Origin of the sequence: Paraburkholderia sp. 40 (assembly GCF_050434105.1) — a bacterium.
In the GTDB taxonomy this organism is placed as follows: Bacteria; Pseudomonadota; Gammaproteobacteria; order Burkholderiales; family Burkholderiaceae; genus Paraburkholderia; species Paraburkholderia tuberum.
Window position 1 is genome coordinate 749,731 of the sequence record NZ_JBNPVY010000004.1, and the last position, 57,671, is coordinate 807,401.

Annotated in this window: 47 protein-coding genes, 6 pseudogenes and 1 other annotated feature (2 of these 54 only partly in view); of the genes and pseudogenes, 30 read left to right on the forward strand and 23 right to left on the reverse strand. The window is 62.5% G+C overall.

Going from position 1 to position 57,671, the window contains the following annotated elements; translation table 11 throughout:
- The 3 genes in view from gmd to OKW28_RS25185 are tightly spaced (at most 56 nt apart) and all read right to left on the reverse strand, a layout consistent with a single transcriptional unit that may run on beyond the window.
- Nucleotides 1–675, reverse strand: the 5' portion of a protein-coding gene (gene gmd, locus OKW28_RS25175) for a GDP-mannose 4,6-dehydratase (RefSeq protein WP_429449799.1). 369 nt of this gene lie to the left of the window's left edge; only the first 675 of its 1,044 coding nucleotides appear in the window; the start codon lies at nt 673–675; the stop codon falls past the left edge of the window.
- Between the two features lie 56 nt (nt 676–731).
- Nucleotides 732–1,481, reverse strand: a complete 750-nt coding sequence (locus OKW28_RS25180; RefSeq protein WP_429449801.1) for an SGNH/GDSL hydrolase family protein — start codon at nt 1,479–1,481, stop codon at nt 732–734.
- Entirely contained in the window at nt 1,478–2,560 is a 1,083-nt protein-coding gene (locus OKW28_RS25185) for an acyltransferase family protein (protein ID WP_429449803.1), read from the reverse strand. Before OKW28_RS25185 ends, OKW28_RS25180 begins: the two co-directional genes overlap by 4 nt.
- 559 nt (nt 2,561–3,119) lie before the next feature.
- Between OKW28_RS25185 and OKW28_RS25190 the strand changes: the two genes are divergently transcribed.
- The 4 genes and pseudogenes from OKW28_RS25190 to OKW28_RS25205 all read left to right on the forward strand — a co-directional run.
- Nucleotides 3,120–5,321, forward strand: a complete 2,202-nt coding sequence (locus OKW28_RS25190) for a hypothetical protein (protein WP_429449805.1) — start codon at nt 3,120–3,122, stop codon at nt 5,319–5,321.
- Between the two features lie 62 nt (nt 5,322–5,383).
- Nucleotides 5,384–6,850 carry a flippase gene (locus tag OKW28_RS25195; RefSeq protein ID WP_184033630.1) on the forward strand — a complete coding sequence of 489 codons (1,467 nt, stop codon included), beginning with the start codon at nt 5,384–5,386 and terminating at the stop codon, nt 6,848–6,850.
- Nucleotides 6,847–9,301, forward strand: a pseudogene (locus tag OKW28_RS25200) (glycosyltransferase family 4 protein). Before OKW28_RS25195 ends, OKW28_RS25200 begins: the two are co-directional and overlap by 4 nt.
- A 524-nt stretch (nt 9,302–9,825) precedes the next feature.
- A pseudogene (locus OKW28_RS25205) lies at nt 9,826–10,449 on the forward strand (IS30 family transposase); the annotation flags it as partial.
- Nucleotides 10,450–10,704: 255 nt separating this feature from the next.
- Here the strand turns inward: OKW28_RS25205 and OKW28_RS25210 are convergent.
- Nucleotides 10,705–12,272 (reverse strand): IS3 family transposase gene (locus OKW28_RS25210; protein WP_429449807.1). Its coding sequence is split into 2 segments (ribosomal slippage): nt 10,705–11,834 and nt 11,834–12,272, totalling 1,569 coding nucleotides; the frame shifts between segments, so codons are not numbered across the junction.
- Between the two features lie 82 nt (nt 12,273–12,354).
- Here OKW28_RS25210 and OKW28_RS25215 point away from each other — a divergent pair.
- The 4 genes from OKW28_RS25215 (at nt 12,355) to OKW28_RS25230 (ending at nt 14,143) form a co-directional block, all read left to right on the forward strand.
- Nucleotides 12,355–12,522: a hypothetical protein gene (locus OKW28_RS25215; protein ID WP_429449809.1), complete on the forward strand. Its 168-nt coding sequence runs from the start codon at nt 12,355–12,357 to the stop codon at nt 12,520–12,522.
- Nucleotides 12,523–12,645: 123 nt separating this feature from the next.
- Nucleotides 12,646–13,077 (forward strand): hypothetical protein, encoded by a 432-nt coding sequence (locus tag OKW28_RS25220; RefSeq protein ID WP_429449811.1) that lies wholly within the window; start codon nt 12,646–12,648, stop codon nt 13,075–13,077.
- Nucleotides 13,078–13,113: 36 nt separating this feature from the next.
- Nucleotides 13,114–13,674 (forward strand): lysozyme, encoded by a 561-nt coding sequence (locus OKW28_RS25225; RefSeq protein ID WP_429449813.1) that lies wholly within the window; start codon nt 13,114–13,116, stop codon nt 13,672–13,674.
- Entirely contained in the window at nt 13,658–14,143 is a 486-nt protein-coding gene (locus OKW28_RS25230; RefSeq protein WP_429449814.1) for a lysozyme inhibitor LprI family protein, read from the forward strand. Before OKW28_RS25225 ends, OKW28_RS25230 begins: the two co-directional genes overlap by 17 nt.
- 64 nt (nt 14,144–14,207) lie before the next feature.
- On the opposite strand, the gene OKW28_RS25235 is transcribed toward OKW28_RS25230, so the two are convergent.
- Nucleotides 14,208–15,587 carry an IS4 family transposase gene (locus tag OKW28_RS25235; protein WP_429443705.1) on the reverse strand — a complete coding sequence of 460 codons (1,380 nt, stop codon included), beginning with the start codon at nt 15,585–15,587 and terminating at the stop codon, nt 14,208–14,210.
- A 150-nt stretch (nt 15,588–15,737) separates the two neighbouring features.
- Here OKW28_RS25235 and OKW28_RS25240 point away from each other — a divergent pair.
- The 3 genes from OKW28_RS25240 to OKW28_RS25250 all read left to right on the forward strand — a co-directional run bounded on the left by OKW28_RS25240 (nt 15,738) and on the right by OKW28_RS25250 (nt 18,564).
- Nucleotides 15,738–16,969 (forward strand): IS3 family transposase gene (locus OKW28_RS25240; protein ID WP_429449816.1). Its coding sequence is split into 2 segments (ribosomal slippage): nt 15,738–16,026 and nt 16,026–16,969, totalling 1,233 coding nucleotides; the frame shifts between segments, so codons are not numbered across the junction.
- Nucleotides 16,016–16,132, forward strand: a sequence feature (AL1L pseudoknot). It overlaps the preceding gene by 117 nt.
- A gap of 44 nt (nt 16,970–17,013) precedes the next feature.
- Entirely contained in the window at nt 17,014–17,499 is a 486-nt protein-coding gene (locus tag OKW28_RS25245; RefSeq protein WP_429449817.1) for a hypothetical protein, read from the forward strand.
- 330 nt (nt 17,500–17,829) lie between these two features.
- Nucleotides 17,830–18,564 carry a hypothetical protein gene (locus tag OKW28_RS25250; RefSeq protein ID WP_429449819.1) on the forward strand — a complete coding sequence of 245 codons (735 nt, stop codon included), beginning with the start codon at nt 17,830–17,832 and terminating at the stop codon, nt 18,562–18,564.
- A 47-nt stretch (nt 18,565–18,611) separates the two neighbouring features.
- Here OKW28_RS25250 and OKW28_RS25255 read toward each other — a convergent pair whose 3' ends face one another.
- Entirely contained in the window at nt 18,612–19,859 is a 1,248-nt protein-coding gene (locus OKW28_RS25255) for an acyltransferase family protein (protein ID WP_429449820.1), read from the reverse strand.
- A gap of 258 nt (nt 19,860–20,117) precedes the next feature.
- Here OKW28_RS25255 and OKW28_RS25260 point away from each other — a divergent pair, with 258 nt between their 5' ends.
- Nucleotides 20,118–20,261 (forward strand): hypothetical protein, encoded by a 144-nt coding sequence (locus OKW28_RS25260; protein ID WP_429449821.1) that lies wholly within the window; start codon nt 20,118–20,120, stop codon nt 20,259–20,261.
- Nucleotides 20,262–20,546: 285 nt separating this feature from the next.
- A complete protein-coding gene (galU, locus tag OKW28_RS25265; protein ID WP_429449823.1) occupies nt 20,547–21,464 on the forward strand; it encodes a UTP--glucose-1-phosphate uridylyltransferase GalU in 918 nt (305 codons plus the stop codon).
- Nucleotides 21,465–21,535: 71 nt separating this feature from the next.
- On the opposite strand, the gene OKW28_RS25270 is transcribed toward galU, so the two are convergent.
- Nucleotides 21,536–23,710 (reverse strand): malate synthase G, encoded by a 2,175-nt coding sequence (locus OKW28_RS25270; protein WP_429449825.1) that lies wholly within the window; start codon nt 23,708–23,710, stop codon nt 21,536–21,538.
- Nucleotides 23,711–23,791: 81 nt separating this feature from the next.
- Nucleotides 23,792–24,196, reverse strand: coding sequence for a heme-binding protein (locus OKW28_RS25275; protein WP_184003617.1), 405 nt, complete (start codon nt 24,194–24,196; stop codon nt 23,792–23,794).
- A 571-nt stretch (nt 24,197–24,767) separates the two neighbouring features.
- On the opposite strand from OKW28_RS25275, the gene OKW28_RS25280 reads away from it, so the two are divergent.
- Nucleotides 24,768–25,649 (forward strand): MOSC domain-containing protein, encoded by an 882-nt coding sequence (locus OKW28_RS25280; protein WP_429449827.1) that lies wholly within the window; start codon nt 24,768–24,770, stop codon nt 25,647–25,649.
- Between the two features lie 38 nt (nt 25,650–25,687).
- Here the strand turns inward: OKW28_RS25280 and cobA are convergent, their stop codons facing one another.
- Nucleotides 25,688–26,488, reverse strand: coding sequence for a uroporphyrinogen-III C-methyltransferase (gene cobA / locus OKW28_RS25285; RefSeq protein WP_429449829.1), 801 nt, complete (start codon nt 26,486–26,488; stop codon nt 25,688–25,690).
- A gap of 594 nt (nt 26,489–27,082) precedes the next feature.
- Between cobA and nirB the strand changes: the two genes are divergently transcribed.
- The 6 genes from nirB to OKW28_RS25315 all read left to right on the forward strand — a co-directional run bounded on the left by nirB (nt 27,083) and on the right by OKW28_RS25315 (nt 36,744).
- Nucleotides 27,083–29,623 (forward strand): nitrite reductase large subunit NirB, encoded by a 2,541-nt coding sequence (gene nirB / locus OKW28_RS25290; RefSeq protein ID WP_429449831.1) that lies wholly within the window; start codon nt 27,083–27,085, stop codon nt 29,621–29,623.
- A 39-nt stretch (nt 29,624–29,662) separates the two neighbouring features.
- Nucleotides 29,663–30,028, forward strand: a complete 366-nt coding sequence (gene nirD, locus OKW28_RS25295; RefSeq protein WP_429449833.1) for a nitrite reductase small subunit NirD — start codon at nt 29,663–29,665, stop codon at nt 30,026–30,028.
- A 50-nt stretch (nt 30,029–30,078) separates the two neighbouring features.
- On the forward strand, nt 30,079–34,263 hold the full coding sequence (locus OKW28_RS25300) for a molybdopterin-dependent oxidoreductase (protein ID WP_429449835.1): 4,185 nt from the start codon (nt 30,079–30,081) through the stop codon (nt 34,261–34,263).
- 170 nt (nt 34,264–34,433) lie between these two features.
- Nucleotides 34,434–35,801, forward strand: a complete 1,368-nt coding sequence (locus tag OKW28_RS25305; RefSeq protein WP_184033681.1) for an MFS transporter — start codon at nt 34,434–34,436, stop codon at nt 35,799–35,801.
- 132 nt (nt 35,802–35,933) lie between these two features.
- The gene (locus OKW28_RS25310) at nt 35,934–36,395 is read left to right on the forward strand and encodes an SRPBCC family protein (RefSeq protein ID WP_429449837.1); all 462 of its coding nucleotides are present in this window, start codon (nt 35,934–35,936) and stop codon (nt 36,393–36,395) included.
- Nucleotides 36,379–36,744, forward strand: coding sequence for an ArsR/SmtB family transcription factor (locus OKW28_RS25315; RefSeq protein ID WP_429449839.1), 366 nt, complete (start codon nt 36,379–36,381; stop codon nt 36,742–36,744). The genes OKW28_RS25310 and OKW28_RS25315 overlap by 17 nt, the downstream gene beginning before the upstream one ends.
- Before the next feature lie 203 nt (nt 36,745–36,947).
- Here the strand turns inward: OKW28_RS25315 and OKW28_RS25320 are convergent, their stop codons facing one another.
- A complete protein-coding gene (locus tag OKW28_RS25320; protein WP_184033689.1) occupies nt 36,948–37,313 on the reverse strand; it encodes a hypothetical protein in 366 nt (121 codons plus the stop codon).
- 258 nt (nt 37,314–37,571) lie between these two features.
- Complete coding sequence (tam, locus tag OKW28_RS25325; protein ID WP_429449840.1) at nt 37,572–38,372, reverse strand: trans-aconitate 2-methyltransferase; 801 nt, start codon at nt 38,370–38,372, stop codon at nt 37,572–37,574.
- 94 nt (nt 38,373–38,466) lie between these two features.
- Here tam and OKW28_RS25330 point away from each other — a divergent pair, with 94 nt between their 5' ends.
- The 3 genes from OKW28_RS25330 (at nt 38,467) to OKW28_RS25340 (ending at nt 40,575) form a co-directional block, all read left to right on the forward strand.
- Nucleotides 38,467–39,366 (forward strand): LysR substrate-binding domain-containing protein, encoded by a 900-nt coding sequence (locus tag OKW28_RS25330; protein WP_429449842.1) that lies wholly within the window; start codon nt 38,467–38,469, stop codon nt 39,364–39,366.
- Between the two features lie 84 nt (nt 39,367–39,450).
- Entirely contained in the window at nt 39,451–40,074 is a 624-nt protein-coding gene (locus tag OKW28_RS25335; RefSeq protein ID WP_429336474.1) for a glutathione S-transferase family protein, read from the forward strand.
- A 156-nt stretch (nt 40,075–40,230) separates the two neighbouring features.
- Nucleotides 40,231–40,575 carry a hypothetical protein gene (locus OKW28_RS25340; RefSeq protein ID WP_429449844.1) on the forward strand — a complete coding sequence of 115 codons (345 nt, stop codon included), beginning with the start codon at nt 40,231–40,233 and terminating at the stop codon, nt 40,573–40,575.
- Between the two features lie 82 nt (nt 40,576–40,657).
- On the opposite strand, the gene fabV is transcribed toward OKW28_RS25340, so the two are convergent.
- Nucleotides 40,658–41,854 (reverse strand): enoyl-ACP reductase FabV, encoded by a 1,197-nt coding sequence (fabV, locus tag OKW28_RS25345; protein WP_429449845.1) that lies wholly within the window; start codon nt 41,852–41,854, stop codon nt 40,658–40,660.
- 134 nt (nt 41,855–41,988) lie between these two features.
- Here fabV and OKW28_RS25350 point away from each other — a divergent pair, with 134 nt between their 5' ends.
- A complete protein-coding gene (locus tag OKW28_RS25350; RefSeq protein ID WP_429449847.1) occupies nt 41,989–44,523 on the forward strand; it encodes a penicillin-binding protein 1A in 2,535 nt (844 codons plus the stop codon).
- A gap of 61 nt (nt 44,524–44,584) precedes the next feature.
- Here the strand turns inward: OKW28_RS25350 and OKW28_RS25355 are convergent, their stop codons facing one another.
- The gene (locus OKW28_RS25355; protein WP_429449848.1) at nt 44,585–45,937 is read right to left on the reverse strand and encodes an MFS transporter; all 1,353 of its coding nucleotides are present in this window, start codon (nt 45,935–45,937) and stop codon (nt 44,585–44,587) included.
- 296 nt (nt 45,938–46,233) lie between these two features.
- Here OKW28_RS25355 and OKW28_RS25360 point away from each other — a divergent pair, with 296 nt between their 5' ends.
- A complete protein-coding gene (locus tag OKW28_RS25360) occupies nt 46,234–46,641 on the forward strand; it encodes a hypothetical protein (protein ID WP_429449850.1) in 408 nt (135 codons plus the stop codon).
- Between the two features lie 59 nt (nt 46,642–46,700).
- Here OKW28_RS25360 and OKW28_RS25365 read toward each other — a convergent pair.
- From OKW28_RS25365 to OKW28_RS25380, 4 genes and pseudogenes are all read right to left on the reverse strand, one after another.
- Nucleotides 46,701–47,163, reverse strand: a pseudogene (locus tag OKW28_RS25365) (FMN-dependent NADH-azoreductase); the annotation flags it as partial.
- Nucleotides 47,164–47,304: 141 nt separating this feature from the next.
- The gene (locus tag OKW28_RS25370; RefSeq protein ID WP_429449852.1) at nt 47,305–48,375 is read right to left on the reverse strand and encodes a DNA-binding protein; all 1,071 of its coding nucleotides are present in this window, start codon (nt 48,373–48,375) and stop codon (nt 47,305–47,307) included.
- A 587-nt stretch (nt 48,376–48,962) separates the two neighbouring features.
- Nucleotides 48,963–49,490 (reverse strand): cyclic-phosphate processing receiver domain-containing protein, encoded by a 528-nt coding sequence (locus OKW28_RS25375; RefSeq protein WP_429449854.1) that lies wholly within the window; start codon nt 49,488–49,490, stop codon nt 48,963–48,965.
- Between the two features lie 60 nt (nt 49,491–49,550).
- On the reverse strand, nt 49,551–49,943 hold the full coding sequence (locus OKW28_RS25380; protein WP_429449856.1) for a hypothetical protein: 393 nt from the start codon (nt 49,941–49,943) through the stop codon (nt 49,551–49,553).
- 442 nt (nt 49,944–50,385) lie between these two features.
- Here OKW28_RS25380 and OKW28_RS25385 point away from each other — a divergent pair, with 442 nt between their 5' ends.
- The gene (locus OKW28_RS25385; RefSeq protein ID WP_429449858.1) at nt 50,386–50,841 is read left to right on the forward strand and encodes a GNAT family N-acetyltransferase; all 456 of its coding nucleotides are present in this window, start codon (nt 50,386–50,388) and stop codon (nt 50,839–50,841) included.
- A 42-nt stretch (nt 50,842–50,883) separates the two neighbouring features.
- On the opposite strand, the pseudogene OKW28_RS25390 reads toward OKW28_RS25385, so the two are convergent.
- The 3 genes and pseudogenes from OKW28_RS25390 to OKW28_RS25400 form a co-directional block, all read right to left on the reverse strand.
- Nucleotides 50,884–51,573: pseudogene (locus OKW28_RS25390) on the reverse strand (IS256 family transposase); the annotation flags it as partial.
- 101 nt (nt 51,574–51,674) lie between these two features.
- On the reverse strand, nt 51,675–53,414 hold the full coding sequence (locus OKW28_RS25395; protein WP_429449860.1) for a phage integrase family protein: 1,740 nt from the start codon (nt 53,412–53,414) through the stop codon (nt 51,675–51,677).
- 202 nt (nt 53,415–53,616) lie between these two features.
- A complete protein-coding gene (locus OKW28_RS25400) occupies nt 53,617–53,922 on the reverse strand; it encodes a PepSY domain-containing protein (protein ID WP_429449862.1) in 306 nt (101 codons plus the stop codon).
- Nucleotides 53,923–54,125: 203 nt separating this feature from the next.
- Here OKW28_RS25400 and OKW28_RS25405 point away from each other — a divergent pair, with 203 nt between their 5' ends.
- Entirely contained in the window at nt 54,126–54,452 is a 327-nt protein-coding gene (locus OKW28_RS25405) for a DUF4148 domain-containing protein (protein ID WP_429449863.1), read from the forward strand.
- A 205-nt stretch (nt 54,453–54,657) separates the two neighbouring features.
- Here the strand turns inward: OKW28_RS25405 and OKW28_RS25410 are convergent.
- Nucleotides 54,658–54,798: pseudogene (locus tag OKW28_RS25410) on the reverse strand (IS6 family transposase); the annotation flags it as partial.
- Between the two features lie 92 nt (nt 54,799–54,890).
- On the opposite strand from OKW28_RS25410, the gene OKW28_RS25415 reads away from it, so the two are divergent.
- On the forward strand, nt 54,891–55,883 hold the full coding sequence (locus OKW28_RS25415; protein WP_429454448.1) for an IS5 family transposase: 993 nt from the start codon (nt 54,891–54,893) through the stop codon (nt 55,881–55,883).
- A 128-nt stretch (nt 55,884–56,011) separates the two neighbouring features.
- Here the strand turns inward: OKW28_RS25415 and OKW28_RS25420 are convergent.
- A pseudogene (locus OKW28_RS25420) lies at nt 56,012–56,579 on the reverse strand (IS6 family transposase); the annotation flags it as partial.
- Between the two features lie 100 nt (nt 56,580–56,679).
- Nucleotides 56,680–56,928: a hypothetical protein gene (locus OKW28_RS25425; protein ID WP_184056016.1), complete on the reverse strand. Its 249-nt coding sequence runs from the start codon at nt 56,926–56,928 to the stop codon at nt 56,680–56,682.
- A 433-nt stretch (nt 56,929–57,361) separates the two neighbouring features.
- On the opposite strand from OKW28_RS25425, the gene OKW28_RS25430 reads away from it, so the two are divergent.
- Together OKW28_RS25430 and OKW28_RS25435 are read left to right on the forward strand one after the other, a co-directional pair.
- Entirely contained in the window at nt 57,362–57,589 is a 228-nt protein-coding gene (locus tag OKW28_RS25430) for a hypothetical protein (RefSeq protein WP_429449865.1), read from the forward strand.
- On the forward strand, nt 57,573–57,671 hold the 5' end (the start) of the coding sequence (locus tag OKW28_RS25435; RefSeq protein ID WP_429449867.1) for a GntR family transcriptional regulator. The gene runs 621 nt beyond the window's last position; 99 of the gene's 720 nt are visible here — the first part of the coding sequence; it begins with the start codon at nt 57,573–57,575; the stop codon falls past the right edge of the window. Before OKW28_RS25430 ends, OKW28_RS25435 begins: the two co-directional genes overlap by 17 nt.

Genomic DNA, 57,671 nt, shown 5'->3' on the forward strand with positions numbered 1-57,671 from the left:
GCCCCAGTCGCGCTGCGCGCTCAGGTTGCCGAGTTCGAGCACGTCCTGCTTGCCGAGCTTGATCTTCGCGACCGTGTCCGAAATCTTGCGCGTGACGAATTCGCGGCCGCGTAGCGGCGATTCGTGATTGAACAGAATGCCGCTGCTCGCGAACAGGTTGTACGACTCGCGATAGTTGATCGTCGACCAGTGAGCGAACAGCTTCGCGACACCATACGGGCTGCGCGGATAGAACGGCGTGCTTTCGCGTTGCGGCACCGCCTGCACGAGGCCGAACATCTCGGAGGTCGACGCCTGGTAGAAGCGTGTCTTCGGGCTCAGGATACGCAGGCCTTCGAGCAGATTCAGCGCGCCGACGCCGGTCACTTCAGCGGTGGTCACCGGCTGGTCGAACGACACGCCGACGAAGCTCTGCGCGGCGAGGTTGTACAGCTCGTCGGCCTGCGTGCCGTCGAGCAGGCGCAGCGTCGAGCCGAGGTCGGTGAGGTCGTGTTCGACGAGACGCAGATTCGGATGATCGAGCACGCCAAGCTCACGCATGCGCCAGAAGTTGACCGAACTCGTGCGCCGGTAGGTGCCGGTCACGTGATAGCCCTTGTCGAGCAGCAGCCGGGTCAGATAGGCGCCGTCCTGTCCGGATACGCCGGTGATGATCGCTTTGCGTGGTTGGCTCATAGCTTGCCTTCTAGTTTGTGAGAGAAAAGAGAACGGAACGCGCGTAAGGGCCTGACTCAATGCGCGTTGTCCAGCAGCCGCCGCACCAACGGTTCGACGACCCGATAATCCTGTTCGGCCTTCAGCCGGTACAACTCCGGCTTTGGATGCGCGCCGTCCGACATCAGCGACTTCCAGTCGGGCAGGCTGCTCACATACATGTATTGATCGACGAGCGGCACCTGCTGTTCGGCGGCCACGCGTCGCGTCATCGCTATCATCGCGGCGAGCCGGGCGTTGAGCCGGTCATCGGGCATCGGGTTCGAGGTCTGCAAAACAGGCTCCTTGCCGAGCGCTCGCGCGGTTTGCACGAGCGACGTCTCGGCCGCGTAAAACTGCTCGGGCGTCTGGTTGTGCATCACTTCGTTGATGCCGTAGTTGATCAACACGATCCGCGCGGGCGAGGCGGCGAGACGTTCGCGCCACGGCAGTCCCGCCGTCGGCCCCGCGCGACGATTGCCGGTGCCGTCGCGCAACTGCCAGGCCATCGTGCCGCCGACGCCGTAGTTCGTGACGCGCACGCGCTCGCCGTCATGCGCCTGCAACGCTTGCTGCAGATACGTGACGGCGTTGCGGGCTTGCGGGCCGCAGTGGCCATCGCTGCAGGTGATGCCGAGCGTGGTCGAGTCGCCGTAAGCGTCGATCAGCAGTTGCGTCGGCGATGACACTGCCGGCTCGGCCACGGCCGCGCGCGTTGTAGGCGCGATCAGCATCAGCGCCGACACGACACCCAGCACGCGGGCAGCAACAACGGCCAGGCGGTTCATGCGCGGCCTTGCGGTGCTTGCCGTGCAACGTCGGCGCCGGCGCGGGTCGTCGCTCCCGACCCGCGCGCGCCGAAAATCAGGCGCTTCTCGAATGCGAACCACGTGATGCTCGCGTACACGAGCGTGATAGCGAGCGCGATCGCGGCGCTCAGATAGCGATTCAGATGCAGCGGCCACACCATGTACAGCACGCTCAGGTGGATCAGATAGATCGTGTAGCTGATGGTGCCGATATAAACGAGCACGCGATTGCACAACAGCCGCTTCACGATGCCCTTGCTCTGCAGCGCGATCACGACGATCGATGTACACAGCACCAGCGACACGCTATACAGCCCGGCATTCGACAACGGCGTATTCGCTGCGCGAAAACGCGGGTAGTGAAGATGCAGCCATGCCAGCACCGCAAGCGCGGCCAGAGCGCCGAGCACCGCGAGTCCCTTGAACGGTTCGAGCGCATTGCGATCGCGCCGCACGGCAACCGCGAGCAGCGCGCCGGCCGCGAGCAGATCCATGCGGAACGGCGTCAGGTAGTAGATCGGCCAGAACGAATCGAACCACGGCGTCGCGAGCGCGCGCAGCAGCGGCACCAGAACGATCAGCGCGGCCGCCACCAGCCCAAGCAGACGCTCGGGCACGAGCAGGATCACGAACGGCCAGAAGATATAAAACTGCTCCTCGACCGCGAGCGACCACAGCACGTTGAGGCTGTCATGACCGCTTTGATTGAGCGCATCGCCGATATTGGTCGCGAAGAACGCGTACCAGTACCAGTGCTGCGCCCACGCGAGGCCGAACAGCAGCGACGACACGGCCATCAGCAGCAGGTACGGCGGCAGGATGCGGCGCGCGCGCCGCGCATAGAAATAGCTGAAATACGACTGCTGGCGCGACTTGCGATCGAGCAGGATGCCGCTGATCAGAAAGCCGCTCAAAACGAAGAACAGATCGACGCCCATCCATAGCGGCGCTTTCAACGCGTGCTGCGCGAACACCGCGAGCACGGCGATCGCGCGCAGACCGTCGAGCTGCACGATGCGGGAATGGGAGGGCGCGAGGGGCAATGCGCTGGCTGTCATGAACCGTCCATGGTGTAAAGCGGATGAGCCGGGCGAAGCGCTGCGCGGTTCGCCACGGCTTGCCAGCGAACAGGCGCGCGCTTCGCGTCGCAACTGAAGTGCAATCGATTCTAGGGAAAAGAAACTCGAGAAAAAACCCGTTGGAATGGGCTAATTGAATCAGATTGAAACAGGGTATTTCTTTGGCCATTCTCGATAGATTTATATGTTTATGTGGTGAGCATCGGGCAATCCGTAATAAATGCGCATTGCGTGATATCACATCGGTAGGAACGGGGGATCGTCGCGACAGAGGCGACTGACGGCGAGGCTTGCGCTTTTATCGATTTTTAAAATCGTTTCTTTTTGCGACGTATAAGCGGACGAATATTTTTGAATTATTTTCGATTTTCGTCACCGCATTTTTTCCGCGTAACTTAGCCGTGCGGACGGCTGCCTTCAGGCGCCGCGCTTCAATCGGTTGCGCTTCGTTTCGCTTTGCCACATCACTGAATTTCGCCCCGAGCGGGCGCAGGTCCGCGTGCATCGCGTTGACCGGACATCGACTGGAGGTTCCGCCTTGCGCCGTATCACGTTCAAAAGCTGGTTCGCCCTGACAGCCTGCGCTGCCGGCGTCGTCGCCGCATCGGCCAGTCTGCCGGCTCGCGCCGAAACCGCTTTGAACGCGAAGACCTCATGGATCGGCAACAGCTTCGGCTTTGGCGATGGCACATGGACGCAGATCGATATCACCGCGATCGCGGTCACGCCCGACGGCAAGGTCTATACGAACGCGCCGTGGGACGAAAGCGGCGCTGAAGCGAGCGTCTATCAGGACGGCAAGATGCTCGGCTTCGCGGGCGGCACGCATGGCTGGGGCAACGCCGGCGGCAATGCGATCGCGGTCAACCGGAAGTATGCGTTCGTCGCGATCGCGGTCGGCAATGAAAAGGGCCGCCTGGTCGAGCCGGGCGTGTGGCCGGACAAGGGTAAGCAATGGTTTGGTATCTCGCGGCGCCTGATCGACGAGCCGAAGCGCGTGGCACCGTTTCAGCCCGCGGCTAAAAACGCGGACCCGCACGCGCAGCTCGCGGCCGGCTTTCTGATGATGAACGAAGTGCCGACCGGCACGAATGCCGAGATCGGCGGGCTCGCCGCGAACGACACGACGCTGTTCGCGGCCAATACCGCGCGCAATCGCATCGAAGTCTACGATGCCGAATCGATGCAGCAGAAAGCGACGTGGAACGTGCACGAGCCTGGACGTATCGCGCTCGCGCCCGACGGCACGCTATGGGTGCTCAGCGGCACGCGCGGCGATCGCGCGCCGGGTATCGAGCATTACACGGCGACCGGTCAGCGCATCGACGAGACCATCACGCTGCCGGCCGATACGGTCGCGGTCGGCCTCGCCGTCGATGCGCAAGGCCGCCTCCTGATCGCCGATAACGGTCCGCGCCAGCAGGTGCTGTTCTTCACGAAGCGCGACGGCCGCTACACGGAGTCGGGCACGCTCGGCGAGCGCGGCGGCATTTTCAGCGGCGTCGCGGGCAAGCCCGGACCGTTGCGATTCAACGGGTTGACCGGCGTGGGTGTCGATGCGCGCGGCAACGTGTACGTGTCGACCAATGGCATCGGTCCGCGTTACGAGCCGATCGGCGCGGGCCTCGGCGCGACGCTCGAAAGTTATGCGCCGAACGGCAAGCGCAACTGGCAGGTCGAGGGGCTGCTGTTCGTCGACGGCGCGTGGATCGATCCGGCCCGGCCCGACAGCGTCTATACCGGCAACAAGCGCTTCGAACTCGATTTGTCGAAGCCGTCTGGACAGGACTGGAAATACGCGGGGTTCCTGTCGAATCGGTTCAAGTACCCGGACGATCCGGTGTTCCATACCGACCAGTATCCGGGTCTGCCGATCGCGCGGCGGTTGAAGGGGCACACGTTCCTCTATCTGACCGATATGTATGCGGATCATCTGAAGATCTATCGCTTCGATCCGCAGCATGACGGCGAGACCGCGATTCCCTCGGGATTTATCGCAGGTCGCGAGCGCGCGGTCGCGAAGGTGCCGAATGCACCGCCGGGTGGTGACTGGATCTGGCGCGACACGAATGGCGACGGGCGCTTCGATCGCGACGAATACACGCTGAACACGAGTGGCACGAAGCTCGCGGGCGGCTGGGGCTGGTGGGTCGACATGGCCGGCGACATCTGGCGTACCCGGGATACGAAGGGCATCTATCGCTTCCGTTTCGGCGGACTCGACGCGAAGGGCAACCCGGTCTACTCGTACTCGAACCTGACCCAGTACCCGGTGCCGGCACCGTTCAGCGAACTGCATCGCGCGATCTATGAATCGGACACCGACACGATGTACGTGAGCGGCTATACGGCCGATATGCCGACCGCGCAGGGCTTCTGGAAGGAAGTGGGGCGCGTGCTGGTGCGCTATGACAAGTGGTCGAGCGGCAAGCCGGTGCAGCGCTACGCGATCACGCTGCCGTGGCAGACGCAGAGCAAGCCCATCGCGACGATCATCGGCGTCACGGTCGAGGGGCAATACGTGTTCGGCGTCGAGCCGGTCGGCGCGGTGCACGTGTGGGACAAGGACAGCGGCAAGGAACTCGGCGTGATCCGGCCGGGCCCCGAAGTGGGCCGCGCGTCGGGTTGGGTCGACGTGCCGAACGGTATCAGCGCGACGAAGCGCGGCGATGGCGAGTACCTGGTGTTCGTCGAGGAAGACGCGCGCGGCAAGGTGCTGATGTATCGCTGGAAGCCTTGAGGTGCGTTGGCCTCGCTGACGCAGCCCTACACGCAATCTAACCGCAAAACCGAAGGGATTCGATGGACAAAGGCATTCTCAGGAACGTGGCGATCAACTTTTTCGGGCTCGTGCTGCCGACGTTCGTGTCGCTCGTGACCGTGCCGTCGTATATCCGGCTGCTCGGCGTGGAGCGCTACGGTGTGATCAGTCTCGTGTGGACGCTGATCGGCTACTTCGGGATTCTCGATCTCGGCATGAGCATGGCCGCGCAGAACCATATTTCGAAGGCGCGCGCGTCGGGCGATCAGCAGGAAAGCGCGCGCGTGTTCTGGAGCGCGACGTGGCTCAATCTGACGACCGGCGTGGTCGGCGGTCTGATCATCTACTTCGGCGCGTTCCTGTACACCGCGTATTTCACGAAGGTATCGCCCGAGCTGCAGCACGAAGTCTATATGGCGCTGCCGTGGCTCGCGGTCGCGATTCCGATCGCGAACGTGTCGTGGGTGTTCGCGGGCGCGATCAATGGCGCGGAACGCTTCGGCGTCTACAACACGAACCAGACGATCGGCACGTTCCTGTTCCAGCTGCTGCCGCTCGGTGCCGCGTGGTGGCTCGGCGCGACTTTGCAGAACGTACTCGCCGCGGCAGTCGTCGCGCGGATTCTCGCGGCGTTGCTGCTCGGCCGCTACGCGCTGAAAGTGCTTGAAATACGCAGCATTCAGCCGCCGCGGCTCGGCGTCGCAAAGGGGCTGTTCAACTTCGGTGGCTGGATGCTGATCGCCAGCGTGACGACGATGGTCGCCGATTCGCTCGATCGCGTAATGCTCGGTTCACGGCTCGGCGCGCGTTTCGTCACGTACTACACGGTGCCGCAGAACCTCGTCACGCGTCTGAACATCGTGCCGACCGCGCTGGTACGCACGCTGTTTCCGCGGCTTTCCGCAGTCGGCCGCGCCGACGCCGACACGATCACGCAGCAATCGCTCGAATTTCTGAACGGCGTGTTCACGCCGGTCGCGCTGATCGCGATGCTGGTGCTCGAACCGTTCCTGCATCTGTGGGTCGGCAACGAGATCGCGACGGTCGCGGCGCCCGTGGGCCGCATCATGATCGTCGCCGTGTGGCTCGTCGGCCAGGCGAACGTGACGCGCATCCTGATTCAGTCACAGGTCAATCCAGCCACCGCCGCGCGCATCGGCCTCGTCGAGTTGCCGCTTTTCGCCGGCGCGTTGTGGCTCGGTATCACGCATTTCGGGCTCACGGGCGCGGCGGTCGCGGTCGCTGCCCGCGCGCTGTTCGACTACGCGGTGCTGCTGCGTTTCGCCGCGATCCGCGCGCGCCAGATCGTGCTCGACATGCTCGCCCATCTCGCTTTCCTGCTCGCCAGCCTGTGGCTCGCCAGCTTCCTGCCGAGCCTCGCGCTCGCGATCGCCGCCGGTGTGCTGATGGTCGGCGCGAACGTCGCGTGGTCGATCACGATGACGCCCGCCTTGCGCAATCTTGCGCGTTCACTGCTATTGCGACTGAATCCGAGGAAAAGCGCATGAACCAAGACGTCCTTGAAAAAAAACTGTTGAGGCCCGCGACGCGCAGCGCGCTCGACGAACTGACGAGCGTGCCCGGCATCCAGCCGGCACCGCGCCGTACCGCACCGCGCGCGAGCAAAAGCGTGCGCATCGCGATCGTGCACGACTGGCTCGTCACCTACGCGGGCGCGGAGAAAGTGCTCGAGCAGATCATCGCGTGCTTTCCCGATGCGGACCTGTTCAGCCTCGTGGACTTTCTCGACGATCGCAGCTTCCTGCGCGGCAAGCCGGTGACGACGTCGTTCATCCAGAAGTTGCCGCTCGCGCGCAGCAAGTACCGCTCGTATCTGCCGCTGATGCCGCTCGCGATCGAGCAGCTCGACGTGTCGGCGTACGACGTCGTGATCTCGAGCAGTCACGCGGTCGCCAAGGGCATTCTGACCGGTCCCGATCAGGTGCATATCAGCTACGTGCATTCGCCGATCCGCTATGCGTGGGATTTGCAGCATCAGTATCTGCAGCAGTCGAAGCTGACCAACGGCCCGAAGTCGGCGCTGGCGCGGTTGATTCTGCATTACATGCGCAACTGGGATATCCGCACGTCCAACTCGGTCGACGACTTCGTCGCGAACTCGGCGTTCATTGCGCGACGCATCAAGAAGGTGTATCAACGCGACGCGCAGGTGATCTTCCCGCCGGTCGATGTCGAAGCGTTCACGCTGTGCACGGAGAAGGAAGACTTTTATCTGACCGCCTCGCGCATGGTGCCGTACAAAAAAATCGATCTGATCGTCGAGGCGTTCGCGCGGATGCCCGAGCGCAAGCTCGTCGTGATCGGCGACGGACCCGACATGGCGAAGATCCGCGCGAAGGCGGGGCCGAACGTCGAGATCATGGGCTATCAACCGTTCGAGGTGCTGAAGGACCGCATGAGTCGCGCGAAGGCATTCGTGTTCGCGGCCGAAGAGGACTTCGGCATTTCGGTGGTCGAGGCGCAGGCTTGCGGCACGCCGGTGATCGCGTACGGCAAGGGCGGGGCGCTCGAAACGGTGCGCGATCTGTCCGAACCGAAGCCGACCGGCATGTTCTTCGATGAGCAGGATACCGACTCGATCATCGCTGCCGTGAATCGTTTCGACGAGCTTCGGCACCGGTTCCTGCCGGAGAATTGCCGCGGCAACGCCGAGCAGTTTTCGGCCGCGCATTTTCGCGAGCGCTTTTTCTCGCAGGTGCGCGCGGCGGTGCCCGCGTTGCACACGGCGACGCTGCCGGCCTATACGCCGTATCGGCCCGCCGTGCAGGGCGCCGCGAACGTGCCGCGCATTCTCGCCGTCGATCAGAGCGGCGTGCTCGGCGGCGCCGAACTGTCGCTGCTCGAAATCGTCAAGGCGCTGCGCTCGCGCATCGAGGTCGTGCTGTTCGACGACGGGCCGTTCAACACCGCACTCGCGAAAACCGGCGTCGAGGTCACTGTACTCGATGCCGGCGCGCTCAAAAATGTGCGCAAGCAGGGCGGTTCGATGCCAAAAGGTCAGGCGTTGAAGGGACTCATCTCACTCGTGCGTGCCACCGCGAAACGCGCGCGCAAGGTGGATGTGATCTACGCGAACACGCAGCGGGCGATGGTGATCGGCGCGGTGGCCGGCAAGCTCGCGCGACGGCCGGTGGTCTGGCATTTGCGCGACATCGTCAGCGCCGAGCATTTCGGCGGCAAGCAGCTTGCGATCATCAAGTGGTGCGCGCGGCTCGGCCTCACCCATGTGATCGCCAATTCGGCTGCGTCGGCGCAGGCGTTTGCGAAGCTCACGCGGTTCGACAGCAAGCGCATCGACGTCGTGTTCAACGGGATCGCCGCGGAACCGTTCGACGCATTGCGCACGGTGCCGCAAGCGGTGCTGCGCGAGCGCCTGAATCTGCCGCGCGACGCGTTTCTCGTCGGCCTCGTTCAGCCGGCTTGCGCGTTGGAAGGGGCAGCATGTGCTACTCGAAGCGATGGTGCTCAATCCGCAGATGCATGCGGTGCTGGTCGGCGCGGCGCTGTTCGGCGAGGACCAGTACGAGAGCGAACTGCGCGCCTTCGTCGCCGCGCACAAGCTTGGCGAGCGCGTGCATTTTCTCGGCTTCCAGCACGATATTCCGGCCTGCATGTGCGCGGTCGATTCAGTTGTGCATACGTCGATCACCCCGGAGCCGTTCGGCCGCGTGATCGTCGAGGGGATGCTCGCGCAGCGGCCGGTCGTGGCGTCGCGCGCAGGCGGCGTGCTCGAAATCATCGACGACTACGAGAACGGCGTGCTGTGTACGCCGGGCGACGCGCATGCGCTCGCCGATACGCTCGCCGAATTGCGCTCGAACGGCGACTTGCGCGACAAACTGGTCAGGAACGGCTATCGGACCGCGCAGGAGCGCTTCGGCACGCGCAGCTATGTGGATGGGGTTGCGCAGATTCTGACCGGCGTGGCAGCGCGGTGACGAGGTGATTTTTACGCGAGGGTAGACGAGGGCTTGGCCAGTCCTTGCTTGGCGTAGCGGAGCGAAAGTCTCGAACGACTTTCGCTCCGTTTTTTTTATTGCACCGCCGGGTGGCTTTAGAGTTGCCAAGAGAATCTGGACAACACCTCGCGCGGCGACAGGTTGATTACTCGCTCAGAAGGCGCTTGAGTTCGTCAAGGAATGAAGCAGTAGTGTGGCCCCACAGATTGGGATCAAACCCTGCGCGTCGAGACTTCGGCATGCGCGCGAAGCGCCTCAGCCACAAGTTGCCCGCATCAAGCTGGCACGCAGGTTTATCCGCGAGCCGCAGCGCGCCGCTGCAATGGATGCAATAGCGCTGATCACGCAGAACACCGGCACACCGGACGAACCCCGACCGGCATCGATTCCTGACGGTAAAGTGGCTCAACGCCGCCCTTTTTGTTGAACCGCGATTGCGGAAATATGCATTGAAAATGAGATACGCGAAATCATCGTGAATATTTGTCAAAAAGTCTCAATCTCAAATTAAGGGTGCACTGAAGAATGAACTGCTGGAGCATCTACGGCGCACCCGGGCCATACGCCGCTCGCGCCATCACACCCAGAAAACGGACGATCACGGCAGGATCCGTGAGGCGGTATCAATCCGTGAACGCCCCGCCACTGTGGAAGACCGTGCGGTGCCGGGGCACTGGGAAGGCGATCTCCTGTGTGGCAGCGGCGGCAGCCAGATTGCAACGCTTGTAGAGCGTCAGACACGCTATGTAATGCTGGTGAAGATCGCGAGCAAGGACAGCGAAACAGTAGTCAATGCGCTCATCAGACATGCTGGAAAGCTGCCGAAGGAACTGTATAAATCGCTTACCTGGGATCGGGGATCAGAGATGGTGAACCACAAGCAGTTCACCATTGCCACCGACGTTGCCGTGTACTTCTGCGATCCGAAACACCCCTGGCAACGGGGCTCGAATGAAAATACCAATGGCCTGTTGAGACAGTCCTTCCCGAAAGGCATCGACCTGTCGGTCTACTCACAGGCCAAACTCAATGCCGTGGCTCGAAGGCTGAACGAGCGTCCAAGGAAGACACTGGATTACGAAACGCCGGCTGAACGGTTCCATCGAACTATTGCATCGACCGGTTGAATCCGCCACGCTTCGTGGACAAAGCACTAACTGGCGCCGATCACTACGGAGAAGGCGGCTCAATGCCGCCTTTTTTGTTGGACGGTGATATCGGAAAAATGCACCTGAAAATGAGATGGCCGGAGCAATTGTGAATATCTGTCAAAACGGCTTTGTCTCAATTTAAAGTCATTGACCGTGTCGCGTTTTAGATGGTTAATTCGTCGGGTGTGTTCTGGGAAATCACGGCGCGCGTCAAGCAGGTTGTCGCCTCACTCATGCAGCCAGAGGCTGTTTATTTGCGCCGATCGACGCCATCTCAACGACTGAGTCACGTTCGGGGTTAAGCGTCACGGCACCAACCGGTGTCCAGTTGCGCGTGTGACACGACCAGCGGGCCGGATTGCATGCGCGCGCCTTCACGTACAGTGCGTGACGTGCCGCGAGAAGCGCACGATCGTCGCCGGCATGACGCTGCGCAGGCGTCACGTAGCGGATGCCGCTATGACGATGCTCGAAGTTGTACCACTGCACGAAGCCGGCAGCCCAGTTGCGAGCAGCGTTCAGGTCCTCGAAGCCTGTGACCGGAAACTCCGGCCGGTACTTCGCGGTTCGGAACAGCGCTTCGGCGTAGGCGTTGTCGTCGCTGACACGGGGGCGTGAGTACGACGGCTTGACACCCAGCCAGTGGAGCATCGCCAGCACGGTCGTGGCCTTGAGCGTCGCACCGTTATCGCCGTGCAGCACCGGCCGGGTCTCAAGGACGGCAATGCCTTCGGAGAGCGCCGTACGACGCACGAGATGAGCAGCGTGTTCGGCCGCGTCGCTGTCGTGCACCTCCCAGCCGACAATCTTGCGGCTATACAGGTCCAGGATCAGGTACAGGTGGAACCATCGACCTGTTACCGTTGCCGGCAGAAACGTCATGTCCCAGCACCACACCTGGCGCGGCGCCGTTGCGACGTGCGTGGTCGGCGGCCGGGCGCTCGAAGCCGTTCTGGCACGACCACGGCGCGTCATCTGCCCATGCTCGCGCAGCACGCGCGCAAAGGTCGATTCGCTGGCGATGTACACGCCTTCGTCAGCCAGCATCGGCACGATACGCGCCGGTGGCATGTCGGCAAAGCGTGGCTCGTTGGCTACGCGCAGCACGTTTGCCCGCTCCTGCGGGCTCAGGGTGTGCGCGGGCAATGGGCGCATCGCGCCGGGCCTGGCGTCGCCCTTGACGAGCCCCTGATGGGCCTTCCAGCGTTGCAGCGTTCGCACATCGATTCCGGCGACCTCGCAGGCCAGACGCAACCGTGCGCCAGCCCGATTGGCCGATTCGATTTCCCGGGCCAGCCGCTGGCGATCCTCGAGGCCGATCATTCGTCCTCGCCCTTGTCCGTGTTGAAGATCGCCGCGACTTTTTTTGACAGTACCAGCAGCGCTGCTGTCTCAGCCAGCGCCTTCTCCTTGCGCCGCAGTTCGCGTTCGAGCTCCTTGATGCGGCGCTGATCCTGCTTCGTCTGCTGCGGGCTCGCGCGGGCTTCTTCGGGCTCGGCCAGCGCCTGCGTGGCCGCTTGCCGCCACTGCGCCAGAACCTGCGGATACACGCCATGCTCGCGGCACCACGCATTGCGCGCCGTCTCGTCCATCGCCGCCGTGTTCAACACCGCCTCGAAACGGGCGGCCGCTGTCCATGCCCGCTCGCGAGCGGGCATGGACAGCGCATCACTGCGCCAGCGCTCCAGCGTCTGCGCGCCCACACCGATCTCTCGCGCAACCTCTTCCACCGATGCGCTCTCCGGCGGCAGCAACCGCGCCACCGCTCTGTCCTTGAATGTCTTTCCGTAACGCGCCAACTTGTTCTCTCATTATCGCCCCCAGATTCCAATTTTATCCAGGCGACAACCATTGTGACGCGGGGGGATCAGCAGAGGTCAAATGGAACAACAGAAATGGGATGAAACCGGGGGCAAGGATGAGTACCTGCTTTACCGTATCACCTATTCAGTCTACTCGAACTTCCCGCCAATGCCGTCCGCAATGGCGCTCAACGCCGAAACCGGCGAATGCTTTCCGCAGGACGGGCTTCGGTTGTATTCGATATGAACCATAACGTGGAGGATAACTGATGGTGCTCTTACGCGTGCTCAATGGTCTAATGGTCTGAGAGCGCGAATTAATCTATGGGAGGGTCCAATGTACGAAAGGATGCGCTCGGCAGAGGAGATCATGGAAGAAATGAAGGCTCGCTTTGCGGAAATGTTCGAGGGATCAGATAACCAGGAATGTCTTGATTGTCGTATCACGTTCAAGATATACAAAGAGTGGCCTGATATGCCTCAGGCAATGACGATAAACCAGAAATCCGGGGAGCGGATTCCGATTAATGCGATCAGGGCTCTCCCATCCGGTTACGACATGAGGCAGGCGTTAGGGCAAGGCGGGGGGTGCCTCTGTCGCAATCGATCTGCGAGCCTGTTCGATGAAGAGCTTACGCTTCGCGATGCCAACGGATCGCCACTCGCCGACACGTATTACACGATTGAGTGGCGAGGTTTCCTAACGCGCGGCGTCACTGATTCCATCGGACGTACACAGCGGCACAAGACAGACGGCGCGCAAGCGGTGCGTATCTATCTTGGACACCGCGAGTCTGTCTAACAATTCTCGCAAAGTAACTCATACAATGGAGTAAATGTGACCGACCCGCTGCACGAATGCGTAACCAATACTGATCCTAATTCAAATGTCACCGTATATTCCTCGCGCTTGTGTAAGCCGTGGAAATTTTCCGCGCAGGGAACCAAGTTCCTTAAAGGTTGGGAACAGTTCAGCGCGACCATGTACGACAATGACGGCAGCAAAGCCGGAAATGCAACAGTTGGATATGGGCACCTTGTTCATTTGGGGAAAATATCCAGCGCCGCATCGGAAAAGCCATTTCAGAAAGGAATAACCGAAGCACAGGCCGAGAGGCTACTTAAGGAAGATGTCAAGTGGGCGGAAAATACGATCAATCGAAAAATTCGGCTCCCGCTGTTTCAATTTGAATACGATGCACTTGTGTGCTTTATGTACAACCTTCAACATCATGGCGACAGTCTGCTCGATTTCGTTAATACTGGTGATTACAACAAGGTAGGTGATAAGATGAGGCAGTACGCCACGGTTAAGGGCCACCCGCTTAAGGGATTGCTGCGGCGTCGACACCGTGAAGCGGAAATGTTTGAGGCGGGGGTCTATGATTCATCGCACTAGTCTAATACTCGCACTCACGATCGCTCCGATCATTGCACCCGCTAAGACCGTGTATTCCGGTAAATTCGATTATCACTATTTTAAATCGCCGGATCAGTATTTTTCAGGTCATAGCGCCGCCGATGTGGCGCATATGTGTGACACTGGGGAGCATGCAAGCAATGACGACTTGGCGCAGTGTTCGCACCGTAAATTCGATCATGCGGCCCGTGCACTGGATAAAATCCTGCGATCGGCGAAATCCAAGATTGGAGGCAATGACAGTTCACTTAAAGCGGAAGGCGAACCGTTAGCTCTCCCTTACTTTTTGAAGTCGCAAGACGCTTGGGCACAGTACCGCGATAACGAGTGTTACACCGAAACCTATATGATGGGTGAGGCTGCCGAGCGCTATATTTTCTTTTGGGAGTGTATGGCAAATATCACCCGAGACAGAGTCAAGGAATTGCAGGAAGTCTTAAGAGACTAGGGAAACGCTGATCTGAACCGCCCCGGATTTGGTCTCAGGATTACCCACAAGTAATGTGATGGTGCTATTCGTTTTGCCTGAATATTCGGTACATCATCGTGATTTCGTGCAGGACAAGAAATCCACGCCAGATGACGGTAGGACCAGGTGGACGATCATGCTTTCGAGCGAGATATCCGCCGAGTCTGGCGATCCACAAGATGACCTGCGCGAGTGACGGCGGTTTATCAGGTATTTCGGTACTGCCATGCGTACGACAGTAGAGGGCTCGCCACTCGATTGGCTGCAGCAATACTTCGCATGGCAGGTTGCCATCAAGCCTGGCAAGCAACATGGAGTACAGGATCCTCCAGCTTACGACGGCGAACAATGCGGTGGCGCGGACGAATCGATCGAGATTGCCAAATTGGCGGGCTTCAATGCGACAGCCACTTTTAAGCACACGATGCCACGATTCAATCGTCCATCGGCGCGCATACCATGCAAGACGCTCGAGGGCCTCTGCGTGTGTTTGCGTAGGCACCGAAGTCAGTAGAAGCCATTCCAATGGCTCTGCTCCTTCGTCCAAGTTCGTTTCCTGTGCATGAATTGCAAACACTTCAATTTCGGGAAGCTTCTCGCGACGACGATTTTGCGGCGGACGAAGGCGTACGGGCATGCAGCGCACAACCAGCCGTGCGGTGCGTGCCTGGCGGTTTTCGCGTGCAGGCACCTGCAGTTGCGCCTCTCCAAGCACTGGCGAGGCCAGCACGGTTTCCCACAAATATCGATCGGGGTGAGCAACGCGTCGGTTCCACGACGCGCGCACCAACCAGTCGACACCGGCAGGCCGCTGCGCCAGGAACACGTCATAGACATCGCCTTCACGGTCGCTCACGCCGATGACATGCGTGCACGGACAGTGCGTCTTGAGTACGCCCAGTTGCTCGATGCCTTCGAGCCATTTCGCGCTCTCTTTCTGTTGTACGGTTCGTTGCCCACGCAGATGTTTCTTGCCCAACTCCTCGTGCCTGCGTATCCAGGTCTTCATCCCGATCACCCCGAGTGGCAGCCCCTCTGGCGTGAGCGCAAGCAGACTGTGTATCAGGAAACCACGCACATGTGGATCGGAGCCATATCCCAGACCTTCGGTTGCCCGCAGATGAGACAAATTGAACTCGGTGGTGTCCTGAACAGCAAGGACGACTGGCACCTGTTGCATACGACACAGCGTTTGACCGATGTGCCCACCCAGCACGCCATCGACATCCACGTGCGGGTTGTCGAAAAAACGATATGCCGCCTTCAGCTCCGAACCATTGAACGACTGCGGAAAAGAGCAATGTGGGCCCAACGAAAGCTTGCGTGCCAGCGTCACGAGCCGTCTGGTCAGGCGAGCGTCGCCGAGCTCGGCGGCGCCAAACTCTTCATTTGCCCAATCATCAAGGTCAGATGTGTCCGACAATGCCCGACATCACAGATCACGAACCGGATCAAAGTTAACATCGGTCGTCACCGTTTACAAGCCATCGCCCTTCAATCGCACAGTCGCGAGCGACTTATGGGTAATCCTGAGGGATTTGGTGGAGGCTCCAACTCTTGAGAGAATGGAGCCATGAACAAGTCGAACAAATTTTCTGCTGAAGTCCGGGAACGTGCAGTGCGCATGGTGCAAGAGCATCGGGGCGAGTATCCGTCACAGTGGGCGGCGATCGAATCCATCGCCCCCAAGATCGGCTGCACGAGCCAGACATTGCTGGGGTGGGTCAAACGAGATGAAGTCGATAGCGGCGAGCGCGAGGGCGTGAGCACGTCGGAACGCGAACGTCTTAAGGCACTGGAGCGCGAAGTCAAGGAACTGCGCCGCGCCAACGAGATTCTGAAACTGGCGAGTGCGTTTTTCGCCCAGGCGGAGCTCGACCGCCGCCTGAAGTCCTGAAGGCCTTCATCGATCAGCATCGAGACACCTTCGGGGTCGAGCCGATCTGCAAGGTCTTGCGGATTGCCCCGTCGGGCTACCGGCGCCATGCTGCGCAGCTTCGCGATCCGTCGCGCCGCTGCGCACGTGCGATACGCGATGAACGCCTGCGGCCTGAGATCCAGCGTGTCTGGCAAGCCAACATGCGTGTCTACGGAGCGGATAAAGTCTGGAAGCAGATGAACCGGGAGCGCATTGCGGTGGCTCGCTGTACGGTCGAACGGCTGATGAAGCAACTGGGTTTGCGTGGCGTAATGCGAGGCAAACGTGTTCGCACGACCATTGCCGATGCGGCGGCCGCTCGCCCGCTGGATCGGGTCAACCGGCAGTTCAGGGCGGACCGGCCAAACGAGCTCTGGGTTTCTGATTTCACCTATGTCTCGACGTGGCAGGGCTGGCTCTACGTGGCCTTCGTGATCGACGTGTTCGCCCGACGGATTGTCGGCTGGCGCGTCAGTTCGTCGATGACTACAGACTTCGTTCTGGATGCACTTGAACAGGCACTTTATGCGCGGCGCCCAGGCGGAGATGGAACGTTGATACATCACTCCGACAGAGGCTCGCAATACGTCAGCATTCGCTATAGCGAGCGATTGGCCGAAGCGGGCATCGAGCCCTCGGTTGGTAGCCGTGGCGACAGTTACGACAACGCACTGGCCGAGACAATCAACGGTTTGTACAAGGCCGAACTGATTCATCGCCGCACCAGGAAAACACGCGAGTCCGTCGAGTTGGCAACGCTGGAATGGGTGGCCTGGTTCAATCATCATCGAATGATGGAACCCATCGGCTACATCCCGCCGGCTGAAGCTGAGGCAAACTACTATCGGCAACTTGAAACATCGGTCGCCGAACCCGCATTAACTTAAACCAACCAGCCTCCACGATTCCCGGGGCGGTTCAAGGCGCCGTCGTGCTGAGGGCCGACTATTTGCTACGGGGAATTATGATGCGACTCACTAAGATAACGGTTGCAGTGATCCTATCATGCGGCACGTCGGCCGCGTTTGCAGACACGACTTGCGAGGCATCCGCGAAAACGCGCGATGACTATGTGGCGTGTACAAATGCAGACACGAAGGGCATGCTAAGTGACGCTGAAAAACTCTATCGAAATCTCCACGCCAACGCTAAGGGCGAAGCGCTCGCGGAACTCGCGAAAAATCACAAGCTGTGGGACGAAAAATTGCAATCCGATTGCAAGTTATTTGGGATGGCATTCAACGACTGGAAAGGCGGTTATATGCCTGATACAGACTTCCAGGTGGCGGCCTGCAGGCAGGATGCAGCAAAACAGAGGCTCGAATTTTATGAATGGTTGTCTTGTCCGGACGATATGGAATCGTCGGAGCATCCGGAATGCTTAACGGTTAAAACGATTCTTGGACGCAAGAAATAAATCGAAATTGAGTTGAGTCCGATCTGTAACGAGAGGGAACTGCGCGTGGATGTGCGACGAGCTGTTGAACTGCGTACGCACGCTCGTTAAGGACGTGCCGCTTGCAGAAGGGAAAACGCGTTCATTTCCGGTGAAGGATCATCCGAATTTGATCGTCGTGGCTTGGCGTGCAGGGGATGGGCGATGAGTGATCCGATTAATAAGGATGTGCGATTGCTTTTCCAGTGCTGCCCACGGAAGCACGATTTTCTGGACGCTTAACCCCGACTATCTGAAAGCGACAGGCGCCAAAGCATACCGATGAGAATCACTACGATACTGGTGGCGGCTATGGCCGCCCTATCTGGCCGCGCACATGCGGCTCAGTCTTACGACAGCTACGAAGCCTTGTACGTTGCCCAAGCGGGGGCAGTGTTTGGCGACCCGATCAAACAAAACGGGGACCCGACCGATCAAAACGCCGGCGTGGTCTATTCCTACCCAGGCGAGCCAGGCACTTTTATGAAGCTGCAAGCCAAACTGGAACGGAAAACGCTAAACATTGAGCTCTGGAAGGATCGCCTGGTAGTCGACGGCAAATCCTATCGCTTTGCGCACGCTACGACATTCCCCGGAGAGCATGTGTCGGAAATCTTTCCGCAATCAGCCAACGTATTCATTGCAGCGCGAACCGATACGCATCCGCCCTTACTCTGCGTGGAAGGGCACGGCAACGGTTCGGGCGAAGCCGGAAATCGATACCGGCAGATCTCGCTGCTGGTCAACCCTCTAGCGCGCAAGCCGACGTTTCTTCATCTGCCGAGTTTACTTTCGTCATGTCGGGCCGTCGTGGCGATGAAGGAAGGGAAGCTTGCCTTTCCGAATAACAGTTACGTATTCGACGATGCACAGGCATCCCGCGTTGGCCTGTTAGTGTCGTACTACGCGTTTAGAGATCAGCGATTTGTCCCGGTCCCGGCTCTAAAGCAACTCCGGCTCAAATTTACGCATCCAGAGATACCGTTTCAATTTTCCATTCAGGATGAGCACCAGGTATCGACGTTGCTATTCAACGAGATCAAATGATGGTGAAGCACCCGAACGCGCGGGATTGATCCAATGTCGACGTTCTATCAGCGCCCTTTAGGCTTAAAACTCGCCGACCACTTCATCGCAGGCAACTCAACGAGCCGATAGAACACATAGGCGGCCGGCACCGCGACCAGCATATAGCCGAACGACGGCCAGATCGACATCTGCAGCGACGAACGAAACAGCCACGCCGACAGCAACACGAAGATCGGCAGATGGATCAGATACAGCGAGAAGCTGAAGTCGCCGACGCGGGACAGCAAGCGCGACAGCGCGTGCGACCCTGCGCGAAGCAGCGCGAGCACGCCGCTCGCTTCGCGTTGCGGGTCCTTGCGCGCATCGAGCGCCTTGTACAGATAACAGGCGAAGCCGAGCGCCCAGATCTGGAACGCGCCGTACTGGCCGAAATGAAACGCGGCGCAGCCTGCCGCGATCAATACCGCCGCGAGCACATACAGCGATGCCGGCGCACGCGCCGCTCGCACGCTGCGCGCTTTGGCGTCGGCGATCCACGCACCGAGCGTCCAGGAGAACCAGTACGACGTGAAGAACTGCAGATCGTGGCGCTCCAACCCGTACGCGGACGCAACGTTGATCGCGCCGACGAGCGCGAGCACGGCGTTCATGCCGATGCGTCTGCGTAGCGCGAACAGCAGCGGATAGATCGCATAGAACTGCACTTCGAGCGACAGCGTCCACAGCGCGCCGTTCGAGCCATACGTTTTACCCGCCACACCCTGCAGCGAAAACAGGTTGACCAGAAACGGATGCCAGCCGATGTCGCGAATCTTGTGACTGACGGGCGGCAATTGCAGGCTCAACGAATCGAGCGCGAAGGTCAGTACGAGCGCCGCGAGCAGCACCGGGTAGATGCGCGCGAAGCGCCGCAGCCAGAAGTTGCCTGCATCGAGCCGGTAAGCGGGATTGCTCGCGAGCCGCAGCGCGCCGCCGCGATGGATGCAGTAGCCACTGATGACGAAGAACATCGGCACACCGGCCGAGCCCCATGCGATCGGAAACGTCAGATACGCGGCGAGACTGCCGGGACTCAATGAATGTCCGACGCTCTGATGAAACGCCTGCATGCCGACCCACACGATCTGGCGGCAATGAAAGTAGGCGACCAGTAGCGCGGCGAAGCCTCGCATCGCGTCGATCGCGTGCTCCTTGCTGGCGCTATCGACACGCGCGTCGCTGCGCGCATGCGCCGCGGCCGGGTTTTTCTCCGGGCGCGGCAGCGGGGAGAGGGGCAGGGATGAGCCGGCGGCATCCAGTGCTGGGTCGCTCATACGCGGTCCTTATCTGAAGCGGAAAAAAGAAAAAATTGCGCGGAACAGGCCTTCGAGCGGGCGTCTTGCGCACCCGCGACGCATCCATGCTAGAACACCGCAATCCTGAAAAATGATTAAAAAATTCCATTTCGCATTGAATCCGACATCGATTTTGTGACGAATTGTAATTGCGCGTCGACGGATGGGGTGTCGAATTATTTATCGCTTTTGTCGTGCTAATTTAAAGCAAGGATTTTCTGACCCCGAGGTGAAGTCATGAACCTGCATTTACTGGCCGGCGTGGCCGTCCTGCTGATCCTGGTGGCCGCCTCCGCCTACCGCGATGCCTTGCGCAACGAGCCGATCGGTCGTTACCGGATGAACCCAGGCAAGCTGCCACCGGTCGACGAACAGGAATGACGTGCTGCCGAAGCCGGTCATCGGGTCGCCAGGCGACCCGTGCCAGGGGGCGTCCGAAAGGTAAGACTTTCGGATTTGCTCGCTCACCAACTGGCAATAGATACGTAATAATTTCCTGAATTTTTCACAATATCGCATTGCGATTAATGCGTGAATTATCCGAATTAATTCGGAGAAAGACCGCTTCCGTGAACCTCGCAGTTTTTCTGCTAGTCTTGCGCCGGCATTGATTGGCCGCAAGGTCCGCGAACACACCAATTTCTAACCGATGTGGGAATGCCTACCATGCTGAAAGTCACCAAAGCCGTGTTTCCCGTAGCGGGCCTCGGGACACGATTCCTGCCGGCTACCAAAGCAAGTCCGAAGGAAATGCTGCCGATCGTCGACAAGCCGCTGATCCAGTACGCGGTCGAAGAAGCGATCGACGCCGGCATCACCGAGATGATCTTCGTGACGGGCCGCAGCAAGCGCGCGATCGAAGATCACTTCGATAAATCCTATGAGATCGAGTCCGAACTCGAAGCGCGCAACAAGCAGAAGCTGCTCGACCTCGTGCGCAGCATCAAGCCGGCCAACGTCGACTGCTTTTACGTGCGCCAGGCCGAAGCACTCGGTCTCGGCCATGCGGTGCTGTGCGCCGAAAAACTGGTGGGCGACAGCCCGTTCGCGGTGATTCTCGCCGACGACCTGCTGCATAGCGCGAAGCCCGTGATGAGTCAGCTCGTCGATACCTTCAACCACTATCACAGCTCGGTGATCGGCGTCGAAACGATCGCGCGCGAGGACAGCCGCTCGTACGGCGTCGTCGACGGCCGCGAGTGGGAAGACAACGTGATCAAGCTGTCGGGCATCGTCGAGAAGCCAGCGCCGGACGAGGCGCCGTCGAATCTCGGCGTGGTGGGCCGCTACGTGCTGATGCCGACGATCTTCAAGCATATCCGCGCGCTGAAGCCGGGCGCGGGCGGCGAGCTGCAACTGACCGACGCGGTGCAGTCGTTGTTGACCGAGGAGCAGGTGCTAGCGTATCGCTACTTCGGCACGCGCTTCGATTGCGGCAGCAAGCTCGGCTATCTGAAGGCGACCGTCGAATTTGCACTGCGCCATCCCGAGGTGAAGGCTGAATTCGAGGCGTATCTGCAAGCCTTTATGCAGAACGAAGCGTCAGGTGGCGAGGCGGCGCAATTGACGGCAGAAGCCGCGTGAAGTGACACGACCTGGAAGGAAAAACGGGCGCCGCATTGCACGGCGCCCGTCGTCGTTTCGGCCGGACGGCCTCAACCCTGCTTCTTCACCTCGAGCCGGAACTTGTGCAGCAACGGCTCGGTATATCCGCTCGGCTGCTGGCGCCCCTCGAAGACGAGCGTCTGCGCGGCCTTGAACGCGATCGTGTCGAAGCCCGGCGCTATCGGCTGGTAGAGCGGATCACCGGCGTTTTGCGCGTCCACCACCTTGGCCATGCGCTTGAACGTCTCCTCGACGAGCTCGCGCTTGATCACACCGTGATACAGCCAGTTGGCGATGTGCTGGCTCGAAATACGCAGCGTCGCGCGGTCTTCCATCAGGCCGACGTTGTGGAAGTCCGGCACTTTCGAGCAGCCGACGCCCCGGTCGATCCAGCGCACCACGTAGCCGAGAATGCCCTGCGCGTTGTTGTCGACTTCGGCGCGGATTTCGTCGTCGCTCCATTGCGCCTTTTCGACGACCGGAATCGTCAGCAGGCCGTCGAGCAGTTCGTCGCGCACCGTCGCATAGTCGGTGCGTTCGAGTTCCTGCTGGACCGCCTGCACGTCGACCTGGTGATAGTGCAGCGCGTGCAGCGTCGCCGCGGTCGGCGAGGGCACCCACGCGGTGTTCGCGCCAGCCTTCGGATGGCCGATCTTCTGCTCGAGCATCGCGTGCATCAGGTCGGGCATCGCCCACATCCCTTTGCCGATCTGCGAGCGGCCGCGCAGGCCCGCGCTCAAACCGACCAGCACGTTGCTGCGCTCGTACGACGTGATCCACTTGCTCGACTTCATGTCGCCCTTGCGCATCATCGGGCCCGCTTCCATCGCCGAGTGCATCTCGTCGCCGGTGCGATCGAGGAAGCCCGTGTTGATGAACGCGACGCGCGCCGACGCTTCGGCGATACAGGCGAGCAGATTCACGCTGGTGCGGCGCTCCTCGTCCATGATGCCCATCTTGATCGTGTTGCGCGGCAGCTTCAGCAGGTCTTCGACGCGCGCGAGCAGTTCGCTCGCGAACGCGACTTCGGCCGGTCCGTGCATCTTCGGCTTCACTATATAGATCGAGCCGGTGCGCGAGTTCAGCTTGTTGTGGCGGTCGCGCAGCGCGCACAGCGTCGTGATCACCGCGTCGAGAATGCCTTCCGGAATCTCGTGGCCGTCTTTCGTCACTACGGCCGGGTTCGTCATCAGATGGCCGACGTTGCGGATCAACAGCAGCGAGCGGCCATGCAGCTTGACCTGCGACTTGCCGTCGGCGCCGATGTATTCGCGATCGGCATTGAGCCGGCGCGTGAAGGTCTTGCCGTTCTTCGTGACCTCTTCGGTCAGGTCGCCGTTCATCAGGCCGAGCCAGTTGCGATAGAGCTGCACCTTGTCATCGGCGTCGACGGCCGCGACCGAGTCTTCGCAATCGATGATCGTCGTGACGGCCGCTTCGACGACGACGTCCTTGACATGGGCCGCATCGGTCTTGCCGACCGAATCGTTCGCATCGATCTGGATCTCGACGTGCAGGCCGTTGTGCTTGAGCAGCACCGCCGACGGCGTGCTCGCGTCGCCCTGATAGCCGACCAACTGCGCGGGTGTCTTCAGCGCCGTGGTGCCGCTCTTCAGCGCGACGACCAGTTGGCCGTTCTCGACGCTATAGCGCGTTGCGTCCGCGTGCGAGCCGTTCGCGAGCGGCGCGGCCTGATCGAGGAACTTGCGCGCGTACGCGATCACGGCTGCGCCGCGCACCGGGTTGAAGCCCTTCTGCTTTTCCGCACCGTCCGTTTCGGGGATCGCGTCGGTGCCGTACAGCGCGTCGTACAGGCTACCCCAGCGCGCGTTTGCGGCGTTCAGCGCGTAGCGCTGGTTCGACAGCGGCACGACGAGCTGCGGGCCGGCCTGTCCGGAGATTTCGCTGTCCACGTGGTCGGTCGTGGCCTGGACGCTGGTGGGCACGGGCACGATGTAGCCGATGCCTTCGAGAAACGCACGATACGCGCGCAGATCCCGCACCGGGCCGGGATTGGCCCGATGCCAGTTGTCGAGTTCGCTTTGCAGGCGGTCGCGCTCGGCGAGCAACGCCCGATTTTTGGGCGCCAGTTCGTGCACGAGGGCGTCGAATCCCGACCAGAAGGCGGCGCTGTCGATTCCGGTGCCGGGCAGGGCTTCGGATTCAACGAACTGGTCGAGGTTGGCGGCGACCTGCAGTCCGCCGCGTGGGTTCATCTGAGTCATCGACTGCTCCATCTGTTATGGGACCGACGAGGGGGCGTCGGTCCGCGTTTGTGTCTCGGGATTGCTTTGGCGCTCGGCGCTTTACACGCCGAGCGCCTGAATGCCGGCTTTCGCGATCTGCGCATCCTGCTCCGACTTGACACCCGACACGCCGACCGCGCCGACCACGTGGCCGTCGACGATCACCGGCACCCCGCCTTCGAGCGTGCCCTGCAGCGGTGCGCTGAGGAACGCGGTGCGGCCGTTGTTGATCATGTCTTCATAGACCTTGGTTTCGCGCCGGCCGAGCGCCGCGGTGCGCGCTTTTTCGGTCGCGATATACGAGGTGGAGGGCGCCGCGCCGTCGAGACGCAGCACCGCGAGCGGATGGCCGCCGTCGTCCGCGACGACGATCGCGACGGGCCATTTGTTTTTCTCGGCTTCCGCGCGGGCGGCATCGACAATGCGGGTCGTCTCGGCGACGGTCAACACGGGTTTGCTCAGCATAATGAATTTCCTGTCTCGGTGATGGGAAGGTGGCTTCTACAGCTTGTTTCGGTAACCGGCGATGCGGCGCTTCAGGAGATCCTCGGGGCTCCGTTGCAAGCTTCTTGCGGCTCTCCGGCGCGCGACTGATCCGACGATTTTACTTCCGCGCGAGGCAGCGCGAAACGGCGGCCTCTCCAGGCGGCTCAGCCCGTGCGCTCGACAGTGCCGCCGCAACGCCACGCGCGGGGAGGTCCACAAGCGCGGCCTGGTTCAGAAATAACGAGGTAGACCAGCAGATGAGCTGGTTTTCGAAGCATTCATTGCGGCCAGACAATGGTCGCGCCGCGAGCCGTAGCGGGGGGCGACGGCTTCGGTTCATCGTTGGATGACAGCGGCAAGCGAACGAGGCCCGGTTCACGCTTTCACGAGTGAGCCAGACCCGCGCATGGGCGACGCGAACACCGGTTAGCCAAAGCCCGATGAGAGGGTCCGGCTCGCACGTCCACGTCAACACTAATTTCGGTACTATACGGATCTACTTTCAGTCCCCGATCTTCGCCGGAACTGCGCTCCCGACGCGTGTGCAACCATGCCTACCATCAACGAACTGTTCGTCTATCCGATCAAATCCTGCGCGGGCATCGCGCTCACCGAGGCGCGGCTGTTGGCGACGGGCCTCGAATACGACCGCAACTGGATGATCGTCGATCCCGAAGGCGCGATGTTCACGCAGCGCGCGTATCCGCGCATGGCGCTGATCAAGGTCGAACTCGGCGCAGAGGATCTGATCGTCAGCGCGCCGGGCATGCGTGAGCTGCGCACGCCGCTCGATGCCGCGCGGCTCGCCGCGGCACCCAGGGTCGCTACCGCGGTGTGGCGCGACGCGGCCTACGGGCTCGACACCGGCGAAGAAACGGCGGCCTGGTTCACGGAGTTCCTCGGTCTGCCCGCGCGCTTGCTGCGCTTCGATCCCGAGCGGGAACGCATCGTCGATCCGGACTATACGGACAGCACGGGGGGCGCCACGACCTTTTTTGCCGATGGCTTTCCGCTGCTGGTGGTCGGCCAGGCCTCGCTCGACGATCTGAACGCGCGCCTGAACGGCAAAGGCGCACCGTCGATCAGAATCGATCGCTTCAGGCCCAATATCGTGCTCAGCGGCCTCGATGCCTATGAAGAGGACTATGTCGAGACGCTCGCCGTCGGCGCGAATGCGGACTCGAGCGCGCGCGTCGAGTTACGGCTCGTCAAGCTGTGCTCGCGCTGTCCGATGCCGACCATCGATCAGGCGCGCGGCGCGCCCGATCCCGACTGGCCGAACGAGCCGACCGACACGATGCTCGGTTATCGCGTCAGCGAACGCTTCGACGGCGCGGTCACGTTCGGCAACAACGCGCTGGTCGCGAGCGGGGCGGGGGCCTGGCTGCGCGTCGGGCAGCAGGTCGACGCGGAGCTCGGGTTCGGCGATTGATGGGATGCAAGGCGGGCGAAGCCCGCTTCGATCGCCGATCAGGCTGCCCGCGCCATGGCCGACGCGGGTAGTGTTTGCCCATCTTGATTGCCGCGAGCTTCGCGTTCCCAGCAAGGCGCTTCGGCGCTCTCGCCAACCGCATTGCCCACCAGAATCACCGCCGGACTGCCGAAGCCCGCGCCGAGCGAATCGGCGGCGAGCCGATCGAGCCGCGTCAACAGGCGCCGCTCGTCGCTGCCGCCGGCCCACTGCACGACCGCGGCCGGCGTTTCGGCCGGCAGGTGCGCGAGCAACGCAGCGGCGATGCCGTCGATGCGCCGCATGCCCATATAGATCGCGAGCGTCGTGCGCGTCGCGGCAAGCGCGGCCCAGTCCGGCTCGCCGTGATCTTCGGTGTGCGCGGTGACGAAGCTCACGCCGTGGCAATGCCGCCGATGCGTGAGCGACATGCCGAGGCCCGCGGCGGCCGCGAAGCCCGACGAGATGCCGTTGACGATCTCGACCGCGAGGCCCGCATCGCGCAGCACCGCGAGTTCCTCGCCCGCGCGACCGAACAGCAGCGCTTCGCCGCCTTTGACGCGCACCACGTGCAGACCCTTCAGCGCATAACGCCGCATCAGCCGCTCGATGAACGCCTGCGGCGTCGAGCGGCAGCCGCCGCGTTTGCCGACGCGAATCACGTGCGCCTGCGGCGCGAGCGTCACGATGTCGGGATTCGCGAGGTCGTCGAGCAGCACGACGTCGGCGGCCGCTAGCGCCTTGACGGCCTTCAGCGTCAGCAAGTCGAGGTCGCCCGGGCCCGCACTCAGCAGCGTGACCTTGCCGGTGTTGGTGTTCATGTTGGTGTCCTTATGCCGTTAGTTTCTGTCGGCCCGAAACGAAAACGGCGCCCGCCCGTGAAGATCACGAGGGGACGCCGTTGTCCATTGCATTGCCTGTCGACGGTTGAGTCTGCGCGTCGCGACGACGTTGCCGCGATGACGTTGCGCAAGAGCAATGCAAGGACCACGCCATCGATCCGATCAAGGCGCGCAAGCCGTTGCCACACATTGCGATTCACGCGGAAAACATGACGGCGATCGCACGCCCGTGCGCCTTCGTTTCGCACGTCGACAGTGCTGCGTCGCACCATCCCTGTGCTTGGCCGCCTCAAAACGCGTCGCGCGCCGGATCCGGTCCGAAGCCGCGCGACTTGCCGCAAATCCCCGCCACACCGCGCTTTCGGGCGCATTTATCGAAATTGGCACAGCCCTTGCAATAAGCGTTGCCATCGGACCAACGTGGGTTCGTCGCGCTTGCAGCACAACTGCACGCGCCCCGCAGCACCCAACAGGACAACGGCGTCCCCCGAATTCGGCCCCTCGGCTGGATTCGCGGGACGCCGTTTTTATTTCCGCAATCGCTTTCGCCAGACACCAGAGGACAGCGCGCTCATGAAAATCATCGTTATCGGTCACGGGATGGTCGGCCACAAACTGGTCGAATGCCTGGCGCAACGGGCCGCGCACGATCTCGACATCACGGTGCTGGGCGAAGAATCGCGACCGGCCTACGATCGCGTGCATCTGTCCGAGTTCTTCTCGGGCAAGACCGCTGATGACCTGTCGCTCGTCGAGCCGGGCTTCTTCGAGCGCCACGGCGTGCAACTGAAGCTGAACGCGCGGGCGGTCGCGGTCGATCGCGACGCGCGCACGGTGACGAGCGCGACCGGCGAAACACTGCCGTACGACCGCCTCGTGTTCGCGACCGGTTCCTATCCGTTCGTGCCGCCGGTGCCAGGCCGCGAGCGCGGCGACTGCTTCGTCTATCGAACGATCGACGATCTCGAAGCGATGCGCGAATGCGGCGCCCGCTCGAAAACGGGCACGGTCGTGGGCGGGGGCCTGCTCGGTCTCGAATGCGCGAAGGCGCTGCGCGACATGGGTCTGCAAACGCACGTGGTCGAATTCGCGCCCCGCCTGATGGCGGTGCAGGTCGACGACGGCGGCGGCCGGGTATTGCGCGGCCGGATCGAAGAGCTTGGCGTCACGGTGCACACGCAGAAGAACACGACGGCGATCGTCGACGGCGAAGCGGGCACGCACCGCATGCAGTTCGCCGACGGCAGCCATCTCGACACCGACATGATCGTGTTCTCCGCCGGCATCCGTCCGCGCGACGATCTCGCGCGCGCATGCGGCCTCGAACTCGGCGCGCGCGGCGGCATCGCCATCGACGACGCGTGCCGCACCAGCGATCCGCACATCTATGCGATCGGCGAATGCGCGCTGTGGCACGGCCAGCTGTTCGGGCTCGTCGCGCCCGGCTACGAGATGGCGCGCGTGGTCGCGAAGCAGTTGCTCGGCGACCCGGCCGAATTCGCGGGCGCCGACATGAGCACGAAGCTGAAGCTGATGGGCGTCGACGTCGCCAGCATCGGCGACGCGCACGGCAATACGCCGGGCAGCCGCACCTACCAGTTCAGCGACGAACGCAAGCAGATCTACAAGAAGCTCGTCGTGTCCGATTGCGGCAAGCATCTGCTCGGCGGCGTGATGGTCGGCGACGCGAGCGAATACGGCACGCTGCTGCAGATGATGCTGAACCGCATCGAGCTGCCAGCATCCCCCGAATTCCTGATCCTGCCGCAAGCGGACGGTAGCGCGAAGCCGGCGCTCGGCGTCGAGGCGTTGCCCGCGGCCGCGCAGATCTGCTCGTGCAACAACGTGTCGAAGGGCGAGCTGTGCGCAGCCGTGTGCGCGGGCGCGACCGACATCGGCGCGTTGAAGAGCGCGACCGGCGCGGGCACCTCGTGCGGCGGCTGCGTGCCGCTCGTCACGCAGGTGATGAAGGCCGAGATGAAGAAGCAGGGCCTCGCGGTGAACAACCACGTCTGCGAGCACTTCCCGTATTCGCGCCAGGAGCTGTATCACCTCGTGCGCGTCGAGGGAGTGCGCAGTTTCGGCGCGCTGCTCGCGAAGCATGGCCGCGGGCTCGGTTGCGACATCTGCAAGCCGGCGGTCGCGAGCATTCTCGCGTCGTGCTGGAACGAATTCGTGCTGAAGAAGGAGCACGCGTCGCTGCAGGACACCAACGACTACTACCTCGCGAACATCCAGCGCGACGGCACCTATTCGGTCGTGCCGCGCATGCCGGGCGGCGAAGTGACGCCCGACGGCCTGATCGCGGTCGCGCAGGTCGCGAAGAAATATGGCCTCTACACGAAGATCACCGGTGGCCAGCGTGTCGATCTGTTCGGCGCGCGCGTCGAGCAATTGCCGTTGATCTGGGAAGAGCTGATCGCGGCCGGCTTCGAATCGGGTCACGCGTACGGCAAATCGTTGCGTACGGTGAAGTCGTGCGTCGGCTCGACGTGGTGCCGTTATGGCGTCGGCGATTCGGTCGGTCTCGCGGTCGAACTCGAGAATCGCTACAAGGGCCTGCGCACGCCGCACAAGATCAAGTTCGGCGTGTCGGGCTGTACCCGCGAATGCGCGGAAGCGCAGGGCAAGGACGTCGGCGTGATCGCGACCGAGAAGGGCTGGAATCTGTACGTGTGCGGCAACGGCGGCATGAAGCCGCGTCACGCGGAACTGCTCGCCGCGGACCTCGATAAGGCGACGCTCGTGCGCTATATCGACCGCTTCCTGATGTTCTATGTGCGCACCGCCGACCGACTGCAACGCACCAGCGTGTGGCGCGACAACCTCGAAGGCGGGCTCGACTATCTGATCGACGTGATCGTCAACGATCGCCTTGGCGTCGCCAACGAGCTCGAAGTGGAGATGCAGCATGTGGTCGACACGTACGAGTGCGAATGGAAAAAGGCCGTCACCGATCCCGAAACGCGCAAGCGCTTCCGCCATTTCGTCAACAGCGGCGAGTCCGATAGCAACGTCGCGTTCGTCGAGGAGCGCGGACAGATCCGGCCGGCAACGCTCGCTGAGCGGCAGGTGCAGCGCATCGAGATTCCCGTTGTCGTCGAGACGGTTTGACCTCATCCGATTCCCGCTTAACTCAAAAGGAGCCCAGTCATGAAGAACGAAACCTTGCCCCGCGCCTGGACCGCGATCTGCGCACTCGACGACATCGTGCCGAACACCGGCGTTTGCGCGCTCGTCAATGGCGAACAGGTGGCCGTGTTTCACGTCGATGGCGGCGAAGTCGAGTCGCCGGCCGAGCCCGCGGTCTACGCGATCGAAAACTTCGATCCGGGTTCGCACGCGGCGGTGCTGTCGCGCGGAATCGTCGGGAGCCTCGGCGAGCGCATCGTGGTCGCGTCGCCGATCTACAAGCATCACTTCGATCTGCGCACCGGCGAATGCCTCGAAACGCCGTCGTATTCGGTCAGCGCATTTGCCACGCGCGTCGAAAACGGCCAGGTGTGGGTCGCGGTTTGAGGTAGCGGCCTTTGTCCATCGTTCTGATGTTTCAACCCGATCATTCGCGCATGTCTGCTACCAGCGTAAAGAGCGTGTGTCCGTATTGCGGCGTCGGCTGCGGCATGGTGCTGCACGTCGAGGACGGCCAGGTCGTGAAGATCGCTGGCGACAAGGAGCATCCGGCCAACCTGGGCCGGCTCTGCACCAAAGGGCAGTCGGCCCACGTCGCGCTGCGCAAGTCGGGTCGTCTCGAAGGCGCGTTCGTGCGTCGTGCGCGCGACGAAGACCCGGTGCCGCTGCCGATGACGCAGGCGCTGAGCGATACCGCCGCGCGTCTGCGGCGCGTGCTCGACGAGCATGGTCCCGATGCGCTGTCGTTTTACGTGTCGGGGCAGATGTCGCTCGAAGCGCAGTATCTGGTCAACAAGCTCGCGAAGGGCTTTATCGGCACGAACAATATCGAAGCGAATTCGCGCCTGTGCATGGCGAGCGCGGCGAGCGGCTACAAGCTGTCGCTCGGCGCGGACGGTCCGCCCGGCTCGTACGAAGATTTCGATCACGCGGATCTGTTTTTTGTCAGCGGCGCGAATATGGCCGACTGCCACCCGATCCTGTTCCTGCGCATGATGGATCGCGTGAAGGCGGGCGCGAAGCTGATCGTCGTCGATCCGCGCCGCAACACGACCGCCGAGAAAGCCGATCTGTTCCTGCAGATCAAACCCGGCACCGACCTCGCGCTGCTGAACGGTCTGCTGCATCTGCTGCACGAAAACGGCGCAACGGATGCGGCTTTTATCGCCGAACACACCGAAGGCTGGGACGCGATGCCCGCGTTTCTGGCCGGGTACACGCCGGAGAACGTCGCCCGCATCACGGGCCTCGCCGCCGACGACATCCGCCGCGCCGCGCAGATGATCGCGTCGGCCAAAGACTGGATGAGTTGCTGGACGATGGGCCTGAACCAGAGCACGCACGGCACGTGGCACACCAACGCGCTGTGCAATCTGCATCTGGCGACGGGCCGCATCTGCCGGCGCGGCAGTGGACCATTCTCGCTGACGGGCCAACCGAACGCGATGGGCGGCCGCGAAATGGGCTATATGGGCCCTGCTCTGCCGGGGCAGCGTTCGGCGCTGGTCGCCGCAGATCGCGCGTTCGTCGAAGCACTGTGGGGCATCGCACCGGGCACGCTCAAAGCGGACGCGGGCCACGGCACGATCGACATGTTCGCGCGCATGGCCGCGGGCGACATCAAGGCGTGCTGGATCATCTGCACGAATCCGGTCGCGACCGTCGCGAACCGGCAGACCGCGATCGCCGGTTTGCGCGCGGCCGAACTCGTGATCGCGCAGGACGCGTTCCTCGATACCGAAACGAACCGCTACGCCGACGTATTGCTGCCCGGCGCGTTGTGGGCCGAAGCCGAAGGCGTGATGGTCAACTCGGAGCGCAATCTGACGCTGATGCAGCAAGCCATCGAACCGCCCGGCGCGGCGCTGCCCGACTGGCAGATCATCGCGCGCATCGCGTGTGAAATGGGCTTTGCCGATGCGTTCAGCTATGCGAGCGCCGACGAAGTGTTCGCCGAACTCACGCGCGCGCCGAATCCGGCGACCGGCTACGACCTGCGTGGCGCGAGCCATCGCCGCTTGAAGGACTCGCCACTGCAGTGGCCGATCGCGTCGGCCGATTCGTCCGAGCGCAATCCGCTTCGCTATCTGAATGACGGCGTGAGCCAGGCGCTCAGAGAGTCTGAAGACGGCGGCCACCCGCGCATTGCTTTTCCGACCGCGAGCGGCAGGGCGAAGTTTTTCGCGCGTGCGTATCAGCCCGCGGCCGAGTTGCCCGATCGCGAGTTTCCGATCGTGTTGAACACGGGCCGTCTGCAGCATCAGTGGCACACGATGACCAAGACCGGCAAGGTCGCAATGCTAAACAAGCTGAACTCAGGACCCTTCGTCGAAATTCATCCGGACGACGCGGCCGAACTCGGGATTCGCGCGAAGGACGCGGTCGAGATCCGTTCGCGGCGCGGCCGCGCGGTCCTGCCCGCCGTCGTCACCGATCGTGTGAGCGCGGGTCAGTGCTTCGCGCCGATGCACTGGAACGACGTGTTCGGCGACGAGCTGTGCATCAATGCTGTGACCAACGACGCGGTCGATCCGGTTTCTCTGCAGCCCGAACTGAAAGTCTGCGCGGTCGCGCTGAGTCCGGTGACGGTGGATCGCGACGCGAGCACTCGCAATGACCACGATCCGCTCTCTACCCCCGCCGACGCAGCGGTTTTAGCGCCCAGCGCCAAGGATCAACCCATGCCTCGTATCGAAGCCCTCACGACTTTGCTGCAATTGCCGCCCGAGCCCGCGCCCATGCCGTCGCTCAGCGATGCGGAGCGCGCGTATCTGGCGGGTTTCGTCAGTGGCCTGCGTTCGGCCGAAGCGCAAGGACTCGCCAACGTGCCGGTGCTGCCGCACAGCGCACCGTTCGACGCGGTGAAGCGGCTCTATGTCGATGGTCTGCTTGCGGGACTGTATAGCCGCAGCGCGACGATGGCCCAGACGTCAGCCGCTGCCTTGCCGCCGGATTCCACGCAACAGGAGGCACGCGAATCGGGCGTACGCATCGTGCGCGTGCGGCCGAAGGTCACGCTGTTGTGGGCCTCGCAAACCGGCAACACCGAATCGCTGACCGAGCGTTACGCGACGCGTCTGATGGAATCGGGCTTCGAAATCCGCACCGCGTGCATGGCCGACTATTCGGTCGCGACGCTCGCGAAGGCGCAATACGTGCTGCTGATGACGAGCACGTTCGGCGACGGCGATGCGCCCGACAACGCGCAGGACTTCTGGACGCAACTGAACGCCGCCACGGCGCCGCGCCTCGACGGCGTTCGTTTCGCGGTGCTCGCGCTCGGCGATCGCAACTACGATCAGTTCTGCGGTCACGGCCGCCGTCTGGACGAGCGGCTCGCCGCGCAGGGTGCGCTGCGTCTGACCGAGCGTGTCGATTGCGATATTGAATATCAGCAAAGCGCCGATGCATGGCTCGAACGCGTGATCGTCTGCATCAAACAGGCGGATGCCGCGCTGTACGCGGTGCCGCCGGGCGGCATGATCAACGCGGTGGTGGGCGCGGTGCCGACGAAGGCGCGGCCGGCCGCGTCGCGCGTCGTCGGCAATCTGCGCCTGAACCGGCAGGGCGCCGCGAAGGATACGCGCTACGTGTCGCTGCAAACGGGCGAGACGAACCTCGAATACGAAGCGGGCGATGCGCTCGGCGTGTGGCCGAGCAACTGCCCCGAACTCGTCGACGAACTGATCATGCTGAGCGGTTTGCACGCGGAGGCATCGGTGCACGTCGCGGGTATCGGCGACATGCGGCTCGCCGATGCGCTCGGCAAGCACTACGAGATCGCGCGGCCGAGCGCCGAGGCGCTCGCGTTCGTCGCGGCGCGCAGCGGCAATGGCGCGCTGGGCGATCTGCTCGCGCCCGAACGCAAGGCGGATCTGAAGCAATGGCTATGGGGACAGCAGCTCGCCGACGTATTGCACGAGTTTCCGGTGAGCCTCTCGGCCGCCGAGTTGACCGGCATGCTGAAACGCCTGCAACCGCGTCTGTATTCGATTGCATCGAGCCCGAAGGCGCATCCGGGCGAAGTGCATCTGACGGTATCGGCGGTGCGTTACGGCAACGGACGGCGGCACCGCAAGGGCGTGTCGTCCACGTTTCTCGCGGATCGCGCAAGCGACACCGACGTGCCCGTGTTCGTGCAGAAGTCCGCGCACTTTCGTCCTCCTCATCAATCTGACACGCCGATGATCATGGTCGGGCCGGGCACCGGCATCGCACCGTTTCGTGGCTTTCTGCACGAACGGCAGGCACGCGGCGAGCGCGGACGCAACTGGTTGTTCTTCGGCGAACAGCATGCCGCGACCGACTTCTACTATCGCGACGAACTCGAAGCGATGCGCGCGAGCGGTCTGCTGACCCGGCTCGACGTCGCGTTCTCGCGTGACCAGGCCGACAAGATCTATGTGCAGGACCGCATGCGCGAACACGGTGCGCAACTGTGGGCATGGCTCGAAGACGGTGCGCACTTCTATGTATGCGGCGACGCGAACCGGATGGCGCGCGATGTCGATGCGGCGCTGAAGGACGTCATCACGACTCACGGTGGCATGAGCGAAGAGAAAGCACTCGAATACGTGAGCCGTCTGACGCGCGAAAAGCGTTATGCACGCGACGTGTATTGAGCTGCCGATGCGTTTCAGAAGATGCCTTTAAAAAGGCCTCACAACAGACAGCACGATGGCATGACGCTTGCATGTCGAGTCCGAGTGAAAACTCTGGTCGACATGCCGGCGCAAAACACCAGTAACGCAGCAACTGGACTACCCGGCATTTTATTTACTGAGGATCTCTGATGAAAAACGTGATGCACTCCCTGCGAAGCGGTGATTGGCGCGCACTCGTCGCCTGCTTTCTGTATTTCGACACGGGCTTCACCGTCTGGGTGCTGTATGGGCCGCTCGCCCCGTTCATCAGCAAGAGCATCGCGATGACGCCCGCGCAGCAGGGGCTGCTCGTCGCGGTGCCGGTGTTGTCCGCGGCGATTCTGCGCGTGACGCTCGGCAATCTGTATCAGTCCGCGCATGGCAAGCGCATTGCGTTGATGGGTGTGTTGCTGTCGGCGGTGCCGACGATCGTGCTGCCGTTGCTGCAATCGGTGCCGTCGTACGAAATGCTGCTGGTGCTCGGCGTGTTCCTCGGCGTCGGCGGCGCCAGCTTCGCGGTCGCGCTGCCGATGGCCGGCAGCAACTATCCGCCGAAAGTGCAGGGCCTCGTCTTGGGGCTGGCCGCGGCCGGCAACATCGGCGCGGTGCTCGACGGCTTCCTGTTCCCGCAACTGGCGACGCGCTACGGTTGGCAACTCGCCGCGGGCGGCGCCTTGCCGCTGCTTGCGATCGCCGCGATCACGCTGTACTTCTGGGCCAACGACGCGGGCATCAAAACCGGCAGCGTGCTGCGCGCCTTCGGCAGTTTCGCGACGACGCTGGTCGGCCTGATCGCGCTCGTGCTGCTCGTCGAAGCGGGGCTATTCGGCGCGGGCAAGACCGGCGTGCTGCTGCTGCCGGTGATAGGTGCGCTGCTGGCGATCGCGGTGCTGCCGCAACGCTACCGCTCGGTGCTCGCCGAGCGCGATACGTGGGTCATCATGCTCGTCTATAGCATCACGTTCGGCGGTTTCGTCGGCATGTCCTCGTATGTATCGCTGCTGCTGACCAACCTCTATCAACTGTCGAAAATCGACGCGGGCCTGTTCATGGCGCTGCTCGCCGCGACCGGCGCGATGGTGCGCCCGCTCGGCGGCCTGATTGCCGATCGCGTGTCGGGCGTGCGCGCGCTGACCGTGCTGCTGGCGATCATCGCGGTTTGCGATTTCCTGTTCGCGGCGGCGATGCCGTCGCTCGCGGGCGGCATTGCGTTGCTGCTGTGCCTGTATGTCGCGTTCGGACTCGGCAATGGCGCGACGTTCCAGCTCGTTCCGCATCGCTGGGCCGGCCGCACCGGGCTGATGTCCGGCATCGTCGGCGCGGCGGGCGGCATCGGCGGCTTCTATCTGCCGGTCGTGATGGGCATCGCGAAGGAGAGCACCGGCAGCTATCAAATGGGCTTCGCGACGTTCGGCACGCTGTCGGCTTGCGCGTTCCTCGCGATCGTCGCGCTGCGCCGGCCGTGGATGGCGTGGTCGATGCAAACCGGCGTCATGCACGCGCATGCGACGGAGTAAGGCGCGGCGCGCGGCGTCCGATCGTGCCGGCGCCGCACGCCGCACGCCGCACGCATCATGGTCTGAATAAAGCGCAGTCGAATGCTTGCATATCGGTCGCCGTGTTTCTAATATGCAGTCAGGAGGCTGCATATGAACTCATCGACCGATCGCATCGAAAAGCAGATTCTGTTGAAGGCGCCGCGCTCGCGCGTCTGGCGCGCACTATCCAACGCCGAGGAATTCGGCAAATGGTTCGGCGTGAACCTCACCGGCAAGCAGTTCGTCGCGGGGCAATCCACGCAGGGGCACATCACCTATCCAGGCTATGAGCATCTGCTGATGAACGTGCTGGTCGAGCGTGTCGAGCCCGAGCATCATCTGTCGTGGCGCTGGCATCCGGCCGCGATCGACATCACGATCGACTACACGCCTGAGCCGACCACGCTCGTGGAATTCGATCTGAGCGACGTCGAGTCGGGCACGCTGCTGCGCGTCGTCGAATCGGGCTTCGACCAGTTGCCGGTCGGGCGCCGCACGGAAGCGTTCCGGCTGAACGACAGCGGTTGGGAGCAGCAGATGGTCAACGTCGAGCGATATGTCGGCGCGAGCTAAGGCGGCCCCCGCGAGGGCGGGCCTCAAGGCGGCGACACTGCGCAGTTCGGCGGCGGTGTTCGCAGCGCTCGGTGACGAGACGCGTCTGCGTCTCGTCGCGGCGTTGTGCGCGGGCAGTGCGATGTCGATCGCGCAGCTGACGGCCGGCACCGACATCACGCGGCAGTCGGTCACGCAGCATCTGCAGGTGCTGGCCGACGCTGGCCTCGTGCGCGACGTGAAGGTCGGACGCGAGCGCCTGTGGGCGTTCGAGCCCGCGGATCTCGACGCGGCACGCCGCGCGCTCGACGCGATTTCGCGGCAGTGGGATCAGGCGCTGCTGAAGCTGAAGACGATGGTCGAAGAATGAAGGGCGGGCGTCCGTGGTGATTGCACGAACCGAGCCGGCACGCGGATTGGCCGCCTGCCGGTAGGCTGTGCGCGACGGCGGGTGCCGCATTTTTTACCGACTGCAAGCGGCGCATCGTGCACGGAAGCGCGGAACAACGCAAAAAGGGGCCAAAAAATTGGCCCCCAATCCGCTGTAAAAAAGGAAGAAAAACGAGCCCGCGCCTAATCGGCGATCCGCTTGTCGGCCAGCGCGCTCTGGCAGTCGGCCAGAACCTGCCGGACGAGCCGGGCTTGCGGGTCGAGTTCGTCGGTATCGAGAATTTCTTCAACCGCGTCGCGCGCCCAGTCGGCATCGACGAAGCGCGCGTGGCGCCGCGCGATTTCGACCGCGGTGGCCGACAGCTTCGCGACGCACAGCCAGTCGGCTTCGCGCGCGCGGCGGTCGAGCCACTTGTGCGCGGACTGCACGTGAAACGCCGCGTCGGGCCAGTCTTCGTTCAGATAATAAGCGCCGAGGCTTCCGCATGTGAGCCAGCACAACAGCTCCAGGCGGTCACGGGGACTCAGATGTTGGCGTACATCACTCATGGCGACGCTCGCTGCAGTAAATGGCTTCCCGGTGAGGCCGGCGGGCGCCGTCCTCCGCTTTTTACACACGCTTTTTACAAACATTAGCATGCGGAATTCCCGGGCGGCAATTCCTGACCACCCCTAGCGTGCGGCGCCGCCACAGGTGGGGCTTTCGGGCGGTGCGTCAGCGTGGTGCGCTGGCAATCTGATCGCCCCGGGACGACCCGCCGCTGAAGCGCCGGTATTTACCGGCTCGCAGCGGTTCCCGGCGCGGCTTCAACGTTCGCCGCGCGTCGCGACGATGAAAAGCCGCGGAAACGGCAGCAGCACCGTGCCATCGGCGAGCGCCGGGTAGGCTTTGACGATTTCGTCGCGATAGCGTTGCACAAACGCGCCGCGTTCGGCGTCGTCGAGCGCGGCGAGAAACGGCCGCAGCGCGCTGCCCTTGAACCATTCGACCACCGCGTCGGTGCCCGCCGCGAGCGGGTGGTGATAGACCGTGCGCCACACGTCGACGCGCGCGCACAGCGGCTTGAGCAGCGCGTAGTACCAGTTTGCGTCGTAGCGCATGGTGCGCTCGATACCCTTCAGCTTCGTCGCCCAAGGCCCGTCGATGGCGATTTCGCGCAGCAGCCGGTGCGCCGGTTCGTCGAGATTGTCGGGCATCTGCACGGCGAGGCTGCCGCCCCTGGCAAGTTTTGCCACCAGCGCGGGGAACAGCCGCTCGTGGTCCGGCACCCATTGCAGCACCGCGTTCGCGAGGATCACGTCGTAGGGGCCGTGCGCGTCCCACGTCGAAACGTCGCTGATGTCGAAGCGGAATTGCGGCAGCCGCCGACGGGCCGCCGCGATCATGTCGGCGGAGCTGTCGATGCCGCTGACCGACGCGCCCGGCACCCGCTCGGCCAGCACCTCGGTCGAGTTGCCCGGGCCGCAGCCGATGTCGACCGCGCGCCGCGCGCCGTTCAAGGGCACCGCCGCGAGCAGATCGCGGACCGGCCGCGTGCGCTCGTTCTCGAACAGCATGTACTGCTTCGCGTGCCAATCGCTATGCTTGTTCGCGGTTTTGTCGGTCATCTTTTGCTCCTTCGCGGGGTTCGTTACGGCCATTCTCGGCCGCTGACAGCCCGGAGTAAAATGAATTTATGATCCCGATTACTTCATTTTTCTAATGAAAATCGACACGCTCGGCGTGCAGGCTTTTGTCGCGATTGCCGATCGCGGCAGCTTCCAGAGCGCGGCGGATTCGCTGCACGTGACGCAAACCGCGATCACGCAGCGGCTGCGCAAGCTCGAAAGCTATCTCGGCGTCACGCTGATAGAACGCACCACGCGTTCGATGGCGCTCACCGAAATCGGTCGCAATTTTCTGCCGCAGGCGCGTCGGCTGCTCGGCGAACTGGCGGACGCGCTCGTCGAGATCCGCGAAACGGGCATCGCGCGACGCGGCGACGTGTCGATCGCATGCGTGCCGACCGTCGGCGTGCAGTATCTGCCGCGCATCCTGCAGGTGTATTCGGCGCGCTATCCGCACAATCGCATCAAGATTCTCGATCACGCGTCGTCGGCGGTGGAGGAGGCCGTGTTGCGCAGAGAGGTCGAGTTCGGCATCAACATCGCGCGCGAGCATCATCCCGATCTCGCCACCGTGGCGCTCACCGAAGACCGCTACGTGCTGATCTGCCACGAGGACCATCCGCTCGCGAAGCGGCGGCGCATCGCATGGCGGCAGTTGCAGCCGTTCCCGCTGATTTTCGCCGGCGAGGTCAGCGGCAATCGCGCGCTGCTCGACGTCGCGTTGGAATCGAGCGAGCTCGCGCTGCGTTCGTTCTACGAGGTGCAGCGCAGTTCGACCGCCGTCGGACTCGTCGCGCAACGCGTCGGCGCGGCCGTGGTGCCCGCGCTCGCGCTGCAGAAGGGCGCGTATCCGAGCGTGCGCACCCTCGAGCTCACGCAGCCCACCGTGTCGCGCACGCTGGTGCTGGTCGCGCGCAAGACCGCGCAGTTGTCACCGGCCGCGCAGGCGCTGTACGACATGATCCGCGAACAGGCGACGCTGAAAACCGGATGACGGCGCGCCGCGCGCAAGGCAAACTGGCTGGCTTCCGGGTTTCATTCCTTCAACCCGTTCAATCCACGCGGCACCCAACGACTCATGCTGCAGATACTCGGCAAGACCACCTCGATCAACGTGCGCAAGGTGTTGTGGACCTGCGCGGAACTTGGGCTTGCGTTCGAACAGGAAGACTGGGGCTCGGGCTTTCGCTCGACCGAGGTCGCCGAATTCCGCGCGCTGAACCCGAACGCGATGGTCCCCGTGATTCGCGACGGCGACTTCGTGTTGTGGGAATCGAACTCGATCATCCGTTACCTCGCGAACCGTTATCGGGGTGACGGGCTGTATCCGGCCGATCCGGTCGAGCGCGCGCGCTGTGATCAATGGATCGACTGGCAGGCCAGCGAATTGAACCGCTCGTGGAGCTACGCGTTTCTCGCGCTCGTGCGGCACTCGCCCGAGCATCAGGATCCGCGGCAGATCGCCGCGTCGTGCGCGAACTGGTCGAAGCATATGGCGATCGTCGAGCAGCAACTCGCGCGCACCGGTGCGTATATCGCGGGCGACGCGTTTTCGCTCGCCGATATTCCGATCGCGCTGTCCGCGAACCGCTGGCTCGAAACGCCGCAGCAGCACGACGATTTGCCGGCGCTGGCCGCTTATATGGCGCGCCTGGCCGAGCGCGACGGGTATCGCAAGCATTGCCGAAACGGCACGCCGTAATCGTTGATTCGCACGCTTCTGCAATCTGTCGATGCTTACAGAATCCGCCTTCAATGCTTACAGTCTGCTTGCGAATTCCCGCGCTCGACGGCTGCTGCGCGGTGCACCCCGCGTCGCCTACAATGGCGGCCATTTAGCGACATTGAAGGTTCAACGATGCGGTTAACGAAATTCGCGCTGGCTTTGCTGGCGGCGTGCTTCACTCTGAACGCGAGCGCCGAAATGACGGCCGCGCAATACAAGCGCTGGGCACACGCCGACAACAACTCGATCTATGCGGCGTACATCACCGGCACGATCAACGCGTTCGGCTGGGCGAATGGGGATCTGGTCTCGAGGAAACAGCCGCAGCTGTTCTGTCCGCCGCAAACGCTCGCGATCGGCAACCAGACGGTCTATCCGTTGCTCGATGCGTTCTTTGCGAACCATCCGGGCATTTCCGAGGATTTTCCAATCGGGCTCGCGATTCTGCGCGCGTTGCAGGGCGCGTATCCGTGCTGACGTGTTGAAGGAGTGAGGGGAGGGAGGCGAGGAGGGGCAACATCAGGGGCGAACTCGCGAAGCGGGCCCGCCCCCCGGTGGATCAAACCTGCACGAGATTCGGAATCTGCACGTCCGGATTGACGTCCGCGTCGTAATCGACGCCCTTCATTTCAAAGCCGAACAGGCGCAGGAAATCGGTCTTGTAGCCCGCGAAATCGGTGAGTTCGTAGATGTTGTCGTTGCTCACCTGGTTCCACAGCTCCTGCACGCGGCCTTGCACCTGCGGATCGAGTTCCTTGTAGTCGGCGCGCAGACGGCCTTCGTCGTCCAGATGCGGCTGGCTGCCATAGAGGCTGTCCTTGTACAGGCCGTAGACCTGCTCGATACAGCCTTCGTGCGTGCCTTGTTCCTTCATCACCTTGAAGAGCAGCGACAGATAGAGCGGCATCATCGGAATTGCCGAGCTTGCCTGCGTGACGACTGCCTTCAGCACCGCGACGCGCGCATCGCCGCCCTTGGCCGCGAGCTTTGAGCGGATGCCGAGCACTTTCTGGTCGAGATCTTTCTTGGCCGCGCCGATCGAGCCGTTCCAGTAGATGTCGTGGGTGATCTTCTCGCCGAGGTAGGTGAACGCGGTGGTCTTGGCGCCGTCGGCGAGCACGCCGGCTTCGCCGAGCGCGTCCATCCACATCTGCCAATCCTCGCCGCCCATCACCGCGACCGTGTGCGCGATTTCTTCCGGCGTCGCCGGTTCGAGCACGGTTTCCTTGATCACTTCCTTGTCGGTGTCGATGCCGCGCAGATTGACAGCCTTGCCGATCGGCTTGAGCACCGAGCTGAACACTTCACCGGTCTTCGGGTGCTGGCGCTTCGGCGCCGCGAGGCTATAGACGACCAGATCGACCTGGCCGAGATCGCGCTTGATCACTTCGATCGTGCGCGCCTTCACTTCGTCGGAGAACGCGTCGCCGTTGATGCTGGTCGCGTACAGGCCTTCGGCGGTGGCGAACTTCTCGAACGCGGCGGTGTTGTACCAGCCGGCCGTGCCAGCCTTGGTTTCGCTGCCGGCGCGCTCGAAGAACACGCCGAGGGTCGACGCGCCCGAGCCGAACGCCGCGCTAATGCGGGCGGCGAGGCCATAGCCGGTCGACGCGCCGATCACGAGCACCTTCTTCGGGCCGTTGGCGATGGGACCGCGTGCCTTCACATATTCGATCTGTTCCTTGACGTTGGCTTCGCAGCCGGTCGGATGGGTCGATACACAAATGAAGCCACGCACACGCGGTTTGATGATCATGAAGCACCTCTTGTCGGAATTGGCGACATTATAGTGGCCCCGCCGGAGCCGCACTCCATGCCGCGAACGAAGCAAAAACCGGCGCACCCCCCACATCTTGGTACGATTGCGCCTTTCCCAGCCGACGACAGCAAGTGAAGCGCCTCTTTTCCTCCTTTCTGGCGGCCCTCGACAAAGGGCTGACGCTCGCGAACCCGCTGTTCGCGAAGGCCGCGTGGCATCTGCGCCATCCGACCCGCCGCACGTTCGCGTGGGGGCTCGCCGCGCTGCCGGTGCTATTCGTACTGTACGTGCTGCTGCTGATTCCGTTCACGCCGAGCATCGGCGACATCCGCAAGGCGAAGATCGAGCAGCCCGCGCAGATCGTGTCGGCGGACGGCAAGCTGCTCGCCGAGTTCAAGCCGTCGAACCGCGAGTGGGTCAAGCTGAAGGACATCTCGCCGAACGTCGTGAACGCGCTGATCGCCACCGAGGATCACCGCTTCTATCAGCATTTCGGGCTCGACTGGCGGCGCACCGCTTCGGCCGCGCTGCACACGTTCTCCGGCGACCGCCAGGGCGGCTCGACGATCACGCAGCAGCTCGCGCGCAATCTGTATCCCGACGAAATCGGCCGCGCGCCGACGTTGACGCGCAAGCTGAAGGAAGCGATCACCGCACTGAAGATCGAGGCGTTCTACACGAAGGACGAGATCCTCGAAACCTACCTGAATACGGTCCCGTTCCTGTACAACGCGTACGGCATCGAGATGGCTGCGCGCACCTATTTCGACAAGTCCGCATCCGACCTGAACGTGCTCGAAGCGGCGACGCTGACCGGCATGCTGAAGGGCAACGCGTACTACAACCCGGTGCTGAACCCCGAGCGCGCCTTGCAGCGGCGCAATACGGTGCTCGCGCAGCTGGTCAAGTACGGCAAGCTGACACCCGCCCAGTACGACACGCTCGCCCGCAAGCCGCTGCGTCTCGACTTCGAGCGCCAGATCGAGCCGCCCGGACCCGCGCCGCACTTCACGCAGCAACTGCGCAAATGGCTCGTCGCGTGGGCCGATCGCAACGACTACAACATCTATTCCGATGGACTCGTCGTGCGCACGACGATCGACTCGCGTCTGCAGACGATGGCGACCCAGGCGGTCACGCTGCAGGGCAACCAGTTGCAGAACATCGCGAACTCCGCGTGGGGCACGCGCGCGGGCTGCTCGGCGGACAAGGACCTGCTGCGCACGTTCCTGCGCGAAACGCCTGACTTCCGCGCGGCCAGAGACACGGGCCTCGCCGACGACGAGGCGCTGAAACGCCTGCTCGCCGATCGCCAGCTCGTGCAGAGCGTGTGCGACACGAAGACGCGCGTGCAGGCCGACTTCCTCGCAATGGACCCACGTACCGGCGAGATCAAGGCGTGGGTCGGCAGCCGCGACTTTGGCGTTGATCCGTTCGATCACGTGCAGCAGGCGCGCCGTCAGCCGGGCTCGACCTTCAAGCCGTTCGTCTACGCGGCGGCCTTCGAGGCCGGCGCGAAGCCGGACGACAAACTGCCGGACAATCCGGTTCAGATCGAACTCGCCGGCGGCGAAATCTGGAAGCCGAACGACGAGGACGAGCCGAGCGGCCGCATGATCAGCCTGCGCGACGCGCTCGCCTATTCGCGCAACCGCATCACCGCGCAGGTGATGGAGTCGGTGGGTCCGAACAGGGTCGCAAAGCTCGCGCGCGCGATGGGTGTGCGCGACAGCCAGCTCGACCCGGTGCCGTCGCTCGCGCTCGGCACGAGCCCGGTCACGCTTAAGGAAATGGTGTCGGCGTACGGCACGATCGCGAACCTCGGCGGCTACGTCGAGCCGCTGATGGTCACGCGCATCGAGGACCGCAACGGCAACCTGCTCGCCGAATTCAAGCCGGCCACGCCGAGTCGCGAGCTGCCCGCCGACACGGCGCGCACGCTCGTCGACGTGATGCGCGACGTGGTCAGCCGCGGCACCGGCGCGAGCATCCGCACGCGCTTCGGCGTGCGCGGCGATGTCGCGGGCAAGACCGGCACGACCCAGGGCAACGCGGATGGCTGGTTCATCCTGATGCAGCCGCAATTGGTGGCGGGGGCATGGGTCGGCTTCAACGACAGCCGCGTGACGCTGCGCAGCGATTACTGGGGGCAGGGTGCGCATAGCGCGCTGCCGATCGTCGGCGATTTCTTCCAGCGCGCGCAGCGCTCGCGGCTCGTCGACGGCCACATGAAGTTCGATACCGCGCAGCAGCCGGGCTGGTTCGCCGAGCGCGCCGAACGCTTGCGCGACTGGATCGGGCACCTGTTCACGCGCACGCCGGCGCAGCCGGACAAGCAGGTCGTGGCGCGTGCTCCGGCGCGGCGCGCGCCGGTGGCGTCGGTGCAGCCGCCGACGTCTGCCGTGGCGGCACCGGCGGCGGCGTCAGAGGCAGCGGGCGCGTCCGCGATGCAGGGCGAAGCGCGCGCGCTGCCACCGATGCTGCCGGCGACGGGGTCGGGGTCGGAAGCGGTTCCCACGCCGGCGCCCGCCATTACCGTCGATGGCGAAACGCATGGCGGCGGTGCGGCAGCGCTCGCGCCGACCCCGACGCCAGACGACCTCGTGCCGCCCGATGCGACTGGGCAGGGCGGCGAAGGAGTGAATAACGGGGGCGAGGCGAACTGAACGCGAACTGCGACCCGGGCGCGCTGCCCGGGTGCGTATTGAACGGGGTAAGGCAGAAGGGCTAGTACCTCGCGACGCCCGCATCACCCGGCGGTCGCGCATGCGGATTGCCATGCGTCGTCTCGAGCGACGTGTCGTGATGCAGCAGCAACACCGCCGCCACACCGATGAGTCCCGCGCCCGACAGGCATAGCAGCCCGGCGCCGAAGCCGCCGGTGCTGTCCTTGATCCAGCCCATCGCGAACGGCCCGAAGAAACCCGCCAGGTTGCCCAGTGAGTTGATCGCGGCGATGCCGCCCGCGGCCGCCGCGCCCGACAGGAACGCGGCCGGCAAGGTCCAGATTACCGGCAGGCAACCGAAGATGCCGAAGCCGGCAATCGATAGCGCGATCATCTTCTGCACCGGATTGTCGAGGCCGGCCGCGGCTGCGATGCCGGCCGCCGCGACGAACAGCGCAATCGCGACGTGCCAGCGGCGTTCGAGGTGGCGATCCGAATGCCGTCCCCACAAAATCATGCTGACGAGGCCGACCACGTACGGCAGCGACGTCACGAAACCCGTCTGCAGATTAGTGAGGCCGAACGACTTCACGATCTGCGGCAGGAAGAAGCTCAGGCCGTAGTTGGTCGCGTTCGCCCCGAAATAGATCAGCGCGATGGCGAGCACGCGCGGATTGATCAGCGCCTCCTTCACGCTGAAGTGGCGCACCGCCTCGCGATGCTCGCGCTCCTGCTTCTGCCGCGCGATCAGCCAGTCGCGCTCCTCGGCGCTGAGCCAGGTGGCGTCGGCGGGCTTGTCGGTCAGATACAACAGCACCGCGACCGACAGCAATACCGCCGGCGCCGCCTCGATCAGATACAGCCACTGCCAGCCGCCGAGTCCGCCGCGGCCGTCGAGCGACAGCAGCGCGCCGGAGATCGGGCCGCCGATCACCGTCGACAGCGGAATCGCCGCCATGAAATAGCCGACCACGCGCCCGCGATACGCGGCCGGAAACCACAAGGTCAGCAGAAAGATGATGCCCGGGAAAAAGCCGGCCTCGGCGACGCCAAGCAGAATGCGCAGGCCGAAAAATACGTGCGCGGGCGAGAGCCCGGTGAAGCGCGAGATGTCCGGGATGAACGCCATCGCGCCCGCGAGAATACCCCACGTAAACATGATCCGCGCGATCCAGCGGCGCGCGCCGAATCGTTCGAGCAGCAGGTTCGACGGCACTTCGAAAAAGAAGTACGCGATAAAGAACACGCCCGCGCCGAAGCCGAACGCGCTCGCGGACAGATCGAGCGCCTTGTTCATCTGCAAGGCCGCGAAGCCGACGTTGACGCGATCGAGATAGGCGATGAAATAGCACAGCATCAGGAACGGCACGAGCCGAACCGTGACGCGATGAAGGGTACGTGCCTCGAGATCCATATATGTCTCCTCCGGTTCGGCGACCGGTGTATGCCGCTATGTGGTGGGGTCCGTCTGCGGTTCGAAATGCCTGTCCGTCGAACAGGCATCGTTACAGACTAGACGCTCAAAAGGGATTCCGGAAGGTCTTTTGTGAACCATGTGGTCCGCTCATTGCCGACGCCGTCGCGGCGTGGCGCTCGCGTCCATTGTTAGGAGTCGCGCAACAGTGTTTTCGGTTGTATCGGCTGATCTTGGGCGAACGATTCCGGATAATTGCTGCCTGATTAATCGGTTAAAAATGCAGGTGATCCACGATGTCGAATCAGGGTTCGGACATGCTCGCTGAGGCGCGCAAAACGGTGCGGGTACGCGAAGTCGCGTCCGTCGCGCGAGCGGACAGCACGGAAAGGAAGAGGGCGCCGCTGCACACGCGCATGCGCGGGGTGGCGGCGGTGGCGCTCGCGTGCGCGAGTCTCGTCGGGTGCGCGTCGAGCACGAATGTGGTCGCGAGCGGCAAGCCCGGCAGCTACACGGTCGCCGCCAGCGCGACCGGAGGACGCATGGCCTGGGCGCGCGCGCACGAACTCGCGATGAACGAGGCGCGCGACTACTGCGATCGTCGCGGTATGCAAAGCAGCGTGAATACGGAGACGGTCAGCGGCGTCAGCGCGATGACCGAGCACGGGTCGTCGGTCAGTTTCGAGTGTCATCCGCGGTTCTGACGCAGCGTTGCGCGCGGGCGGCGGGCGCGGCCGCCCCATGACGATCACTTTTTATCGAACATCGATTCGTACGGCGAGCCCGCGCGCAGATCCGCGCCGCGGCTCGTGATGAACAACACCTTGTGCCGCCCGAGCTGTCCGACGATGCCGCTGTCTTCCGTGTGCAGATAGGTCACGCCGGTCCGCGTGATGCTATCGATGAACGCCTTGAACGCAGACGGCATCGACCAGTTGTACATCGGCATGGCGAACACCGACGCGTCGGCGGCGAGAAGGCGCGCGCACAGGGCATCCGATGACGCCAGCGTCGCCCGCATCGCCGCCGTGCGCTCGTGCGCGCGGCGTGTATGTGGCGATCGCGAACGCTTCGGCGACGTGCGGTGGCGTGTCGACTGTCAAGTCCAGATAATCGACGTCGAAGTCGACGCGTGCTTCGCGCAGACGCTCGAGAAAATAGCGGGCGAGCGCGCGGAAATTGGATCGCTCGCGCTTCGCGCTGGCGTCGACGTGCATGATCTTCATGTGGTCCATCCTTGCGGTGGGTTTGACGTGAGATCAGGTTAGAGGGCCGACTGGCTTGGTGGAATAACCGGTTTTGTCGAATTCAAGGTAACCACTTATCGCGACTCGCGTGGTGACATGCCGCCGGGACGCCGGCAGTCCTCAGTCTTCGCGTGGTTTGGCGTTGGTCGAACGTTTGACGAACGGTGCGCCCGAGAAGCCCACCATCGCGCGGCCCTGCACAGGTGATTTTTCGCGGGCGCGGCGGGCAGGGCGCGCGGACGTTTTTTCTGTTCGCGCCGTCTCGATCTGCCGCGAAAGCGTGTCGATACGCTGGCGCAACAGGTCGGTCGCCGCCAACCGTTCAGCCAGCAGCGCATCCTTTTCCGCAAGCTGCCCGCGGGTCGCGGCATGCCGCGCAGCGGAGGCAGCCAGTTCTGCCTTCGATGCGGCCAACTCGTCCCGAATCGCGTCCCGCTCGGCCCGCGATTCGGCTTCGAGCGTCGCCGCCCGCTCGTGACTCGCCTGAAGCTCCTTGCGCAGACGTTGCGCCGACGCTCGTTCACCGTCGATTTCGAGCAAGGCGCGCTTTTCCGCCGCGGCGAGCCGCTGCTCGTTCTGCTCGTGCGAGCGGCGCAGCTTCGCGAGTTCGTCGGCGAAATCGCGGCGGGCATCGGCGAGCGCGGCGGCTCCTGCCGCGATTTCTTCCTTCGATGTCGCCAGTTGCGCCGTCAGCATGTCGTTGGCGGTCTGCAGCTCGACGATGCGCGCGTCGAGTCCGGCAATCCGCGCGCGCAGGGTCGCGACATCGTTGGCCGCCTGTTCGGCTTCGTCGACGGCGTCTTGACGCTGCTTGTCCTGTTGCCTGGCCTGTTCTTGCGCGGCGGCGATTTGCGCGTCCGCGTCCTGCCTGAACACGTCGAGCGCGGCGTTCGCGGCGTCGCTCGACAGACGCCACAGCTGGGCCGCGAATTCGCCGGCAGCCGCTGCGACCTCGGGCGGCAAGTCCGGACGGCCGACGTCCACACGCGTCTTGTCGCGCACGTCGGTCCAGAAATCGCGCAACGCCTTGGCCGGCGCGCTCATGCTGCCTTTGCGCACCAGCTGGTACAGGCGATTCGCGGTCGGTGTTTCGCCGTAACGGAAAAACAGCAACGCGCAGACCTCGCGATAAAGCGTCTGCGTGTCCGACGCGTTTTGACGGACGACTTCGATGTCGGCTTCGAGGGTCATGGTGGAAGCGGCTTTGGGGGAATATGGAGTGATTCCGCGCAAACTCCTGTCGGCGGATTCTCAGTTAAGTTATTGAAAATTAAAAGATCGCGAGATATTTCAAGAAGCTTTCGTATCCCATTGCCGTGGACTCAAGTACGCGCAAACTCATGTCAAAATATTCGTTCCCACTGAAAATGCATCTCAATGGTTCTGTGTCGGTTTCGTAGAGCTTTTTTGTGAGTTTGCGATACTGCATCGCAACTGTTCGCTAACGACAATCGATTGCTGGTCTGAATTGTTCGCGGCGACATAGTCGAACCAGAGCAAGCCAGACACGATCGTCGATGGACGCTGGAACGTCCTCCTGGTCGTCCGTGCAACGTGTCGATATTTCAACCGGCCTGATCAAGCAGTGTGCTCGCATAGATTTTTGCTGGCGTGCGACATCACGCGGGTCCATAAACTGGCGCGGGCTATGGTGCCATCTGCTCTCGATCACTCTTAGAATGGAGTTCATGACATGACGGGCTGCATTTTAGCTTGCAACCGCAAACTCCCGTGTCCGCAAGCGTATGAGCGATAACCGCGTTGGAGGCTCCCGGCCTTCACGCGGGTTGGTCGATCCGCGGAGTTGGAGCTGGCAGACACGTGCAGCCAAATCGGGAGAAGGACGTTGTTACTGGTCGAGGGGGCGGACGCCTACGATTCTCGATTACACCCACAGTTGCATCACGAGTTTCGATCATCTGCGACTGATCGATCGAATTGTCGGCCGCGAGTGCCCGTGAGATTTCTTCTCGCTGCTTACACGAATGAGCCACCACAGCCACAATTACCTTATTTTGCGGAAAACTCCCCTCGACAAATGCGCGTGCCTCGCCAACCGGGTTTGCGCTGTGAATAGCGAAGTGAATGGTGGTTGGAATGAATTGACCACCCACGTCGAGGTCCAGTTCGATTAGCCGCTTTACGATGGGCATGGCAGTGTCGGTGCCACCCAGGTCATGGTCGAACGGAATCTCGTCGGGACAGCCATCGGCTTCCGCCCCTGATGCTGACATTGAGTCGCGGACGTCTACCCATGCCGGCGAGCCTGGATCCCGAAGATCATCGACGAACAGGCGATATGGCATAACGGGTTCAAGTTTTCTCGAAGGGGAAGTAAAGCATGCTCCGAACGCGTCGTTTGCACGTCATGCACGGCGCAGCGTGAACCCGCCCCCGGAATCTTCGCTGAGTGAAAGTGTGTCGCCAGTTTTCCATCCGAGCCGATCCAGCAGATCCAGCGGTAACAGGAGGACAGCATTCCTGTTTTCGCCTTCTGCTTCCTCAAGGGTGGTGAGAATCGCCTCTCCGGTCGGGACACCGGACTCCGGGAGATAAGACTGCAATATCTCTGTCAGCGTGGTCTCATTCTCCGGCAGCGTCAGCCAACTTGCGCACAGGCGATCCGAATACCGGGCCCATGCAAGCATGAGAACGTCGTCTGGCGCCGTGCGGCCGATGCGCCTGAGACAGTTCCTCATCCGTACAAGATCATCTGGAAACTCCGTGGCGATCTTCGCAAGTTCGCTCGCAATCAACATAAAATTCCTCCTCGCGGTCGCCCGGCAGCGTTGCCTCGCTGCGCGCCTGCGGTGTCTTTGGTCGGCGAGCCGCTTCGTGCGCTCTCCGCTTGTTGCTCTTCACGCGCCTTAGGTGCCTTGATTTACTCCGCCTCGGCAATCGCGTCACGGGCGCGATCGAGCGCATGCTTCGGGGGACCAGGCGCGCCTCATTGTCGCTGATTCGCGTGGGACGGCCGAACATTATGTTGCGGACATTCGCAAATCGGCGTCGAAGAATGGCACATCTCACCGCCGTCGAATGAGTCTTGACGCCCCGTTCCGGTCAACCGCTGTCCGCCAGCGAACGTCCGCTACCGACGCCAACTGCAGCCACTCGACTCGCTGAGCGAGAACGTCGACAATTGGATGTGCGAGAGCTGCTGCGTCGTGGCTCGTCCTAACCCACGTCGCCTGGAAGAAGATGACGACTAGTACGAGTATCCGAACCGCGTCCGTCACGCTCGCGGAGGTACTGCTCCTTCGCGAGCGGGTTCTTCACGCCGACTCACCAGCGGGACGCAGCGAGCTTCGCTCCGACAGGAAGGCAGACACGCTTCATCTCGGTGCTTTTCTTGGTAATGAACTCATAGGGGTGAGCACCATCGCACGGGCAAACCCCGTGCCCGAGCTGACATGGAGACTTTGCGAGATGGCGATCAGAGCCGGCTGGCGTGGCCACGGCATTGGCACTGCCCTCGCCGAAAAGTGCATCGATCATGCGAAGCTTGCGGCTGGACGCATGGTGTGGTGTAGCGCTCGCGAGAGCGCGTTTGGTTTCTACCGGAGCATAGGCTTCGAGCGTGTGGGCGAATTGTTTAGCCGGGCCGATACAATCGACGAACGATACGGTCGAAGGGTGCCTTACCTACCCAACTAGTCGAACAGCTGACGGCGGATCGCGTGGCCTAGATGCGGCGCGACCCTCGACGCAGGCGATAAAAATGTCCTGCACGCCGCGCGTCTTCAGCTCAGTGACCACCTGCAACCAGAACTTGGCACCCTCGGTCTGGGCAATCCACAGTCCCAGAACCTCCTTGTGACCGGTCATGTTCACGCCGATGGCCAGGTACACTGCCTTGGTGCGCACCGCGCCGCTGTCGCGCACCTTGACGTGGATGCAGTCGAGATAGACGATCGGGTAAAGCGCATCGAGCGCACGGCCTTGCCAGACCTTCACCTCCTCGCTGACGGCGTCGGTGACCGCCGAGATGAGCGTGGGCGAGACCTCCGTGCCGTACATTTCTTCCAGGTGCCCCTGGATCTCGCGCACGCTCAGGCCACGCGCATACAGCGAAATGATCTTGTCGTCGAAGCCCGTCCAGCGCGTCTGATGGCGCTCCACCAGCTTCGGCTCGAACGCCCCCTGACGGTCGCGCGGGATGTTGAGCGGCAACTCGCCAAATTCCCCCTGCAGCGTCTTGGCGCTATGCCCATTCCGGGTGTTGCCAGTGGCATTAGTCACCGCTTCGCTCTTGCCATGGCCCAGGTGCTCGGACATCTCCGTCTCAAGCGCTCGCTCCACCAGCATCTTCGTGAGCTGCTTGAGCAACCCGTTTCCATGGGCGGCAAGGACGGCGCTTTGCATCAGGCCACGATGATTTTTGCACATCTGATGCATTTCAGGTATTGCGAAGTCGGTGTATCGGAAGTGACAGGCCTTGCCGCTTTGGACAGGGGGAAGCCAGCTGTTCTCCGACTGATTGCATCTGACTACCGGCGTCTATCAGTACCAAAAGCTCCCCCGATCTGCCGCGCCCGTTTCACTTCATCACTGTGCAGATAGATCGACGTCGTCGAGACGGATGCGTGCCGCAGGTTGTCCCGCACCGTCGTCAGTTCGGCGCCGCGGCTGAGCGCGTGAGTGGCGTGCGTGTGGCGCATCCAGTGGGTGCTGGCATCGCGCAGCTTCGTCGCCAGCGGCGGATGGTCGGCCTCGATCTGCTCTGCCGTGAGCACAAAAAAGCGCTTGAGCACGCCCCACAGCCGCACGCTGCTGATCGCCGCGGCGCTGTCCGTTTCGAGACTACCGATCACCGGCGTCTGCGGACGCCATTGCGCCGGCAGAACCGGCAGGCCGCGTTCGGCCAGATAGCGCGCTAGCGCGTCCCAGGCGAGCGGTGGTAGTGCGACCATCGCAATCTTCTTGCCCTTGCCGGTCACGCGCAACCAGTGATCGCCGCTGGCATCGGTCCTGACGTCCCGGAGCGTCGCGCCGACCAGTTCGCTCGCGCGCAGTCCGGTCGCGTAGCCGAAATCGAGCAAAAAGCGCAGCCGCTGCGCGGCCGCCTTGCTCCAGCCGGTTGAAGGTGTGCCGGACGCAGTCCGATCCGGATACTCGAGTCCGTCGGCGATCGTGCGCACGAGCGCCCATTCGCCTTCGGTGAAAGCATGTGATGCATCGAGCGTCGCTGCGCCATTGCCGCCACGCACCTTCACACCTGAGAACGGATTGGCGAGCACGTAGCGCTGCCCGATCAGCCAGCGGAACAGCGCGCCGACGATCGACAGCGCGTGCGCAACCGAGCGGTCCGAGAGATTGCCGTTGAACGGCCGCCAGTCAGGCGACGTACGCGGCCGTACCGGACCCACCCAGCGTGCACGCGGCGAGGGATGCCGCAGAAACGCCCGGTACGCGATTGCGTCGTCGGTCGTCAGCGATGACAGCGCGCGGCCCCGCTCGACGATCGCCCACAGGATCAGGCGCTCGGCCTCCTTGCGGTAGGTGCGCCGCGTGGCGGGCGACTCCTGCAGCGCGAGCCAGGTCTGCACGGCCTCATAGTCATTGGACGCGTCCAGCGTACAGGTCGCGACGGGCGCGCGGAACGTACCGCGGGTGCCATCGACCTCGTGAGGCAGCCGCAGGGTTTCCCACGGCACGATGTCACCACGCTGGCTTGCCACCACCAGCGCGCGGGCCTTGTCGGTGAGGGCGGGGCATGCGGCGAAGAACTGCTCGATCGCGCGCGCACTCGCCGCGCCGAGACCGGGGACCGCTTTCCACCATTGGCGTCGTCGCGGAATCCGCACGGTCAGGTCGGCCAGCGTCGTGATGCCGTGGGCGCGCAGCACGCGCACGGCGCGACGGGATAGCCATTGCGCGATGTCGTCGGCGATCTGCGGCTCGGGTGGCACAGCGGTGCGCAGGAGTTCGATCACGTGCGCGACGGTTTTTGCATGCTGTTCGCGCTGGTCGGCCGGATGATCGAGCAGGGCGGCGAGATCGGCGCGGTGAAGCGCCTGTGCGGCGGCCAGCAGCGTGCGACGGATTCGCCCAACTACACCGCGCGCGGATCGGCCGTCACCGACGGCCGCGGGCAGGTAGCGCGCCACCGCCTGCCGCGCCGGCAGGCCGGCATACCAGGCGCGCAGCACGGCGAGTTCGTCGGCGTTGGGCAGGCGCGCGGGAGCAGGGGCGGGAAGTGACGGTATGGGGGTGTGGCGCGTTTTCATGAGCACGAGTTTAACCCACGAATCGATACCTTATGATAAGCAAACTTATCTTAATGGCACGGTTGATCCGAATATTCCAGCCGCTGCTATCTGTCCCGTGTCCTGTCCACACCGGGTCACTACAACATTGACTTGCGTCAGACTCCGCCGCTGTCGTAATCGAACGCTCGATACATGCTATGTCGAATTCGATCGCCGGTGATCAGTCGGGGTTCGGTCCTTCCGCCTTGTTCTCAAGAACGGCTCCGGTGTGCGCGTCGACACCGACTTCCTGCGTGCCCCGTTTCGACGCAAGATCGAAGGAGTAGCGCAACCCGCTGCCTCCCGCTTCCTTCTCCAACTCTTCATCGGTGATTTTTCCGGGTTGTGCTTTTAAGGCGGTAGCGCGCGCCTGTTCGATGCTGATGTTCGCGTCTTTCGCGTATTCTTGACCGGTAAATGCATAGGCGGGAAAGCTCGTCGCAAGCACGCCGACTGCGACCAGGACAATACCGAGTTCCTTCTTCATTTCGTACTCCAGTGTTGATTGATTCAGAATCGATGATGGCACTGCAGGATTAAGCCACGCTGAACCGCATGGATTTCGAAAGCCCGCAGCGCGGGCTGCATTTTCCGTTTGCTAAGGTTCCCCTAAGTTAGCGCTCTCCTAGAATCGGAATTGTAGCAACCGGTTCATAGCCAATTTTTATTTCCAGCAAACCAGGAACTGTCATGAAATCTGTTCTCCTTACCTTTGCCACGGCCATTATGCTGGGCGTCCCGGTCGTTGCTTTTGCCCAACAGGCCAGTGTTCCGCTCACGCGCGCACAAGTCCGCGCTGAACTGATCCAGATCGGGAATGCTGGGTACTATCCCGCAAAACGTGATACATCGACTTACCCGTCGGACATACAGGCGGCAGAGGCTCGCATTGCCAGCAAAAATGTCGCAGGCGCCGGGTCAGATTCCGGCATGGGAAGCGCAACCAGTGATGCTTCGCAATCCGGCAGACGCATCGCTCCGGCATCTGATTCGACGCATCTTTTCGCGCATCACTGAACAGGCGCGGGTCGGGTACGTCCGCGTCGAGTAACGGCAGCGCACTGAGAGTAAGCCGGATCGAACCGAATGCCTTTATTGAGGATTCGACGAGAAGATCCAAAGGCGCTCCCATCCGTGAAATGACGGCAGATAGGCCGCGCCAATTTGGGCTTTGTCGCGGTAAGGCTCAAAGAGCGGGCGGAATCGATATGCGAAGTACTGCTTATCTTGCGAGCTCGTAGAATTGATCCGGGGCGGACGGGTGGGTTCCGCGAGCCCATTCCATCTGTCCTTTGGCGATCGTCTGCATAATCTCAATGCCGGCCAGAACAAGCCGGGCACAGCGAAAGGTCTTGAACCCTAGGGAAACGCTGATTTATTCAGCTCGATACATCGGTCATCGCTGGCGTAGCTGAGGACGTTATAGAAGGCAGCTCACGGAACAGACTCACGATGATGAAGAGGCAGATTGGCTTCGCGGAAGCGGAAATTGCAGGCAAGAAGCGAGTGACGAGGCGCCAACGCTTCTTGGCCGAGATGGAGAAGATAGTTCCGTGGCAGCGCTTGCTGTCGGCAATCGAGCCGCACTGTCCGAAGGGCACGCGAGGCCGCCCGCCGATTGGCCTGGAGCGAATGCTGCGAATCTACTTCTTGCAACAGTGGTACGGGCTATCGGATGAAGGACTGGAAGACGCCCTGTATGACAGCATCGCGCTGCGAGCCTTCGCCGGCATTGATCTGGCGGTCGAGAACGTGCCTGATGCAACCAAGCTTTTGAAGTTCCGGCGCCTGCTGATCGAACACAAACTGACACGGAAGTTGTTCGACGAGATTGGCATCTCGCTGTGCGAGCGTGGGCTGATGATGAAAGAAGGCACGCTGGTTGATGCGACGATAATCGAAGCGCCGCCGTCGACCAAGAACGCCGGGAAGAGTCGTGACCCGGAAATGCATCAAACCAAGAAGGGCAACGAATGGCACTTTGGGATGAAAGCCCACATTGGCGTCGATGCCGATTCGGGTCTGATCCACAGTGTGGTTGCCACGGCGGCCAACGTATCGGATGTATCGCAAGCGCATGCCCTGCTGCACGGACATGAGGAGCAAGCGTTCGCCGATGCGGGCTACATTGGCGTAGAGAAGCGCGAGGAAATGACGGGCAAGACCGTGAAGTGGAACGTCGCTGCCAAGCGGGGAAGGATCAAGGCGATGCAGGAGGGAGCGCTGAAGGACTTGGTGATTGCGGTCGAGCGAACCAAGGCGCAGATCCGGTCGCGGGTTGAGCATCCGTTCCATATCGTCAAGAATCTGTTTCACCATCGCAAGACGCGATACAAGGGCTTGGCTAAGAACACCGCACAACTGTTCAGCCTGTTCGCTTTGGCAAATCTGGTGGTTGCGCGAAATCTCTTGCGATCGGTCCATGGGAGCAATCCGTCATGCGTATGAGAAACGCGAGCAGGAAGGCTCGTTTGCGCGTCCAATTCACCGAATTGAGTGTCAATCCGCTTCGTCATTTGAAAATTTCGACGCCATCTCGCCTGCAACTTGGGCAGTTGGTCCATTGATCAGCGTTTCCCTAGCATGGGCCGCGTTCGTCGCGTGATCGCCCGATGGTCCTGCTCGACCAGGTTATTGAGATATTTGGACTGGCGGATCTTGATGGGCGCTCCACGATCGGCATTGATCGCTTCGAGCGCGGCGAGATTGGCGCCGCTTTTGTCGATGGTTACCGTTTTGGGTACACCGCTCCGGGCGATCGATCGCTCAAAGTAACGCCGGGCCGCAGTCTTGTCCCGATGGGCGCGTAGCAGAAAGTCAATGGTGTTGCCGTCCATGTCGCGACGGCCCGGTAAAGATACCGCCATTCCCCCTTGACGCGGAGGTACGTCTCGTCCGTCCGCCAGCTCGTACCCACCGGCCGCTTGCGGCGGCGAAACGCTTTCTTCAGCACCGGCAACAGCTTGATGGCCCAGCGGTGCCAGTCGAATGGTCGACCGAAACGCCGCGCTCAGCCATCATGTCTTCAAGGTGCCGAAGGCTCAGCGGATAGGCCACGTACCAGCGCACGCAAGTCAGAATCACGTCGAGCGGATAATGCAGTCGTTTCAGCACTCGGGCCCCCGCCGGATTCAACGTGTTCATCGAGCTTTCTGTCGTTCGTGTCGTTCCGCCCATCATAGCGGACCGCCTTAATGCAAAAGAACCGCATTTTGAGCCATTCGAGAACGGTCATGCCGGAGGGTCACGCTGACAGCGGATAACCTGTCATCGACGGCCGCGCGATCTGAGGCGGAAACACGCACCAGCATCCGTCAGCATGTCGAAAGAAGAATATTGCGCGCGTTCCGGTCAGAGTCGATGCCTCGATGTGCGCATAGCGCATCTTGTCTGCGCGCATGCGACCAAACTGGACTACGCGGATCCGCACCGTCGGGGTGGGCGCAAGCCATTTTTCTACCAGGTGGCGCAGAGACTTCTCGGCGGTGTTCATGGCCTTCTCCTTCAACCGCTCCCCTGCTTGCGCTGGTCGACAGATCGATTGCGACTATTTTTGCGCGTTGCGACGGCGGTGATTACAGAATAGGAGCGGCAAGCAATGAATGAAAATTAATGTTTTCATCGATAACGATAAACGAAGACTTATGAATAGGCCGCGTGTGATGAGCCTCTGGAGTTTGGGTTCCTGCGCACGATACCGGATCGGCGTGGCCTCAGATACCTGCTGCGCAGCCAGAGGGGCGCAAGTCTATGGCCCGTCAAGCCGCCGGGACGCGTCTTATGTGTCACCACCAAGCTGCAGTCAGGCTAGCTTTAGGCAATAGCGAAGACAACGATGTGTGATATACTAAATACAGAATATTGCCGTTTGCGGCGATGCAACATATGATTCAGTCGTCTCGTGACTCAATCATTCGGAGCTACAAATGGATTTTGTTTTTCTGGCGCTGTTTGCCGTCGCCGTCGTAGGGTTAGGCTCTGCCGCTACCGTCCTGCTGAGCTGGTGGATTCCGCAGCCGGTCGTGGAACGCGCAGCACAACATGGCCGTTTCGCCGGGTTGGGCGCAGTGGACGGGGAGTTCAGTTCGACCGCGACAGCGGCAACGTATCGCGCGCATATTCAACAAGAGGCGATCAGTGTCGTCAGAACTTGAAACTGAAGCATTGGTCGCGTCGTTGACGCTGTCACTGCAGCCGATCGGGGCAAGCGCGAGCTTGCGCAATAAGGCCTACGCA

Coding starts and splice junctions, on each gene's coding strand:
- OKW28_RS25180 (WP_429449801.1), bottom strand. CDS start 1,481: ATGAACCGCCTGGCCGTTGTTGCTGCCCGCGTGCTGGGTGTCGTGTCG.
- OKW28_RS25185 (WP_429449803.1), bottom strand. CDS start 2,560: ATGACAGCCAGCGCATTGCCCCTCGCGCCCTCCCATTCCCGCATCGTG.
- OKW28_RS25195 (WP_184033630.1), top strand. CDS start 5,384: ATGGACAAAGGCATTCTCAGGAACGTGGCGATCAACTTTTTCGGGCTC.
- OKW28_RS25215 (WP_429449809.1), top strand. CDS start 12,355: ATGGAACAACAGAAATGGGATGAAACCGGGGGCAAGGATGAGTACCTG.
- OKW28_RS25220 (WP_429449811.1), top strand. CDS start 12,646: ATGGAAGAAATGAAGGCTCGCTTTGCGGAAATGTTCGAGGGATCAGAT.
- OKW28_RS25230 (WP_429449814.1), top strand. CDS start 13,658: ATGATTCATCGCACTAGTCTAATACTCGCACTCACGATCGCTCCGATC.
- OKW28_RS25250 (WP_429449819.1), top strand. CDS start 17,830: ATGGCCGCCCTATCTGGCCGCGCACATGCGGCTCAGTCTTACGACAGC.
- OKW28_RS25255 (WP_429449820.1), bottom strand. CDS start 19,859: ATGAGCGACCCAGCACTGGATGCCGCCGGCTCATCCCTGCCCCTCTCC.
- OKW28_RS25260 (WP_429449821.1), top strand. CDS start 20,118: ATGAACCTGCATTTACTGGCCGGCGTGGCCGTCCTGCTGATCCTGGTG.
- galU (WP_429449823.1), top strand. CDS start 20,547: ATGCTGAAAGTCACCAAAGCCGTGTTTCCCGTAGCGGGCCTCGGGACA.
- OKW28_RS25270 (WP_429449825.1), bottom strand. CDS start 23,710: ATGACTCAGATGAACCCACGCGGCGGACTGCAGGTCGCCGCCAACCTC.
- OKW28_RS25275 (WP_184003617.1), bottom strand. CDS start 24,196: ATGCTGAGCAAACCCGTGTTGACCGTCGCCGAGACGACCCGCATTGTC.
- OKW28_RS25280 (WP_429449827.1), top strand. CDS start 24,768: ATGCCTACCATCAACGAACTGTTCGTCTATCCGATCAAATCCTGCGCG.
- cobA (WP_429449829.1), bottom strand. CDS start 26,488: ATGAACACCAACACCGGCAAGGTCACGCTGCTGAGTGCGGGCCCGGGC.
- nirB (WP_429449831.1), top strand. CDS start 27,083: ATGAAAATCATCGTTATCGGTCACGGGATGGTCGGCCACAAACTGGTC.
- nirD (WP_429449833.1), top strand. CDS start 29,663: ATGAAGAACGAAACCTTGCCCCGCGCCTGGACCGCGATCTGCGCACTC.
- OKW28_RS25300 (WP_429449835.1), top strand. CDS start 30,079: ATGTCTGCTACCAGCGTAAAGAGCGTGTGTCCGTATTGCGGCGTCGGC.
- OKW28_RS25305 (WP_184033681.1), top strand. CDS start 34,434: ATGAAAAACGTGATGCACTCCCTGCGAAGCGGTGATTGGCGCGCACTC.
- OKW28_RS25310 (WP_429449837.1), top strand. CDS start 35,934: ATGAACTCATCGACCGATCGCATCGAAAAGCAGATTCTGTTGAAGGCG.
- OKW28_RS25315 (WP_429449839.1), top strand. CDS start 36,379: ATGTCGGCGCGAGCTAAGGCGGCCCCCGCGAGGGCGGGCCTCAAGGCG.
- OKW28_RS25320 (WP_184033689.1), bottom strand. CDS start 37,313: ATGAGTGATGTACGCCAACATCTGAGTCCCCGTGACCGCCTGGAGCTG.
- tam (WP_429449840.1), bottom strand. CDS start 38,372: ATGACCGACAAAACCGCGAACAAGCATAGCGATTGGCACGCGAAGCAG.
- OKW28_RS25330 (WP_429449842.1), top strand. CDS start 38,467: ATGAAAATCGACACGCTCGGCGTGCAGGCTTTTGTCGCGATTGCCGAT.
- OKW28_RS25335 (WP_429336474.1), top strand. CDS start 39,451: ATGCTGCAGATACTCGGCAAGACCACCTCGATCAACGTGCGCAAGGTG.
- OKW28_RS25340 (WP_429449844.1), top strand. CDS start 40,231: ATGCGGTTAACGAAATTCGCGCTGGCTTTGCTGGCGGCGTGCTTCACT.
- fabV (WP_429449845.1), bottom strand. CDS start 41,854: ATGATCATCAAACCGCGTGTGCGTGGCTTCATTTGTGTATCGACCCAT.
- OKW28_RS25355 (WP_429449848.1), bottom strand. CDS start 45,937: ATGGATCTCGAGGCACGTACCCTTCATCGCGTCACGGTTCGGCTCGTG.
- OKW28_RS25360 (WP_429449850.1), top strand. CDS start 46,234: ATGTCGAATCAGGGTTCGGACATGCTCGCTGAGGCGCGCAAAACGGTG.
- OKW28_RS25370 (WP_429449852.1), bottom strand. CDS start 48,375: ATGACCCTCGAAGCCGACATCGAAGTCGTCCGTCAAAACGCGTCGGAC.
- OKW28_RS25375 (WP_429449854.1), bottom strand. CDS start 49,490: ATGCCATATCGCCTGTTCGTCGATGATCTTCGGGATCCAGGCTCGCCG.
- OKW28_RS25380 (WP_429449856.1), bottom strand. CDS start 49,943: ATGTTGATTGCGAGCGAACTTGCGAAGATCGCCACGGAGTTTCCAGAT.
- OKW28_RS25385 (WP_429449858.1), top strand. CDS start 50,386: ATGACGACTAGTACGAGTATCCGAACCGCGTCCGTCACGCTCGCGGAG.
- OKW28_RS25395 (WP_429449860.1), bottom strand. CDS start 53,414: ATGAAAACGCGCCACACCCCCATACCGTCACTTCCCGCCCCTGCTCCC.
- OKW28_RS25400 (WP_429449862.1), bottom strand. CDS start 53,922: ATGAAGAAGGAACTCGGTATTGTCCTGGTCGCAGTCGGCGTGCTTGCG.
- OKW28_RS25405 (WP_429449863.1), top strand. CDS start 54,126: ATGAAATCTGTTCTCCTTACCTTTGCCACGGCCATTATGCTGGGCGTC.
- OKW28_RS25415 (WP_429454448.1), top strand. CDS start 54,891: ATGAAGAGGCAGATTGGCTTCGCGGAAGCGGAAATTGCAGGCAAGAAG.
- OKW28_RS25425 (WP_184056016.1), bottom strand. CDS start 56,928: ATGAACACCGCCGAGAAGTCTCTGCGCCACCTGGTAGAAAAATGGCTT.
- OKW28_RS25430 (WP_429449865.1), top strand. CDS start 57,362: ATGGATTTTGTTTTTCTGGCGCTGTTTGCCGTCGCCGTCGTAGGGTTA.